At 66.3% G+C, this 57,333-nt stretch carries 50 protein-coding genes (1 of these 50 running past the window's edge); 29 read left to right on the top strand and 21 right to left on the bottom strand.

The window, feature by feature from the left end:
• Both DFR52_RS24675 and DFR52_RS06510 read left to right on the top strand, forming a co-directional pair.
• Positions 1-221: hypothetical protein (locus DFR52_RS24675; RefSeq protein ID WP_210205772.1), on the top strand; the 221-nt coding region annotated here is incomplete at its 5' end.
• Positions 222-855: 634 nt separating this feature from the next.
• The gene (locus DFR52_RS06510; RefSeq protein ID WP_110031029.1) at positions 856-2,139 is read left to right on the top strand and encodes a DUF3422 family protein; all 1,284 of its coding nucleotides are present in this window, start codon (positions 856-858) and stop codon (positions 2,137-2,139) included.
• Here the strand turns inward: DFR52_RS06510 and DFR52_RS06505 are convergent, their stop codons facing one another.
• Complete coding sequence (locus tag DFR52_RS06505) at positions 2,140-2,844, bottom strand: TetR/AcrR family transcriptional regulator (protein WP_110031028.1); 705 nt, start codon at positions 2,842-2,844, stop codon at positions 2,140-2,142.
• Between the two features lie 83 nt (positions 2,845-2,927).
• Here DFR52_RS06505 and DFR52_RS06500 point away from each other — a divergent pair, with 83 nt between their 5' ends.
• Genes DFR52_RS06500 through DFR52_RS06485 form a run of 4 tightly spaced genes read left to right on the top strand, consistent with a single transcriptional unit; the run spans position 2,928 to position 6,902 of the window.
• Entirely contained in the window at positions 2,928-4,268 is a 1,341-nt protein-coding gene (locus DFR52_RS06500; RefSeq protein ID WP_110031027.1) for a flavin-containing monooxygenase, read from the top strand.
• Entirely contained in the window at positions 4,265-5,167 is a 903-nt protein-coding gene (locus DFR52_RS06495) for a bile acid:sodium symporter family protein (protein ID WP_110031026.1), read from the top strand. Before DFR52_RS06500 ends, DFR52_RS06495 begins: the two co-directional genes overlap by 4 nt.
• The gene (locus DFR52_RS06490) at positions 5,164-6,102 is read left to right on the top strand and encodes an SDR family oxidoreductase (RefSeq protein ID WP_110031025.1); all 939 of its coding nucleotides are present in this window, start codon (positions 5,164-5,166) and stop codon (positions 6,100-6,102) included. Before DFR52_RS06495 ends, DFR52_RS06490 begins: the two co-directional genes overlap by 4 nt.
• Positions 6,103-6,140: 38 nt before the next feature.
• Complete coding sequence (locus DFR52_RS06485) at positions 6,141-6,902, top strand: SDR family NAD(P)-dependent oxidoreductase (protein ID WP_210205770.1); 762 nt, start codon at positions 6,141-6,143, stop codon at positions 6,900-6,902.
• A 40-nt stretch (positions 6,903-6,942) separates the two neighbouring features.
• Here DFR52_RS06485 and DFR52_RS06480 read toward each other — a convergent pair whose 3' ends face one another.
• Positions 6,943-8,460: a globin-coupled sensor protein gene (locus DFR52_RS06480; protein ID WP_110031024.1), complete on the bottom strand. Its 1,518-nt coding sequence runs from the start codon at positions 8,458-8,460 to the stop codon at positions 6,943-6,945.
• Between the two features lie 462 nt (positions 8,461-8,922).
• On the opposite strand from DFR52_RS06480, the gene DFR52_RS06475 reads away from it, so the two are divergent.
• Both DFR52_RS06475 and DFR52_RS06470 read left to right on the top strand, forming a co-directional pair.
• Positions 8,923-9,381 (top strand): PIN domain-containing protein, encoded by a 459-nt coding sequence (locus DFR52_RS06475; RefSeq protein ID WP_342587889.1) that lies wholly within the window; start codon positions 8,923-8,925, stop codon positions 9,379-9,381.
• A complete protein-coding gene (locus DFR52_RS06470; RefSeq protein WP_110031022.1) occupies positions 9,378-9,647 on the top strand; it encodes a hypothetical protein in 270 nt (89 codons plus the stop codon). Before DFR52_RS06475 ends, DFR52_RS06470 begins: the two co-directional genes overlap by 4 nt.
• Positions 9,648-9,716: 69 nt before the next feature.
• Here DFR52_RS06470 and lpdA read toward each other — a convergent pair whose 3' ends face one another.
• Genes lpdA through DFR52_RS06450 form a run of 4 tightly spaced genes read right to left on the bottom strand, consistent with a single transcriptional unit; the run spans position 9,717 to position 14,726 of the window.
• On the bottom strand, positions 9,717-11,102 hold the full coding sequence (gene lpdA / locus DFR52_RS06465; RefSeq protein WP_110031021.1) for a dihydrolipoyl dehydrogenase: 1,386 nt from the start codon (positions 11,100-11,102) through the stop codon (positions 9,717-9,719).
• 3 nt (positions 11,103-11,105) lie between these two features.
• On the bottom strand, positions 11,106-12,476 hold the full coding sequence (locus DFR52_RS06460; RefSeq protein WP_110031020.1) for a dihydrolipoamide acetyltransferase family protein: 1,371 nt from the start codon (positions 12,474-12,476) through the stop codon (positions 11,106-11,108).
• Positions 12,477-12,478: 2 nt separating this feature from the next.
• On the bottom strand, positions 12,479-13,492 hold the full coding sequence (locus DFR52_RS06455) for an alpha-ketoacid dehydrogenase subunit beta (RefSeq protein ID WP_110031019.1): 1,014 nt from the start codon (positions 13,490-13,492) through the stop codon (positions 12,479-12,481).
• A gap of 1 nt (position 13,493) precedes the next feature.
• Positions 13,494-14,726 (bottom strand): 3-methyl-2-oxobutanoate dehydrogenase (2-methylpropanoyl-transferring) subunit alpha, encoded by a 1,233-nt coding sequence (locus DFR52_RS06450; protein WP_110031018.1) that lies wholly within the window; start codon positions 14,724-14,726, stop codon positions 13,494-13,496.
• A gap of 357 nt (positions 14,727-15,083) precedes the next feature.
• Between DFR52_RS06450 and DFR52_RS06445 the strand changes: the two genes are divergently transcribed.
• Together DFR52_RS06445 and DFR52_RS24165 are read left to right on the top strand one after the other, a co-directional pair.
• Entirely contained in the window at positions 15,084-15,551 is a 468-nt protein-coding gene (locus DFR52_RS06445; protein WP_110031017.1) for an Lrp/AsnC family transcriptional regulator, read from the top strand.
• 216 nt (positions 15,552-15,767) lie between these two features.
• Positions 15,768-16,163 (top strand): putative immunity protein, encoded by a 396-nt coding sequence (locus DFR52_RS24165; protein ID WP_146215544.1) that lies wholly within the window; start codon positions 15,768-15,770, stop codon positions 16,161-16,163.
• 156 nt (positions 16,164-16,319) lie between these two features.
• Here DFR52_RS24165 and kdgD read toward each other — a convergent pair whose 3' ends face one another.
• The 4 genes from kdgD to DFR52_RS06425 all read right to left on the bottom strand — a co-directional run bounded on the left by kdgD (position 16,320) and on the right by DFR52_RS06425 (position 20,089).
• Complete coding sequence (gene kdgD / locus DFR52_RS06440; protein WP_110031016.1) at positions 16,320-17,222, bottom strand: 5-dehydro-4-deoxyglucarate dehydratase; 903 nt, start codon at positions 17,220-17,222, stop codon at positions 16,320-16,322.
• Between the two features lie 26 nt (positions 17,223-17,248).
• On the bottom strand, positions 17,249-18,520 hold the full coding sequence (locus DFR52_RS06435) for a TRAP transporter large permease (protein WP_110031015.1): 1,272 nt from the start codon (positions 18,518-18,520) through the stop codon (positions 17,249-17,251).
• Between the two features lies 1 nt (position 18,521).
• Positions 18,522-19,004: a TRAP transporter small permease gene (locus DFR52_RS06430; RefSeq protein WP_158284875.1), complete on the bottom strand. Its 483-nt coding sequence runs from the start codon at positions 19,002-19,004 to the stop codon at positions 18,522-18,524.
• 71 nt (positions 19,005-19,075) lie between these two features.
• A complete protein-coding gene (locus DFR52_RS06425) occupies positions 19,076-20,089 on the bottom strand; it encodes a TRAP transporter substrate-binding protein (RefSeq protein ID WP_110031013.1) in 1,014 nt (337 codons plus the stop codon).
• A 128-nt stretch (positions 20,090-20,217) separates the two neighbouring features.
• Between DFR52_RS06425 and DFR52_RS06420 the strand changes: the two genes are divergently transcribed.
• The 4 genes from DFR52_RS06420 (at position 20,218) to DFR52_RS06405 (ending at position 24,656) form a co-directional block, all read left to right on the top strand.
• Positions 20,218-21,384 carry a mandelate racemase/muconate lactonizing enzyme family protein gene (locus DFR52_RS06420; protein WP_110031012.1) on the top strand — a complete coding sequence of 389 codons (1,167 nt, stop codon included), beginning with the start codon at positions 20,218-20,220 and terminating at the stop codon, positions 21,382-21,384.
• Positions 21,371-22,105: a FadR/GntR family transcriptional regulator gene (locus tag DFR52_RS06415; protein WP_158284874.1), complete on the top strand. Its 735-nt coding sequence runs from the start codon at positions 21,371-21,373 to the stop codon at positions 22,103-22,105. Before DFR52_RS06420 ends, DFR52_RS06415 begins: the two co-directional genes overlap by 14 nt.
• A 747-nt stretch (positions 22,106-22,852) precedes the next feature.
• Positions 22,853-23,368 carry a phosphatidylglycerophosphatase A family protein gene (locus tag DFR52_RS06410; RefSeq protein ID WP_110031010.1) on the top strand — a complete coding sequence of 172 codons (516 nt, stop codon included), beginning with the start codon at positions 22,853-22,855 and terminating at the stop codon, positions 23,366-23,368.
• A gap of 193 nt (positions 23,369-23,561) precedes the next feature.
• Positions 23,562-24,656, top strand: coding sequence for a TRAP transporter substrate-binding protein (locus tag DFR52_RS06405; protein ID WP_110031009.1), 1,095 nt, complete (start codon positions 23,562-23,564; stop codon positions 24,654-24,656).
• A gap of 52 nt (positions 24,657-24,708) precedes the next feature.
• On the opposite strand, the gene DFR52_RS06400 is transcribed toward DFR52_RS06405, so the two are convergent.
• The gene (locus tag DFR52_RS06400; protein ID WP_110031008.1) at positions 24,709-26,100 is read right to left on the bottom strand and encodes a TRAP transporter large permease; all 1,392 of its coding nucleotides are present in this window, start codon (positions 26,098-26,100) and stop codon (positions 24,709-24,711) included.
• The gene (locus tag DFR52_RS06395; RefSeq protein WP_110031007.1) at positions 26,100-26,678 is read right to left on the bottom strand and encodes a TRAP transporter small permease subunit; all 579 of its coding nucleotides are present in this window, start codon (positions 26,676-26,678) and stop codon (positions 26,100-26,102) included. The genes DFR52_RS06400 and DFR52_RS06395 overlap by 1 nt, the downstream gene beginning before the upstream one ends.
• Positions 26,679-27,011: 333 nt before the next feature.
• Here DFR52_RS06395 and DFR52_RS25140 point away from each other — a divergent pair, with 333 nt between their 5' ends.
• Positions 27,012-27,194, top strand: coding sequence for a small membrane protein YohP (locus tag DFR52_RS25140; protein ID WP_483423387.1), 183 nt, complete (start codon positions 27,012-27,014; stop codon positions 27,192-27,194).
• A gap of 248 nt (positions 27,195-27,442) precedes the next feature.
• On the opposite strand, the gene DFR52_RS06385 is transcribed toward DFR52_RS25140, so the two are convergent.
• Both DFR52_RS06385 and DFR52_RS06380 read right to left on the bottom strand, forming a co-directional pair.
• Positions 27,443-27,913: an SRPBCC family protein gene (locus DFR52_RS06385; RefSeq protein ID WP_110031005.1), complete on the bottom strand. Its 471-nt coding sequence runs from the start codon at positions 27,911-27,913 to the stop codon at positions 27,443-27,445.
• Positions 27,903-28,253 carry an ArsR/SmtB family transcription factor gene (locus tag DFR52_RS06380; RefSeq protein ID WP_110031004.1) on the bottom strand — a complete coding sequence of 117 codons (351 nt, stop codon included), beginning with the start codon at positions 28,251-28,253 and terminating at the stop codon, positions 27,903-27,905. Before DFR52_RS06380 ends, DFR52_RS06385 begins: the two co-directional genes overlap by 11 nt.
• A gap of 414 nt (positions 28,254-28,667) precedes the next feature.
• Here DFR52_RS06380 and DFR52_RS06375 point away from each other — a divergent pair, with 414 nt between their 5' ends.
• Positions 28,668-36,917, top strand: a complete 8,250-nt coding sequence (locus tag DFR52_RS06375) for a G8 domain-containing protein (protein WP_110031003.1) — start codon at positions 28,668-28,670, stop codon at positions 36,915-36,917.
• Between the two features lie 319 nt (positions 36,918-37,236).
• Here the strand turns inward: DFR52_RS06375 and DFR52_RS06370 are convergent, their stop codons facing one another.
• Entirely contained in the window at positions 37,237-37,722 is a 486-nt protein-coding gene (locus DFR52_RS06370; RefSeq protein WP_110031002.1) for a MarR family winged helix-turn-helix transcriptional regulator, read from the bottom strand.
• A 104-nt stretch (positions 37,723-37,826) separates the two neighbouring features.
• On the opposite strand from DFR52_RS06370, the gene DFR52_RS06365 reads away from it, so the two are divergent.
• Entirely contained in the window at positions 37,827-38,273 is a 447-nt protein-coding gene (locus tag DFR52_RS06365) for a VOC family protein (RefSeq protein WP_110031001.1), read from the top strand.
• A gap of 90 nt (positions 38,274-38,363) precedes the next feature.
• Here the strand turns inward: DFR52_RS06365 and DFR52_RS06360 are convergent, their stop codons facing one another.
• Genes DFR52_RS06360 through DFR52_RS06350 form a run of 3 tightly spaced genes read right to left on the bottom strand, consistent with a single transcriptional unit; the run spans position 38,364 to position 41,434 of the window.
• Positions 38,364-39,056, bottom strand: coding sequence for a GntR family transcriptional regulator (locus tag DFR52_RS06360; protein ID WP_110031000.1), 693 nt, complete (start codon positions 39,054-39,056; stop codon positions 38,364-38,366).
• Positions 39,043-40,218, bottom strand: a complete 1,176-nt coding sequence (gene argE, locus DFR52_RS06355) for an acetylornithine deacetylase (protein WP_110031166.1) — start codon at positions 40,216-40,218, stop codon at positions 39,043-39,045. Before argE ends, DFR52_RS06360 begins: the two co-directional genes overlap by 14 nt.
• Before the next feature lie 31 nt (positions 40,219-40,249).
• Positions 40,250-41,434, bottom strand: coding sequence for a M24 family metallopeptidase (locus DFR52_RS06350; protein ID WP_110030999.1), 1,185 nt, complete (start codon positions 41,432-41,434; stop codon positions 40,250-40,252).
• Positions 41,435-41,631: 197 nt separating this feature from the next.
• Here DFR52_RS06350 and ehuB point away from each other — a divergent pair, with 197 nt between their 5' ends.
• The 10 genes from ehuB (at position 41,632) to DFR52_RS06300 (ending at position 52,204) form a co-directional block, all read left to right on the top strand.
• Entirely contained in the window at positions 41,632-42,480 is an 849-nt protein-coding gene (gene ehuB / locus DFR52_RS06345) for an ectoine/hydroxyectoine ABC transporter substrate-binding protein EhuB (protein WP_110030998.1), read from the top strand.
• Between the two features lie 147 nt (positions 42,481-42,627).
• Positions 42,628-43,293 (top strand): ectoine/hydroxyectoine ABC transporter permease subunit EhuC, encoded by a 666-nt coding sequence (ehuC, locus tag DFR52_RS06340; RefSeq protein WP_110030997.1) that lies wholly within the window; start codon positions 42,628-42,630, stop codon positions 43,291-43,293.
• Between the two features lies 1 nt (position 43,294).
• The gene (gene ehuD, locus DFR52_RS06335) at positions 43,295-43,963 is read left to right on the top strand and encodes an ectoine/hydroxyectoine ABC transporter permease subunit EhuD (protein WP_110030996.1); all 669 of its coding nucleotides are present in this window, start codon (positions 43,295-43,297) and stop codon (positions 43,961-43,963) included.
• The gene (gene ehuA / locus DFR52_RS06330) at positions 43,963-44,781 is read left to right on the top strand and encodes an ectoine/hydroxyectoine ABC transporter ATP-binding protein EhuA (RefSeq protein WP_110030995.1); all 819 of its coding nucleotides are present in this window, start codon (positions 43,963-43,965) and stop codon (positions 44,779-44,781) included. The genes ehuD and ehuA overlap by 1 nt, the downstream gene beginning before the upstream one ends.
• The gene (gene eutB, locus DFR52_RS06325; RefSeq protein ID WP_110030994.1) at positions 44,778-45,785 is read left to right on the top strand and encodes a hydroxyectoine utilization dehydratase EutB; all 1,008 of its coding nucleotides are present in this window, start codon (positions 44,778-44,780) and stop codon (positions 45,783-45,785) included. The genes ehuA and eutB overlap by 4 nt, the downstream gene beginning before the upstream one ends.
• Positions 45,775-46,767, top strand: a complete 993-nt coding sequence (locus tag DFR52_RS06320; protein WP_110030993.1) for a cyclodeaminase — start codon at positions 45,775-45,777, stop codon at positions 46,765-46,767. Before eutB ends, DFR52_RS06320 begins: the two co-directional genes overlap by 11 nt.
• A 46-nt stretch (positions 46,768-46,813) precedes the next feature.
• Positions 46,814-47,305 carry an Lrp/AsnC family transcriptional regulator gene (locus tag DFR52_RS06315; RefSeq protein ID WP_245415199.1) on the top strand — a complete coding sequence of 164 codons (492 nt, stop codon included), beginning with the start codon at positions 46,814-46,816 and terminating at the stop codon, positions 47,303-47,305.
• Positions 47,306-47,417: 112 nt separating this feature from the next.
• On the top strand, positions 47,418-48,902 hold the full coding sequence (locus tag DFR52_RS06310; protein WP_110030992.1) for an NAD-dependent succinate-semialdehyde dehydrogenase: 1,485 nt from the start codon (positions 47,418-47,420) through the stop codon (positions 48,900-48,902).
• 20 nt (positions 48,903-48,922) lie between these two features.
• A complete protein-coding gene (locus DFR52_RS06305; protein ID WP_110030991.1) occupies positions 48,923-50,293 on the top strand; it encodes an aspartate aminotransferase family protein in 1,371 nt (456 codons plus the stop codon).
• A 537-nt stretch (positions 50,294-50,830) separates the two neighbouring features.
• Positions 50,831-52,204, top strand: coding sequence for a YncE family protein (locus DFR52_RS06300; RefSeq protein WP_110030990.1), 1,374 nt, complete (start codon positions 50,831-50,833; stop codon positions 52,202-52,204).
• 308 nt (positions 52,205-52,512) lie between these two features.
• On the opposite strand, the gene DFR52_RS06295 is transcribed toward DFR52_RS06300, so the two are convergent.
• The 3 genes from DFR52_RS06295 to DFR52_RS06285 all read right to left on the bottom strand — a co-directional run bounded on the left by DFR52_RS06295 (position 52,513) and on the right by DFR52_RS06285 (position 55,509).
• Positions 52,513-52,974, bottom strand: coding sequence for a heme-degrading domain-containing protein (locus DFR52_RS06295; RefSeq protein WP_110030989.1), 462 nt, complete (start codon positions 52,972-52,974; stop codon positions 52,513-52,515).
• A 160-nt stretch (positions 52,975-53,134) separates the two neighbouring features.
• On the bottom strand, positions 53,135-54,175 hold the full coding sequence (locus DFR52_RS06290) for a GGDEF domain-containing protein (RefSeq protein ID WP_158284873.1): 1,041 nt from the start codon (positions 54,173-54,175) through the stop codon (positions 53,135-53,137).
• Between the two features lie 167 nt (positions 54,176-54,342).
• Complete coding sequence (locus DFR52_RS06285; RefSeq protein ID WP_110031164.1) at positions 54,343-55,509, bottom strand: dihydrodipicolinate synthase family protein; 1,167 nt, start codon at positions 55,507-55,509, stop codon at positions 54,343-54,345.
• A gap of 289 nt (positions 55,510-55,798) precedes the next feature.
• Here DFR52_RS06285 and DFR52_RS06280 point away from each other — a divergent pair, with 289 nt between their 5' ends.
• Both DFR52_RS06280 and DFR52_RS06275 read left to right on the top strand, forming a co-directional pair.
• The gene (locus DFR52_RS06280; RefSeq protein ID WP_110030987.1) at positions 55,799-56,842 is read left to right on the top strand and encodes a LacI family DNA-binding transcriptional regulator; all 1,044 of its coding nucleotides are present in this window, start codon (positions 55,799-55,801) and stop codon (positions 56,840-56,842) included.
• Positions 56,842-57,333, top strand: partial view of a Gfo/Idh/MocA family protein gene (locus DFR52_RS06275; RefSeq protein WP_110031163.1) — the 5' portion only. Its footprint extends 510 nt past the window's final position; 492 of the gene's 1,002 nt are visible here — the first part of the coding sequence; it begins with the start codon at positions 56,842-56,844; its stop codon lies beyond the right edge, outside the window. The genes DFR52_RS06280 and DFR52_RS06275 overlap by 1 nt, the downstream gene beginning before the upstream one ends.

Here is a 57,333-nt window from a genome sequence, read left to right as displayed (position 1 = left end):
TCCTCTGGTCGGAAGCACGCGAAATGCCCCAGGCCGTCGGTGACGAAAGTCACGCGCGGATTTTCGGCGTGGGTGGGGCCGCGCGCACGATGCCATTCTCCCCCCTTGTGGCGGGGTGCGCAGGACGGGTGATCCGCTTCGATTGCCTCGTCGTGGCCGCCTCGGGCCAGGAGATCCCGATCGAGGACTGGCGCGTTGCGGCACGGCTGCGGCTCGGATAGGGGGCTACGGCATTCACACATCGGTGTGGTGGCACATGGCGGCGCCGGGGAAACGCTTCCGCGGCTTCGGCATTTCTGTTTCCTTTTAACTGAAGATACCTCTCCGGTTTTTTGATGCAGTCCAAGGCCAGTTCCTGCTTGTGCAACCAGTGATACCCCCACCCCTAACCCCTCCCCTCAAGGGGGAGGGCGACAAGGCTACGTTGCCGCCAATTGACCGTCGATCCGCCTTGTCCAAGCTGGACCGCATGCTGCCACGCACGCGGAGCAGAGCCTCCCTCCCCCTTGAGGGGAGGGATTGAGGGTGGGGGTACTTTGGCGGTCGCAATGGCGCCAGCCATCGAGTGCGGGGGAGGAAAACCATCGCGCCCGACCGTCTCCCATCCTCCAGTCCTGGGGCATTTGTACACAGGATGTTGCCGCCCGCCGACCGGACCTGTTGCCGTGCTCAGCACAACCAGTACAGCACGGGTGGCCCTCCGAATGTGTGAATCTCGTACCCCTGAGGGTAGGGGCAGGGGGTGCCGGCGCCCGGCCATCGCCGAAAATCCAGATCGCGACCTGCCGCGACGTTTTGGCCTTTGCGCCGGCCCCACTTGCTTCGTACTAATAGCGCGGGCATGGGGGACAAGGCTTGGCCAAGGGCAGGTTTTCATTTCCGCAGGCGGCGGGGCGCGCCGAGGCGCTGGGCGAGATCCATTCGCGGCCCTATGCGCTGGTCGGCAAGTCGCGGGTGATCTTCCAGCTCGCCTTCCTCACCGAGGGCGGATCGGTGGTGGACACGGCGGTGATGGCGGAACTGGCGCGCTCGCGCGGGGTGGCGCCGCCCGGCCGCGAGGCCAACCATTTCTCCATGGCCTGGGGGCAGGGGACGCTGCGCTGGGAGCGGCACACGGAATTCTCCACCTATTTCTGGGACTGCCCGGCACCGGCGCATTTCGGCGACGCGGTGGACATGCACCCCTTCGGCGACCAGTTCTCCCCGCCCGGAAGCCTGATTTCCGGGGTGCGGCTCGAGATCCGCGAGGACTCCGAGGAGACGCGCGCGGCCATCGGCCAGTTCGACGCGACCAGCCTGTGCTACTCCGAGATCAAGACCGGCCAGGCGGTGATCGTCAGCGACCTGCGCCAGGACGGCGATGGGTTGACCAGGATCCTCGTCATCGACAAGGGCATGACCGAGGCCGGGCGCGGCGCGGTGGTGCAGCGGCTGCTCGACATCGAGACCTACCGGACGCTCGCCACTCTCGGCCTGTCGCTGGCGCGCACGCTGTCGCCGGAGATCCGGCGCATCGAGGACGGGCTGACCTCGATCACCCAGAAGATGAAGACAGGCGCGCGCGAGACCGCCGACGAACTGCTCTCCGAGATCACCCGGCTGGCGGCCGAACTCGAGGCCAATGCGGCGCTCAGCCTCTACCGCTTCGGCGCCAGCCGCGCCTATTACGACATCGTGCGCGAGCGCATCCAGACGCTGACCGAGGTGAGCGTGCCGGGGCGCGAGACGCTGGGCTCGTTCCTGGAGCGGCGGCTGGCGCCGGCGATGCGCACCTGCCAGTCGATCGAGGAGCGGCAGGCCAACCTGTCGCGCAAGATGGCGCGCGCCACCGGCCTCTTGCGCAGCTGGATCGATGTCGAGCTGGAGCGGCAGAACTCTGCGCTCCTGGGTTCGATGAACCGGCGGGTGAAGCTGCAATTGAGGATGCAGCAGACGGTCGAGGGCCTGTCGGTGGCGGCGATCTCCTACTACATCGTCGGCCTGTTCGGCTATCTCGCCAAGGCGCTCGAAGGCCACGGCCTGCCGGTCAAGGCCGGCACGCTGACCGGACTGTTCGTGCCGGTGGCGATCATCTTCACCTTCCTGACGGTGCGCTCGGTCAGGCGCAGGCACGATCTCGAGGACCAGACCGGGGACTGATCAGCCTTCCAATGCCGCGCGCATTCCGGCCTCGCAGAAGCGGACGAGGTCGTCGGCAAGGATCTCCATCGAGGCACCTTGCGCCGCGCCCGCGCCACTGCCTGTGCGGGGGGCAAGCGCCTCGATGCGCCATTGCGAGGTCGACAGCGACAGCATGGCGGCGACGGAGAAGACGAAGGCGGTGGAGATCGCGCGCGGCTCGGCCTTCGGAAAGAGGGCTGCGACCTCGGCCAGGAATTCCGCCACCGTCGGGTCGAAACAGCGCTCGGAAATCGCGTGCCAGCGCTGATCCGCCGAGACCATCGCCACCAGCCTGGCATAGGCCAGCCACTGCGGATCGCCTCCGCCGGCGAGACCGAGATAGGGGCGCAGGAAGGCCGAGAGCAGGGCGCCCAGCGTCGGCGGGGCGGGCGCGGCCCTGAGATCGGTCAACGCCTTGAGACGCAGATCCGACAGATGCGCCGCGCGGCGTTCGACGACGCGGCTGAACAGCTCCGCCTTGCTGCCGTGATGGAAGCCGACAGAGGCGATCTGCGCGCCGGCTGCCGACGCGATGTCGCGCACCGAAGCGCCTTCATAACCGCGTTCGGCGAACAGCCGTTCGGCGGCGTCGAGGATGGCGGCATTCGTGGCGAGCGCGCGCCTCGAGGGGGCGCGGCGGCGGGGCCGCTCGCGGGTCGGGGCGGGGGAGGACAAATCGGTCATGACTCACCTTGCCTTATTTTGTACGATCGTACAATATTAAGCCGAGGTGGAACCGGCCGGTGCCTGGGAGGGGACAAGTGGACATGCAGACCTATCCGGCGGAAGGACCCGGCGACCGTGGCCGCTATGCCCTGATCGGCGCGGGGCCGATGGGCCTGGCGATGGCCAAGCTGCTCATCGAGCAGGGCATCCCGTTCCGGGGCTTCGAGCTGCATTCCGACGTCGGCGGGCTGTGGGACATCGACGGCCCGAAATCGACCATGTACGAGACGGCGCATCTGATCTCGTCGAAGACGATGACCGAGTTCACCGATTTTCCGATGGATGCGGCAGTCGCCGAATATCCGTCGCACCGGGAGCTCAAGCGCTATTTCCAGTCCTTCGATGAGCGTTTCGGCATCAGCGACCATTTCGAGTTCGGCGTTGAGGTGCTGAGCTGCGTGCCGCTCGGCGGCGACGGCGAGGGCTGGCGTGTCAGCTGGCGGCAGGCCGACGGCAGGGAGAAGGCATCGGTGTTCGCCGGCGTGCTGATTGCCAACGGCACGCTGTCGGAGCCCAACATTCCTGCCTTCAAGGGCGAGTTCAGCGGCGAGATGCTGCATTCGAGCCGCTACCGCGAGCCGGCGCAGTTTTCCGGCAAGCGGGTGCTGGTGGTGGGCGCCGGCAATTCCGGCTGCGACATTGCCGTCGACGCCATCCATCACGGCGCGAGCTGCGACATCTCGATGCGCCGCGGCTACCATTTCGTGCCGAAATACATCTTCGGCAAGCCTGCCGATACGCTGGGCGGGATGATCCGGCTGCCGATGTGGCTCAAGCGCCGCATCGACGGCATGATCCTCAAATGGTTTGTCGGCGATCCGCAGAAATACGGGTTTCCGAAGCCCGATTACCAGCTCTACGAATCCCATCCGGTGGTCAATTCGCTGATCCTGTTCCATGCCGGTCATGGCGACATCCGGGTGCGTCCCGACATCGAGCGCTTCGACGGCACTAGGGTGCATTTCAGGGACGGCTCGCAGGCCGACTACGACCTGGTGCTGCTCGCCACCGGCTACCGGCTGCACTATCCGTTCATCGACAGGGCGCTGATCAACTGGAAAGGCGACGCGCCAGAGCTATATCTCAACTGCATGCATCCCGACCGTGACGATGTTTTCGTGCTCGGCATGGTCGAGGCCTCGGGTCTCGGCTGGCAGGGTCGGCACGAGCAGGCGGAGATGGTGGCGCGCTACATCAAGGGACTGGCGCAGCACACGGCGGCCGCCCGGGCGTTGAAGGCAGAGAAGGCCGGGGGCTTCGAGCGGGCGACCGGCGGCGTCAACTATCTCAAGCTGCCGCGCATGGCCTATTATGTCGACAAGGCCAGCTATCGCGCCGCAGTGGGCAAATGGATCAAACGACTGGGCGGGGCGATCAAATGACCGATATCGACGCCATCAGGCTCAACTTCTCGCCGTCGAGCCTGATGCTGCTCAACGGAATTCTCGCGGTGGTGATGTTCGCCATCGCGCTCGACCTCAAGCTCTCCGATTTCCGGATGCTGCTGCGGGCGCCGAAGCCGCTCGTGACCGGGCTGGTCTCGCAGTTCATCGTGCTGCCGGTGCTCACCTATCTGATGCTGCTGGTGCTGGCGCCGCGGCCGTCGATCGCGCTGGGGCTGATCCTGGTGGCCGCCTGTCCGGGCGGCAACATCTCCAATTTCATCACTCACCGGGCCGGCGGCAATTCGGCGCTGTCGGTGTCGATGACCGGGGTGGCGACGCTGGCGGCGGTGCTGATCACGCCGCTCAACATCGCCTTCTGGGGCAATCTCTACGGACCCACGCGCGAGATCCTGCGCTCGACCACGCTCGACCCGGTGTCGATCGCCGTCACCGTGTTCTTCATGCTGATCCTGCCGCTGGCGCTCGGCATTCTCCTCAATGCCCGCCGGCCTGAGCTGGCGGCGAAGCTGCGCAGGCCGCTGCAATGGCTGTCGATGGCGATCTTCGTCGCCTTCATCGTGCTGGCGCTCATGGCGAACTGGGGCTTCTTTCTGCAGTATGCGGGCGCGGTGGCGCTGCTGGTGTTTGTCCACAACGGGCTGGCGCTGGGCGGCGGCTACCTGACGGCGCGGCTTGCGGGCTTGAGCGAATACGACCGGCGGGCGGTCACCATCGAGACCGGCATCCAGAATTCCGGCCTCGGCCTGGTGCTGATCTTCGGCTTCTTCGGCGGGCTCGGCGGCATGGCGGTGGTGGCTGCCTTCTGGGGCATCTGGCACGCCGTCTCCGGCATCGCGCTGGCGGCGCTGATGGCGCGGACGGAGGCTGCGCGATGACGAGGATCCTGATCACCGGCGCCGCCGGGGCGGTGGGGCAATCGCTGCTGCACGAACTCGAGGGCGCGGGCCACGAGATCGTTGTGAGCGACATCCGCATGCCGGCCTTCCTGCCCGAGGGCGCGCAGTATCGGAAGCTCGATGTCCGCTTCGGCGATGCGGCCGAGGTGATCGGCACCGAACGGCCCGAGGTGATCGTGCATCTGGCCTCCATCGTCACGCCGCCCAGGAACTCGACCCGCGAGTTCGAATATGCGGTCGACGTCACCGGCACCCGCAACGTGCTGGACGCCGCAATCGCCGCGAAGGTGCGCCGCATCGTCGTCACCTCCTCGGGTGCCGCCTACGGCTACCATGCCGACCAGCCGGTGCCGCTGCGCGAAACAGACGCGATCCGCGGCAACGCGGAATTCGCCTATGCGCATCACAAGCGGCTGGTCGAGGAGATGCTGGCGCAGGCGCGGGCCGAGCATCCGGCACTGGAGCAGGTGGTGCTGCGCGTCGGCACGGTGCTGGGCGCCGGGCTCGAAAACCAGATCACGCAGCTCTTCCACCGGCCGCGCATTCTCGCCGTGCGCGGCTCGGAAAGTCCCTTCGTCTTCATCTGGACCCGGGATCTGGCGCGGATCCTCCGGCGTGCGGCCACCGACGGACCGCCGGGAATCTTCAATGTCGCCGGCGACGGCGCGCTCGGCGTCACCGTGATCGCCCGGGCGCTCGGCAAGCCGGTGCTCAGGCTGCCGGCCTCTGCGCTGAAGGCAGCGCTGGCGGTCGCAAAACCCTTGGGCCTGACCCGCTACGGACCCGAGCAGGTGCGCTTCCTGCAGTACCGGCCGGTGCTGGACAATTCGGCGCTGAAGACCGGGTTCGGCTACACGCCCGAGCTCTCCAGCGCCGAGGTGTTCGAGCTGTGGCGCAAGGCGGCCGGGCTGTGACGGGGACGGCCGGAAACGACGGGCACAGGAAAACGGCGGTGATCACCGGCGGCGCCGGCGGGCTCGGCCGGGCGATGGCCGATCACCTGCAGGGCGAGGGTTGGCTGACCATCCTCATCGACCGGCCGGGACCGGGACTGGACGGGCTGGAGCAGCGCCCGGGCCGGCAGCGGCCGATCGCCTGCGACCTGACGATTGCCGAGGAAGTGGCGCGCGTCGGCGCGGCCATCCGCGCCGACCACCCGGCGATCGATCTCGCCATCTACAATGCAGGCATCACCCAGATCGGCGGATTTGCCGACACGCCGATGGCCGCCCATCGCGCCGTCTTCGACGTCAACTATTTCGGCGCGGTGCTGATGGCCGCAGAGCTCATCGACCCGGTCAGGCGGGCGCGCGGCACGCATCTGGCGATCTCGTCGGTGGCGGGCTTCGCGCCGCTGCATCACCGCACCGCCTATGCGGCGAGCAAGCACGCGTTGCAGGGCTTCTTCACGTCGCTGAGGTCGGAGGAAAGTCCGTTCGGCGTGGCGGTGTCGATCGCGGCACCCTCCTTCATCGCCACCAATCCCGGCAGGCCGGAGGCGCGCGAGGGCGGCATCGCGCGGCCGGGCTCGGCGCCGGACGGCATCGACCACATGGGCGCGGCCGACGCGGCGCGGATCATCCTCAGCGGGGCAAGGCGCCGGCGGCAGATGATCCCGGTGGGCCGCGTGGCGCGGCTGTCCTGGCTCATCAGCCGGCTGTCGCCGCGGCTGTTTCAGGCGCTGATGGAACGGCAGATGCGCAAAGGCCGGTGAGGGAGCCCACCGGCCCTTGATGCGTGCCCGGTCCGACCGGTCAGCCGTAACGACGCTGCTGCGACTGGGCCTGGCCGGAATGGCCGGCGGCGCCAGAGACCCGGAAGCGCGAGACCAGTTCGGCGAGATTGCCGTTGATCACCATCAGGTTCTGCGTCGAGGCATTGGTCTCCTCGACCATGGCCGCGTTCTGCTGGGTCATCTGGTCCATCGAGTTGACGGCGGAGTTGATCTCGGCGATGGCCGAGGACTGTTCCTGCGCCGACTGGGCGATCGAGCCGATGTGCTCGTTGATCGACCTGACCTGGGTGCCGATCCGGCTCAGCGCCTCGCCGGTGCGGTTGACCAGCGATACGCCGGTGACCACGTCGTGGGTCGAGACCTCGATCAGCGTCTTGATCTCCTTGGCGGCGTTGGCCGAGCGCTGGGCCAGCTCGCGCACTTCCTGGGCGACGACGGCAAAGCCGCGGCCGGCCTCGCCCGCGCGCGCCGCCTCTACCCCGGCATTGAGCGCCAGAAGGTTGGTCTGGAAGGAGATCTCGTCGATCACCGAGATGATCTGGGTGATCTTCTTGGACGAATCCTCGATCTTGCTCATGGCGGCGATGGCCTCGCCGACGGTCTCGCCGGACTTGACGGCCTCGTCGGCGGAACTGCGCGCCACTTCCTGGGCGTCGCGGGTGCGGCTCGCCGACTGCTTGGCAATCACGGTGATCTGGTCGATCGCCGCCGCGGTCTCTTCAAGGGCGGCGGCCTGCTGCTCGATGCGCTTGGCCATCTCGTCGGTGGCCTGGGAGAGCTCGCGGGTGTCGGCGGAGGACTGCTGCGTGCCGGCGATGACGTCGGCGAGGGTCCCGTTGAGGGCCGAAACGGAGGTGTTGAAATTGCTCTTCAGCTTTTCGAATTCGGCCGTCAGCGGCTTGCTGATGCTGGCCGTCAGGTCGCCGCCCGACAGCAGCGTGAGGGCCTGGTCAAGCGCGGCGAGCGCCTCGTCCTGGCCGGCCTGCAGGCGGGCGCGTTCGGCTTCCGCAGTGGCGCGTTCGGCGGCGAGCACGTCGAGATACACGGTGATGGCATAGTCCATGTCGATGAGCGCGGCCTTGACCACGGCCGCCAGGCCGTCGGCCACTTTGGTGGATTTCTTGCGGAAGGAGAACCCGCCGGACTTCTCTTCCGAAGCGACCACATCGCGGATGATGGCTTCGAGGATCAGCGCATAGCCGCCGATGTACCAGCGCGGCTCAAGTCCGAGCCGGGCATGGACCTGGCCGATCTTCGACACCGCGTCGACATAGCTGTCGTCGTACTGGGCCGAGGCAATCAGCTCCCAGTGCTTGACCTGGCGCTCCTTGGCATGGGCGATATGGGCGTCGTCGTTGAAGAATTTCTTCGTCAGCGGATGGCTCTTCGCCTTGGCGTAGAACTTGTTCAGGGCGCCGTCGAGCGACTTGACCACAGATGGGCGGACCGCCAGCAAGGCGGCCTTCTGCTCGCTGTTGAAATTGATGAAGTCCAGACGCTCTTTCAGTTCTTCGGATTTGCTTGATGCCGAGCCCATAGACCCACCGTTCTGCTTGGGCGTGTATCAACTCTGTCATCGAGTCAAATATCATGCTGAATTGAGCGTCATCATGACGTTGTTAACCAAGAGGTAGATCAGGCGGACTTAAAATGAATGAAACATTGAATTAGTAGAAATAGCCGCTCCAGCAGAAATTACTGAGTATCTTGCGCCAGCATTCGGCGACCGGTGAAAATCCTCGGCACCCCGAAATCCCAAGGAATTCAATCTCTAGCGCCGCTGTTGCGTTGCCCGCATGCGACCTGCGGCCAGGATATGATGCGGGAGCGCGCGCAGGCCGATCCGAGGCCGCGTTAGCGCTCGGATATAAGCGGCGTTGCCGCTCAGATGTGCAGCGAGTGGCCGAGCGCCTTGAGGCAGGCCTCGTGCAATGCCTCGCCGAGTCTCGGATGGGAGGGCGAAACTTCCCACAGCGCCTTCCGCTTGACTTGACATCACATGCGATATCACATTGGAGCCATGATTGTCGTCGATGCCAATGTGCTGCTTTCGGCCCTGCGGTCGTCGCGCGGCGCATCCCACCAGGTCCTGCGACGCATGCTGGGCGGCGATGTGGCGTTCGCGGTGTCGCCGGCGGTGGCCCTCGAATATGAAGACGTACTCAAGCGACCAGGCATTTTCGGCGCCCAGCCATGGCTCAGCGAAACGGAGATCGACACGGTGATTGATGCGGTGCTTGGCCGGGCCGCGTTGGTCTCTCCGTGGTTCCGGTTCAGGCCCTTTCTGTCCGACCCGAAGGACGACATCTATATCGAATGCGCCCTGGCGGCAGGTGCTACGGTCATCGTCAGCCGCGACAGGCACTTCCAGCATCCGGATATAGGCGCATTCGGCATTTCGGTCCTGCGGGCCGGGGACTTTCTTGCGGATCTGACACGAAGGAGACAGCGATCATGAGTACCTATCCGCTCAGAATAGCCGACCACGTGATGGAAGAGGCCAGGCGCGCGGCGGCCGAGGACAATGTGTCGCTCAATCAACTGCTGTCGGCCTTCATCGCAGACGGTATCGGTCATCGGCGGGCCATCATGGATTTGAAAAAGCGCGCAAGCCAGGGAAATGTCGAAGCGGCGCTGGCCATCGTGGATCGGGCACCGGATGTCGCGCCTGATGCCGGCGATGAAACGGTCGGTCCGGGAGAAGCAGCGGGATCGCCGCGCTGATCGATTGAGGGCGGACGAGCGTGCCGTGTTCTGGCGGAAGCGGTCCCTGCCGGCCGGCCGCGTTGCCGTTCAGATGTGCAGCGAGTGGCCGAGCGCCTTGAGGCAGGCCTCGTGCAATGCCTCGCCGAGTGTCGGATGGGCGTGGACGATGGCGGCGATGTCGTCGAGCCGGGCGCCCATCTCGATGGCGATGCCGAAGGCGGCCGCCAGTTCCGAAATGCCGACGCCGACGCCCTGCAGGCCGAGGATCAGGCCGTTGTCCTTGCGGGCCGTGACGCGGACGAAGCCGCTGTCGGCCTCCATGCTCATGGCGCGGCCGTTGGCGGTGAAGGGGAACTGGCCGGTGACGGTCTCGATGCCGGTGGCCTTCGCCTCGTCGGGCGACAGGCCGCAGCTGACGATCTCCGGATCGGTGAAGCAGACGGCGGGGATGCAGGCCTTGTCCCAGATCCGCTTCCGGCCCGCGACGATCTCGGCCACCATCTCGCCCTGGGCCATGGCGCGGTGGGCAAGCATCGGTTCGCCGGTGACGTCGCCGATGGCAAAGACGCCGCGCATCGAGGTGCGGCAGGTCTCGTCGATGGAGATGAAGGGGCCGTTCCTGTCGAGGTCGAGGCCGGGAATGCCGGCGCCGCCGCTGCGCGGACGGCGCCCGACGGTGACGAGGATCCGGTCGGCGGGCAGGTCGATCGCTTCGCCGTCGGTCTCGGCCGAAAGCCCGGTGTCGGACAGGCCCCTGGCCCTGGTGTCGAGCAGGACCTTGATGCCGAGCGTCTCGAGCGATGTCATAACCGGTTTCGTCAGGGCGGAATCGTATTGCGGCAGGATCCTGGCCATGGCCTCGACGACGGTGACACGGGCGCCGAGCTTGGCGTAGGCGGTGCCGATCTCGAGCCCGATATAGCCGCCGCCGACCACCACCAGCCGCTCCGGCACGGAATCGAGCGCCAGCGCCTCGGTCGACGAGATCACCTTGCCGCCGAAGGGCAGGAAGGGCAGCTCGACCGGCTCCGAGCCTGTGGCAATGACGATCGTCTCGGCGGTGATGCGGATCGGCTCGCCGTCGCGGCTGACCTCCACCGTCTTGCCGTCGAGGAACTCGGCCGAGCCGTGGATGAGCCGCGCGCCGGCCTTTTTCAACAGGCCCTCGACGCCGCCGGTGAGGCGCTCGACGATGCCGTCCTTCCAGGCGACGGTGCGGGCAAGGTCGATGGCGGGGCTTGCTGCGGTGATGCCGAGCGCCGAGCGACCGTCATACTGGGCGAGCTTGTGGAACTCGTCGGCCGCGTGGATGAGCGCCTTGGACGGAATGCAGCCGACAGTGAGGCAGGTGCCGCCGGCCCTGGCTTCCTCCACCACGATGGTCTCGATGCCGAGCTGGCCGGCGCGGATGCCGCAGACATAGCCGCCGGGGCCGCCGCCGATGACGAGCAGTTTGCAGGAAAGGTCGATCATGGCTCAGTCCTCGATGAACAGCAGGGCAGGGGTCTCGATGAGGTGCTTGAGCTTCTGCACAAACACCGCCGCATCCCAGCCGTCGATGACCCGGTGGTCGAACGACGAGGAGATGTTCATCATCTTCCTGGGCTGGAACTGCTGGCCGTCCCACATCGGCCTGACCGCCATCCTGTTGATGCCGACGATGGCCACTTCCGGATGGTTGATGATCGGCGTGGTGGCGATGGCGCCAAGCGGCCCGAGCGAGGTGATCGAGATGGTGGAGCCGGAGAGCTCGTCGCGGCCGACCTTGCCGTCGCGGGCGGCCTCGGCGAGGCGGGCCACCTCGGCGGCGCAGTCCCACAGCGAGCGGATCTCGGCGTGGCGGACCACCGGGACGGTGAGACCCGCCGGCGTCTGGGTGGCGATGCCGATATGGACGCCGTCGAACTCTTCGACCATGCCCGCCTCGTCGTCATAGCGGGCGTTGAGCGCCGGCTGCTGGCTGACGGCGGCGACGATGGCGCGCATGACGAAGGGCAGCACGGTGAGCTTGCCGCGCCTCGAGGCATGCTGCGCGTTCAGCGCCGCGCGCAGCTCCTCGAGCGCGGTGACGTCGATCTCCTCGACGATGGTGATGTGCGGAATCCGCGACCAGGACTGCGTCATCTTCTCGGCGATCCGGCGGCGCATGCCGATCACCTTGATGTCGCGGCTGCCGGTCCTGGGCGTCTTCGGGCGGGCGGCGCCGGTGCCGTCGTCGGCAAAGGCCTCGATGTCCTCGTGCAGCACCCGGCCGCCCGGACCGGAGCCCGCCACCCGGCGCAGGTCGATGCCGGCATCGCGGGCATGCTGGCGCACCGAGGGGGCGGCGAGCGGCCTGGCGCCCGGGGCGAGCGGCGAGGAGCGTTCCGCGCCGCCGGAGCGTGCGGCGGGCGGCGAGGCGGGTTTCGCCGGGGTTGGGGCCGGCTTCGCGGTCTCTGACTTCGTCGATGTCTCCGATGGCGCCGATGCAGTTTTGGGCTTTGCAGCCGCCCCGGTCGCGGACGGACCCGGCTCAGCGTTGGCAGCCGGCTCCGAAGCGGGCGTTGAAGACTCTGCGGCATCTTCCGTTTCGGCAGGCTTGCCGCCGGCCCTGGCATTGCCTGCGCCCTCGACTTCGAGCTCGACGAATCGGGCGCCGATGGCAATCGTGTCGCCCGGCTCGCCGCAGAGCCAGGTGACCTTTCCCGACACCGAGGACGGAACCTCGACGGCGGCCTTGTCGGTCATCACCGTGCCGAGCACGTCGTCCTCATTGACCTCGTCGCCGACCTTGACGTTCCATTCGGTGAGCTCGGCCTCGGCGATGCCCTCGCCGACATCCGGCAGGTGGATGGTGTGGGTGCCCATGTTCAGCCCTCCATGACCGCTAGCAGTGCCCGCTTCAGCCGTTCGGGACCGGGGAAATAGGCCCATTCCTGGGCGTGCGGATAGGGCGTGTCCCAGCCGGCGACGCGGGTGACGGGCGCCTCGAGATGGTAGAAGCAGGCTTCCTGCACCTGGGCGCTCAATTCCGCGCCGAAGCCCGAGGTCTTGGTCGCCTCGTGGACGATGACGCAGCGGCCGGTCTTTTTTACGGAGGCGGCGATGGTGTCGATGTCGAGCGGCAGCAGGGTCCTCAGATCGATGATCTCGGCGTCGATGCCGGCCTCCTCGGCGGCGGCCTCGGCGACATAGACCATGGTGCCGTAGGCAAGCACGGTGACGGCGGAGCCTTCGCGGCGGATCTCGGCCTTGCCGAGCGGCACGGTGAAATAGCCCTCGTCGACTTCGCCCAGCGGATGGCTCTTCCACGGCGCCACCGGCTGGTCGTGGTGGCCGTTGAAGGGGCCGTTGTAGAGCCGCTTCGGCTCGAGGAAGATCACCGGGTCCGGATCCTCGATGGCGGCCAGCAGCAGGCCCTTGGCGTCGCGCGGATTGGACGGCACCACCACCTTGAGCCCGGCGACATGGGTGAACAGCGCCTCCGGGCTCTGGCTGTGGGTCTGGCCGCCGAAGATGCCGCCGCCCGTCGGCATGCGGATGACCATCGGGCAGGTGAACTGGCCGGCGGAGCGGTGGCGCATGCGCGCCGCCTCCGAGACGATCTGGTCGTAAGCGGGATAGACGTAGTCGGCGAACTGGATCTCGACCACTGGCTTGAGCCCATAGGCGGTCATGCCGATGGCAGCACCGACGATGCCGCTCTCGTTGATCGGCGCGTCGAAGCAGCGGCTCGGCCCGTATTTCTTCTGCAGCCCCGCCGTGCAGCGGAAGACGCCGCCGAAATAGCCGACATCCTCGCCGAAGACGACGACGGTGTCGTCCGCCCCCATGGCGAGATCATGGGCGTTGCGGATCGCCTCGATCATGGTCATGCGCGCCATCTCAGTAGCCCCCTTCCTGGCGTTGCCGGACCAGATGCTGCGGCATGGTCTCGTAGACGTCGTCGAACATCGAGCGCGGCGAGGGGTGCTGGCCGGTGATCAGCGTGCCGTTTGCTTCCGCCTCGCGCTGGGCCGAGCGGATGCGGTCGGAGACTTCCGCCGTGGCCTGGGTGTGGCGCTCGTCCGACCATTCGCCGAGCGCGATCAGATGCGTCTTCAGCCGCTCGATCGGGTCGCCCAGCGGCCAGGCGGCGGATTCGTTCTTCGAGCGGTAGGCGGCGGGATCGTCGGAGGTGGAGTGGCCGCCGGCGCGGTAGGTGACGTGTTCGATCAGCGTCGGGCCGTGGCCGGAGCGGGCCCGCTCGGCGGCCCAGCGGGCGACCGCGTGGACGGCGAGATAGTCGTTGCCGTCGACGCGGATGGCCGGAATGCCAAAACCGTGGCCGCGCTCGGCGAAGGTGACCGCGGCGCCGCGGGCCATGCCCTGGAAGGTGGAGATGGCCCACTGGTTGTTGACGATGTTGAGGATCACTGGCGCGTTATAGGTGGAGGCAAACACCATGGCCGAGTGAAAATCGCCCTCGGCCGTGGCGCCGTCGCCGATCCAGCCGGCGGCGATGCGGGTGTCGCCGGCGATCGCCGAGGCCATGGCCCAGCCGACCGCCTGGATGTATTGCGTGCCGAGATTGCCGGAAATGGTGAAGAAGCCATGGTCCCGGGCCGAATACATGATCGGCAGCTGCCGGCCCTTGAGCGGGTCGGCGGAGTTGGAATAGATCTGGTTCATCATGTCGACGAGCGGATAGCCGCCGGCGATCAGCAGGCCCGCCTGGCGGTAGGTGGGGAAGTTCATGTCGCCCTGCTCAAGCGCCATGCGGAAGGCGCAGGAGACCGCCTCCTCGCCCAGATGCTGCATGTAGAAGCTGGTCTTGCCCTGGCGCTGGGCATTGGTCATGCGCTCGTCGAAGACGCGCAGCGTCATCATGTGCTTGAGACCCTCGCGCAGCTCGTCGGGCGTGAGACTCCCCGCCCAGGGGCCGACGGCCTCGCCCTTGCGGTTGAGCACCCGGACGATGGAGAAGGCCATGTCGCGCATCTCGCCGGGTGCCGCGTCGACCTCGGGTCGGCGGGTCTCGCCGGCCTTCGGCACGACGAAATCGGAAAAGTCCGGCACGTCGCCGGGGCGGCAGCCGGGTTCGGGGACGCGAAGGCGCAAGGGTTTCGGATCGGTCATGGCTGCTCCCGGTGAGACGAGGGACGCGCCGGGGCGGGCCGGCGGCAGGCGAGGGCGGCGGTCGATTGGAGCGGGATTTTCACGCGGTCGCGGCCGGCCGGGCCGGGGGCGGCGGCATCGGGCGTGGCCCGGCTTCGGGCAGGCCCGCGGGCCGACCGCAGCATCCCTGTAAACAGACTGAAATCCACCGGCGCCTCCCCGCAAATCGAATTCAGGCGGCGGGCGCTCGGCCCGGACATCCGCAAGTCTCGATCCTAGCGGCAAACGGCGCGAAATGTCCTGCTGATTTTGTTTCCAGATCGGCGATTTGCAGATAGAACCATTGCAGACACACGATTTTGCAGAAGGATCATCCAGATGGGCAAGGGCCTCGACGCCATCGACCGGCGCATTCTCCGGGCGCTGGTCGCCAACGGACGGCTGTCGAACGCGGAACTGGCCAAGGAGGCGGGGCTGTCGGCCAGCCCCTGCTGGCAGCGGGTCAGGCGCATGGAGGAGGAGGGCATCATCTCCGGCTACACGGCGCTGATCAACCACGAGGCGCTCGGCGTCGGCGAGACGGTGATGGTGGAGGTGCAGCTCGAGCACCACGACGCCGCGTCGCTGGAGGCCTTCACCGAGGCGATGGCGAAGATCCCGGAGGTGCTGGAGATCTACCTGATGGCCGGCGACTTCGACTACTTCGTCAAGATCGCCGTCAGCGGCACGCGGGGCGTGGAGGAATTCCTGCGCGAGAAGCTGTTCCGGGTGCCGGGGCTCAGGCACTCGAAATCGAACTTTTCACTGAGGTGCGTGAAGAAGGTGGCGGCGTATGTGCCGGAGTAGGGGGGGCTTTATAATTGCCGCTTTTGGGATTTGCTGCGGTCGGAGTGTTTCTATAGGAACGCCGCAATAAGGAAGGTTTTCGGAACGGATTTTCGTGTCCCGTCATGTGAATGGGCTAGCGGTCGCAAAACCTTGTCTCGAAATGATCGGCGATACTCCACTTTGAACCCAAGGTGGCTTCAGCTCATGGGCCATCGCTGATAAAGTGAAACGAGAATGACAAGCACTCAACATATCAAAACTGCACATTGGGCTTGTGACGTTGCCCAGCGTGTGCTGGCAAATTTTGAGGATGCATTTCCTAACGATGAACGACCCCGTAAAGCGATTGAGGCTGGACGAATGTGGGCGCGCGGTGAACTGAAAATGTCCGAAGTTCGTCAAGCCGCGTTTGCCGCGCATGACGCCGCTCGATGCGCAAGAGATGCGTCTCAGCCGAAAGCTGAAGCTGCAGCAAGGTCAGCTGGCCACGCGGCGGCAACGGCGCATGTGATTACACACGCCCCTCACGCCTGCAAATACGCCCTGAAAGCATGTGATGATCCCATATCGGAAGGTATTTGGCAGAAATCGGGGGCTCCATACGCCAATGCAAACCGCTGCGTGACCTGAACCATCCAATCGCAGCAAAGTCCGCGGCTCTTCTACTTTTCAGGCGACGCCGGGCCTGCCCAAACGCCGCGGGAACGTGGCATTCGGGCAGACCTAAGGGCAGAAGCGGTCGAAACGGCGGGAGCCGCCGCACGATGAGGACGCGAGTACGTGGGTTTACCGATGGGCGTCGATGATGCCTTGCAGGATTTCCAGTTCCTCAGGCGTCAGGTCGACGAGTGGCGCTCGCACCGGGCCGGCGTCGAAACCCACGAGACGGACACCGGCCTTGATCGCCGAGACGGCGTAGCCCTTCTGACGCGATCGAAGCGCCATGAAGGGATAGAAGAAAGAGTTCAGCAACTCTGTGCAGGTGTGGTTTTCACCGGCGCGCAGCGCGGCATAGAACCGGTTGGCGAGGGCGGGCACGAAATTGAAGACGGCCGAGGAGTAGGTGGTGAACCCGGCGCCCAGATAGGCCTCGGCAAAGAGTTCGGCGGTGGGCATTCCCCCCAGATAGGTCAGCCTGTCCCCCATCTTTGCGGTGATCTGTCGCACCAGTCCGATATCGCCGGTGCCGTCCTTGAAGCCTATAAGGTTGGGACAGTCGTCGCACAGGCGCGCCAGGGTGTCGGGCTGCAGCACCGCGTTGTCGCGGTTGTAGACCATCACGCCGAAGTCCACCGAATGGCAGATCGCGGCAATATGGGTGTAGAGCCCTTCCTGAGGGGCGTCGATGAGGTAGTGCGGCAGCAGCAGGATGCCGTCGGCGCCGGCGTCCTGGGCCGATCTGGCGATCCCGACGGCGGTTGTGGTCCCGTACCCGCATCCTGAGACGATGGCTGTGCGGCCGGCGGCCTCCTTGGCTGCGCGGAGGATCGTGGGGACCTCGCCGGGTGCAAGCGAGAAGAATTCGCCGGTGCCGCCGGCTGCGAATAGCACCGGTGCGTCGTAACCGGCCAGCCAGTTGACATGGCGCTGGTAGCTTTCCGCGGCGAAGTGTCCCTCGGCATCGAAATGGGTGACGGGAAATGAAAGCAGACCGGAGCCGAGGGTGATCTTGAGCTCGTCGGGGGTCATTGGATACTCCGTTTGTTGTCGGGATGTCAGAGGCGGGAAAGGCTGAGGACCAGGTCGGGAAAGGCCACGGTGGCGACCAGTGCCAGCGTCAGCACGAGGTAGAATGGCAGCTGGTAGCGCATCACTTCGCTGACCGAGCATTTGGCGATGGCGGCGGTCAGGAACAGCAGCAGCCCGACAGGCGGCGTGACGTTGCCATAGACCAGCGCGATGCACAGAATGACGCCGAAATGCACCGGGTCGAAGCCATAGCTGGCTCCCAGCGGAGCGAAGACCGGCACCAGGATGATCACCGCTGCCGTCACGTCGACCACGCAGCCGATGACCAGGACGAAGGCCACGATCAGCATCACGGCCAGTGTCGGGCTCTCTGTGACGCCCTGGACCCAATCGACGACAGTCTGCGGCACCTGCTCCAGCGCCAGCACCCAGCCGAAGATGCCGGCCGAGGCAATGATCAGTCCGATGATTCCCGTGGTCATCGCGGCGCTGCGCATCGCGCTGAACAGCTCGGCGATGCCGATCTCGCGGTAGATGACGACGCTGACCAGCGCGGCATAGACCACGGCGACGGCCCCGGCCTCGGTCGGTGTGAAGACGCCGCCGAGGATGCCCCCGATGATGATGATCGGCGCCAGCAGTGCGGCACCCGCCTCGCGCCCCGCTGCCAGCCGCGCCCGGAACGGGATGCGCTCGCCGCCGCCCCAGCCGTGGCGACGGGCCATGACCGCGTTCACCGCGAAAAGCCCGAGCGTGATCAGCAGGCCCGGCACGACGCCCGACAGGAACAGCGCACCGACCGAGACGCCGGCGAGCGAACCGTAGATCACCATGATGATCGACGGCGGTATGATGGGCCCGATCGCGGCGCTCGAGGCTTCCAGCGCGGCCGCGTAGCCGGCCGGATACCCCGCGCGCTTCATCGCCGGGATCAGGATGGAGCCGGTGGCGGAGGCGCTGGCGGCGCTCGACCCGGTCAGCGAGGAAAAGATGGTGCTGGCCAGCACGTCGACCTGCGCCAGCCCGCCGCGCCAATGGCCCACCAGGGTCTCGGCGAAATGGATCATCCGGCGCGCCATGCCGCCCTTTTCCATGATCGCGCCGGCCAGGATGAAGAACGGGATCGCCAGCAGCGAGGTGCTGTCGAGCATGACGAAGATCCGCTGCGGCACCACCGCCAGCGGCAGGTTCATGTCGGAGCTGAGCAGGGCGATCGCGCCCGACAGACCCATGGCCGCGGCAACCGGCACGCGCAGGATCAGGAGGATGGCGAAAGACGACAGGAGTGCGGGCAGCATGTCAGAATCCCTCTTCCGGAGTGTCGTCGTCCGAACCGTCGCGGATCAGCCGGACAAAGTGGTCCGCGGCAAACAGCGCGGTCAGGATTCCGAACACCGGCAGCGCGACCTGCACATAGGCGATGGGTATCTGCAGCGCGGGCGAGAGCGACGTCCAGTTGAGCTGCATCAATTGCCACCCGCCGATGCCCAGCAGGACGGCGAAGACGAAAAGGCCGGCATCGCCCACAAGCTGGAGCGGCCGGCGCCATTGCCTGCCGGCGATCTCTTCCAGCAGGGTGATGGTCATGTGGCTCCCCCGGCGCGCGGCGATCGCGCCGGCGATGGCCACCATCCAGATGAAGCCATAGCGCGATGCCTCGTCGATCCAGCCCAGCGAATTGGCAAAGCCGTAGCGCAGCACCACCTGCAGAAAGGTCAGCAGCACGAAGCCGCCAAAGATGGCCGTGACGATCACCCCGGCCAGTCGTTCCAGAAATTGCATGCCATCCTCCGTCCGATCCGGACGGCGGGGGTGCGCCCCGCCGACCGGATTCTTGTCACATGTTGCCGGTGTCATGCCAGCAGCATGTCGACCAGTGCTTGCCCCTCGGCACCGAGCGGTTTGATGAGCGGCTCCCAGGTCGGAATGACGATCTGGCGAATTTCGGTGACGTCAACCGCATTGACCTCCAGGCCGCCCTCGCGCATGGCAGTCAGGGCCGCGGCGTTGTCGGAGCGTGCGCGGGTGCGTTGCGCCTGGAAGGCGGCCACGGCGGCGGCCTGAACCGCTGCCTGTTCTTCGGCCGACAGGCCGCCGAAGACGCGGTCACCGATCACGAGATGCAGCGGGTTGTAGAGATGTTGCGTCAGCGAATAGTACTTCGACACCTCGTTGAACTTCTGCTGCGTCACGGCGGACGGCGTGCCCTCTGCGCCATCGACCACACCGGTCTGCATCGACGTATAGACGTCGGAATAGGGAATCGGCGTTGGCGCCGCGCCCAGCGCCGTCATCGGCAGGATGTGAAGCTGTGCCTCGGGTACGCGAAGCTTCAGCCCGGCGAAATCTCCGGCCGACTGGATTGGCCGAACGGTGTTGAAGACCGACCTCCAGCCCAGTTCGCCCCACGCCAGAATGCGCATGCCGGCCTGTTTGGCCAGGGCTTCCGACAAGGCCGCCGAGAAGGCGCCGTCCAGCAATTTGTCGGCATGGGCGTCGTCGCGGTACGAGAAATACAGCGCCGCCGCCACCATGATCGGCGCGATGTTGGCGGAGTAGTCGGGTCCCGACGAGGTCATGTCGACCGAGCCCAGCTTGATCCCCTCGTAGAGGTCGCGTAGGTTGCCGAGCTGGCCGGCCGGAAAGACCTTGACCTCGACCGCGCCGCCCGTCGTCTCGGCCACGCGTTCGGCGAAGTCGATATAGCCCTTGTGGGTGGCGCTTTCGGTCGATTCGATGTGTGCCGCGCGCAGCGTCTTGCTCGCTTGGGCGCGGGCGATCATCGGAGCGCCCAGCAGTGCCGCACCGGCCAGCCCGGACTTCAGGATCATGCGACGCGTCGGCGTCAGCGCAGGATTGTATTTCATGTCGGTTCCTCCCTTTCAGCTCTCGCCCCCTCTGGGACGACCGGTTTAGACTTGACGTCCAAAATTGTTCCTGTCAAGAGATTGGTTGGACCACTGGACCAATATCATTTCGGAAAGGACAGCCACGCATGCGAGGACAGCACCCGGCCAACACCCGCGTCGCGGCTTTCGACGTATCTGTGTTTCGCGTGCCGCTGGCCAAGCCCTGGGTTTCTGCTGCCCACGCGATCACCCATCACGAGCACATCTTGGTGGACATATCGCTGGAAGACGGGACCACCGGCACCGGCTGGAGCTCCACGATGGGCAATGGCGGCATCGCGGTCGCCGCGCTGGCGCGGAGCTATCTCGGGCCAATGCTCATTGGCCGCGACATCCACGACCACGAGGCTCTGTGGAACGAGTTGTGGCGCCGCAGCCATCAGCCCGGACCGGGAGGGATCGCGGCGCTGGCGGTGGCGGGTTTCGACCTGGCGCTGTGGGACCTGCGCGGAAAGCTGGCCGGCCTGCCGGTGCGCAAGCTCATTGGCGGCGCCGCCGACAGCCTCGAGGTCTATGCCAGCGCGGTCAACCTGCACTTGAGCGATGCCGCGCTCGTCGAACAGACCCGCGGGTTTCTCGACGCCGGCAATCGCCTTTTCAAGATCAAGGTCGGACGTCCCGAAATCGAGGATGACATGGCGCGGATCGCCGCGGTGCGCGAGGTGATCGGAAGCCGGCCGTTGATGCTGGATGCCAACCAGCGGTTCAAGCCGGGGGAGGCCCTGCGCCGCATACAGGCCTATGCCCGCTTCGATCCGGTCTGGATGGAAGAACCCATGGCCTCCGACGACATCGACAGCCATGCCCGTCTGGCGGCAGTCTCGCCGGTGCCGATCGCCCTGGGTGAGGAGGTGTCGACGCGCTACGAGTTCTGGCGCTATGTCGCCTCGGGCGGCGTGCATTTCCTGCAGCCCAACGTCCTCAAGGTGGGCGGCATCACGGAATGGCTGAAGATCGCGCATCTGGGCAATTGCGCCAACCTGACCATCGCGCCGCACGGGACACTGGAATCCTCGATCATTGTTGCCGCTGCCATACCGGGGTGTTATCCAGTCGAGAACATTGACGGAGGCAGTTTCATGGATCAGGGCATCGCCGAGTTTTCCGCCGTGCCGAAGGATGGCCGTGTTGCGCTGTCGGACATGGCGGGTCTCGGCGTCGTCTTCGACCGGGCCGCCCTGGAGCCGTTCCGTGCCGGCTCCGACACGACGGTCCTCCTGGCGGATCCGGCGGCATTCTATGGACAGGATTAAGCCGCTTCAGCCGCCGGGGAGTCGCCTCGTCCGCCAGGTCCGTGTCTATCGGCAGATCGCCGACAACCTGGAATCCCGAATCGCGCTGGCCGAGTTTGAACCCGGCCAGCGGCTGCCGACCGAACGCGATCTGGCGCGCGATTATCGCGTGTCCCGCACCTGCGTGCGAGAAGCCCTGCTGGCGCTGGAGATCTCGGGCCTGGTCACCATCCGGGTCGGCGCCGGTGTCTTCGTCAATGCGCCGCCGTCACCGGACGCGACGCCGACACGGCCGCATGCCGGGATGGACCAGCACAGTCCCAGCGACCTCATGCAAGCGCGATTGGCCCTGGAGCCCGAAGTCTGCGGCCTGGCCGCGGTCAACGCGACGCCCGAGGACATCGAGACGATCGAGAGCTTCCTGCAGAAGATGCGCGAAGAGCATCGCATGGCCACCGAGACCGAACAGGGCGACAGGGAATTCCACTTCGCCATCGCCCGCGCCACCCAGAATCCGGTGCTGGTTCAGTTGATTCACCGCTTGTGGGACGAGATGACGGGCCCGATGTGGCAGGGTCTTCAGAAGCACGTCCGCAGCCCGATCCTGCGGCTGCGCTGGATCGAGGATCATGAGGCTATCGTCAATGCCCTGCGCAGCGGCGAGCGCCGCCGCGCCCATACAGCGATGCGCGCCCATATCAGGAACGTGGTCAGTGCGTTCGACAAGGCACGCTTCCCCTGATCCTGCCGCGCACCAGTTCCAGCTTTGCGTGGTCAAGATCCGTATCCGCTTGCAGATGAAGCTCAAATTCAGCTCGCGCTGGCCTGAAGTGGCCCCAGTCTGCTGACATGCAGCCGTCGCGGCCCTGCACGTCGCCTCCGCACGCGGAGGAAAAGCCGACGTCCGCTCAACACCGACCTCTGCGCGGCGGTGCCTCCTGGCGGGGGAGCGAGAGCGGGCCGCTGCCCCACCTCACGTCTTTGGCTGAGGACATGAGCGGCACGGCAATGGGCGCGCCAACGCCGGCCGTGGCGACCGGCCCGGGCCCGGCAGATCCGGTGCCGCGAATTGCCGGGCCGGACATCGGTTAGACATAATTCGCACATCAGACGAGCACCACGATCGTGAGCCACAGCGTCGCCATCGATCTGAAGAGCAGCCTCGGCAGGACGCCGAGCCTCTGAGCCGCCTGCCAGACGCAGCGCCAGATAGAGACGTTGTAGGGCAGCGGCAGCACCGGGACGAGCACTATCAGGCAGACCGAATTTTGCCGCAGCCGGCAGCAGCGACAGCGCCAGACAGCCGAGGTGGATGGCCGCGCCCGTTACGATCATGTCGCGCCAGACCAGGGTCCGGGGCGGGATCAGGCCTCCAGCCGAGCGGAGAGAAATGTCACGCCACTTGCCCCGACCATCCCGGTGCGCCATCATGCACCGCCGGGTACAGCAATGCGCCCCGAAGCAGACCGGAAATGCGGAAGTCTGACCAGTGGAGCATGTTTCCGGCTTTTACGTCCTGAGCCCGCCCGGTGACGGCCTGGCTCCGCCGTGGCAGTGGCTGCCCGCAACCTGGTTCGGCGCCGGCCTCGTTGTTCCGCTGCGCGCCGGGCTTGCGGTCTTCGCGCTGGTGCCGCTTCTGCTGGCGACGATCAGGTTGCGCCGGTATCTGCAGCCGCTGCTGGCGCTGGACATCTTCATCCTGGGTGTCCACGTCTCGTCCGCAATCGAGCTCGCCACCGGCGTGAAGGACGACCGCAGCATCGTCGTCGATGAAGTGGCAGCCTTCCTGATCGGCGCCTCGCTCATCCGCCAGCCGTGCTGGACGATGCTGGTCCCGTTCGCGGGCCTCTTTCTGTTTTTCGACCGCCTCAAGCCATGGCCGATGGCTCATGTCGAGCGACTGCCATCGGGCTGGGGCGTGATGCTCGATGATCTTTTCCCAGCCCTGCTGATCGGCGTCGCCCATGCCCTGGTCAAGCATGTCCGCAACCGCCGCTCCGGCTGAACGGGCCCGGTGGCTGCGGCCGGGCCAGCCCGCGCGGCGGATGTATATCTGAAATCAATCAGATACAACCTTGGCCGGATGGCGTTTCCGGCATGGACACGACACCGGACCGCGGAGTATGTGTCGGTCGCAAGCGCGTCTGTGAGGTTTCAGTCACGCTTTTTTCGAGCCTATTCTATCCGGAGGAAACATCATGGATCGTCGTTCATTCATCCGCGGCGCCGGCATTGTCGGCGCGGGCGCCGTTGCCACGGGCCTTGCCGCCCCGGCAATCGCACAAGGCAACATCACCTGGCGCATGGTCACCACCTGGCCGAAGAATTTTCCCGGCCTCGGCGTCGGCGCGCAGCGGCTGGCCGATCGCATCACCACCGCATCGGGCGGCCGGCTGACGATTCAGGTCTATTCGGCAGGCGAGCTGGTTCCGCCGCTGCAGTCGCTCGACGCGGTCATCGACGGCACCGCCGAAATGAGCCATGGCGCAGCCTATTACTGGCAGAACAAGTCGCCGGCGCTGTCCTTCTTCACCGGCGTCCCCTACGGCATGACCACGCCGGAGCTCACCGCCTGGGTCCGCTTCATGGGCGGCCAGGAGCTTTGGGACGAGATCTACGACCAGTTCGGCGTCCAGGGCTTCCTGTCGGGCAACACCGGCACGCAGACCGGCGGATGGTTCCGCAACGAGCTCAAGAGCCTCGCAGACGTCAAGGGCATCCGGTTCCGCACGCCGGGCCTCGGCGGCCAGGTCTGGGAGAAGCTCGGCGCAACGGTGACCAACATGGCGGCCGGAGAGATCTTCCAGGCGCTGCAGTCGGGCACGCTCGACGCCGCCGAATTCGTCGGTCCCTATAACGACCTGGCGCTCGGCTTCTACCAGGTCGCCAAGAACTACTACATGCCGTCCTTCGTCGAATCGGGCCTGGCGACCGAACTTGTCGTCGACAAGAAGAAGTACCAGGAGCTGCCCGCCGACCTGCAGGCGATCATCCGCGACGTCAGCCAGGCCGAATATGACCAGGTCTCTGCCGACTTCATCGCCAACGATCCGCGCGCGCTCAAGACGCTGGTCGAGGATCACGGCGTGATCGTGCGCAACTTCCCCGACGACATCATGGAAGCCGGCGCCAGGGCCTCGGTCGAAGTGGTGGAGGAACTGCGCAACAGTTCCGACCCGCTGGTCAAGAAGACCACCGAGAGCTTCCTCGAGGCATTGGCGCTGGTGCGCACACGCACCGAAAAGATCGATTCGCCCTATGTGATGGCGCGCGAGAAGTACCTCAAGTACTGAAGCCGCGTTCAACGCGAAGGAGAGGGGCCCGGTGGAAACACCGGGCCCTTTTTCATCCCGCCACCAGGCGCGGCAGCCAGGTGACGATTTCGGGGAACATGAACAGGATGGCGATCGCCACGATCTGCAGCATCACGAAGGGCACGATGCCCTTGTAGATGGCGCTGGTGGGCAGGCCGGGGGGCGCCACGCCGCGGAGATAGAACAGCGCGAAGCCGAAGGGAGGCGTGAGGAACGATGTCTGCAGGTTGACGCCGACCAGCACGCCCAGCCAGATCGGATCGACATCGAGGGCCAGCAGCACCGGGGCGGTGATCGGGATGACGATGAAGATGATCTCGAAGGTGTCGAGGATGAAGCCCAGGAAGAACATGATCAGCATCACCACGGCGACCGCCGCCATGGGACCGCCGGGCAGATTGCTCAGGAACTCGTGCACCAGGTTGTCGCCGCCCATCATCCGGAACACCACCGAGAAGACCGAGGCGCCAAGCAGGATGACGAAGACCATGCTGGTGATGGTCGCGGTGGCGATGACGGTTTCCTTGAGGATGGTCAGCGACAGGCGCCAGCGCAGCGCCGCCAGCACCATCGCGCCCACCGCGCCGACGGAGGCCGCCTCGGTGGGGGTGGCTATGCCGCCGAGAATCGAGCCCAGCACCGCAAGGATGAGCATAAGCGGCGGAACCAGGGCCACGAGAACCTCCCGGAAGAGGTCGCCCTTTTCCTCGGGCGGCACCGGCGTGGCAGGGCAGGAGGCAGGGTCTGTGACCGCCTTGAACAGGACCCAGATGAGGTAGAGCGAAACCAGCAGCAAGCCGGGGAGCAGCGCGCCGGCGAACAGGTCGCCGACCGAAACCGGTACCGGGGCGAAATTGCCCTTGGACATCTGCACCTGGCTGTTGATGCCCGAGAGCATGTCGCCCATGAAGATCAGCACGGTCGACGGCGGGATGATCTGGCCCAGCGTGCCGCTGGCGCAGATCACGCCGGTGGCGAGCTTCGGGTCGTAGCCGGCGCGCAGCATGGCCGGCAGCGAGATCAGCCCCATCGTCACGACCGTCGCGCCGACCACGCCGGTGGAGGCTGCGAGCATCGCGCCGACGATGATCACCGAGAAGCCAAGCCCGCCGCGAAGATTGCCGAAAAGCTTGCCCATGGTCATCAGCAGCTGCTCGGCGATCTGGCTTCGCTCCAGCATCACCCCCATGAAGATGAACAGCGGCACGGCGACGAGCACCTCGTTGGTCATGAAGCCGATGTAGCGGTTGGGGAGCGAGCCGAAATTGGAGGGATCGAAGACGCCCAGCGCCATGCCGACGCCGCCGAACAGCAGCGAGACGCCGGCCAGCGTGAAGGCGACCGGAAAGCCGATCAGCAGGAAGCCGATCACGCCGAAGAACATGAGTGCTGCGAGGATTTCGCCCATCAATACCGGATCCATCAGGCGTCTCCCTTGGCAGGATTGGTCAGGCCCTGGTCGGTCCGGTAGCGGATCGACTCCGGAACCAGTCGGTCATGGCCCGACAGCACGAGGATCGACCGGATCGCCATGGCCAGGCCCTGCAGCGCGATGAGCGCCGCAAAGGCGATGATGAAGCTCTTGAGAATGAAGAGCCCGGGCATGCCGCCGACATTCGCAGACGCCTCATGATAGCTCCAGGCGCGAAGCACGAACGGCATCGAATACTGGTAGACCACCCAGGTAAACGGCAGCAGAAACAGAAACACGCCGACCAGGTCTGCCAGCGCGCGCGTCCGCATGCGCGCGGGGCGGTAGAAGATATCCACCCGGACATGATCGTCGCGAAGCAGCGCGAAGCCCGCCACCGCCGTGAACATCGCGCCGTTGAGCCAGACATAGAGATCCTGCATCCAGAGATAGCTGGCCGAGAAAAGGTAGCGCTGGACGACGACCGTGAAGCAGACGACGACGATGGCCAGCGACAGCCATGCGAATGTGCGGCCGATGACCAGGTTGACCGCGCATATCGCTGTGGCAATTCCTGCAAGGAAACGCATTTCTCCCACCCAATCCATCGATCCGTTTTGACCGGCCCTCAATCGAAGCGCGGGGCGCAAAAGTCAAGGACCGATGCCCCAGACGGGCCGGACACGGTCCGCTTTTGCCGCACTGTGGCGGCGGGCGCACAAAACCGACCTGGCGCCCCGGCCCCGAGCCGGTGTCCGGCAGCGCCGCGGAGGCGGCGCGGCGATGTCGGGGACAGTCTACGTCCGGCAGCGGATCACGCCTGTGGCATCGTGCCGAAAGTCAACTGTCCCCACCTCCGCAATTGGCCTCCCGGCTCGCAGACGCTCGCCACTGGATGCCGGCTCGGGGGCCGGCATGACGGGATGAGGGTCGCCCGGAGGACCAAGCCGTGTGAGCCGGATCGGAACAATGTTGGCGCCCGCGCGTTCGTCGATCATCTGCACACAGGAGATTTTGGAATGCTCAAGTTCATTGGCGGCACGGTCGGATTCATCTTTCTCGTCGGACTTCTCGTCATCGTCGGCATCCTGATGCTGATTTTCTGACGGGGTCGCGGCGCCGGCCTGACTCCGAGGCCCGGCTTGCCGGTATCCTGCGACCCCGGCCCGTTGCGGCTCCAGCCCGCTGCGGCAATGTTTGGGTGGGCCGGACGATATCTGCGCACCGCTGCTTGATCACGGCGATGCGCCCGAGAAGGGTCAAGGTGACAATCGGTCGTCAACAAACAGAGCTCAGGGCGGAAGCGAAGCGGGCGGGCGAGATGATCGCCGCCGGCGGTCACGATCAGCCCCGGTCACGCGGAGCGCCCGACGAAGGCTGCGAGCTGGTCGGCCACGGTGCCCCAACCCTCGTGGAATCCCATCTCCGCATGCTTTCGCGAATCCGCGGCCGTCCGGTGCAGGACGCGGGCGGCGTAGCGGGTGCCCCGGCCTTCGGGGGTGAAGGTGATGATCGCGGTCAGCGCCAGCCAGGGCTCGACCGGGCGCCAGCCTTCGGCGAGCGCCGTGGTCCAGACCAGGCGGGCGTCGGCAACGACGTCGAGAAAACAACCCTCCACATGGGGCTGGAACTCGCCGCCGCCCTCGCGCATGCGGGTCTCGAAGCCGCCGCCGGGCCTCAGATCGAGCTTGACCACCCGGCATTCGAGCGGCGCAGGGATCCACCACTGCGCCAGGTGCTCGGGCCTGCTCCAGGCAGCAAACACCCGGGAGGGCGGGGCATCGATGAAGCGGTCGATCGTCAGTTCGGATGTCTCAGTCGTCATGGTCCTCACTCCTCGGCATGCGGGTTTCGACATAATCGGCGAGGCGGTCGGCCGCGGCCTGCCACTCGACCCGCTGCTGCGCGAGCCAGGATTCGGCGGCCGCGAGCCTGCCGGCATCGATGCGGCAGGTGCGCACGCGGCCCCGCTTCTCGGTCCGGATCAGGCCGTCCGCCTCGAGCACGCGCAGATGCTTCATGAAGGAGGGCAGCCCCATGGCAAACGGCCTGGCCAGTTCGCTGACCGGTGCCGGGCCACGGGTGAGCCGGCTCACCACGGCGCGCCGCGTCGGGTCGGCCAGCGCGTGGAAGGCGGAATCGAGATCGGATGAATGGTTTTCCATATGGAGAACCATAGCAAAAGTTTTCCATATGGCAAAGTGATTTTGCCGAGGGCGAGGTGGGGTGCCGAGTTGGTGGGGCGGCGCAGCCAATCGAGGCGTGAGAGAAGATCAGCTGTGGATGAAGCGGATTTCCGGCGGCCGCGGCGAGCGACCCGGTTCTCTCGCCGGCTCATCCTCTCATTGGACGCGCGGCCCATCCTCTCCCGGGAAGTCCAATGCAGGCTGCTCCGCGCGATCCGGCCAGAGCGCGATGGCTGCCCTCCGCAAACGGGGTGCTCACAGTCCGATGAAAATTACGCTGAAAAAACACAGGATTGGCGGCCGAGAGGGCGCGTGTTAACGCTTGGTTGACGTTGCCTGATTCCCCGCCCTCACTGAAACCTTCCGTGGCTTCCGGGAGGGGAGACTGTCTGCATGGCCCCCACCTTGTCCGTACGCGTGGCGCTTCTTCGCCACGGCGCGACTTCCTCCTGCCGGAATGCCGGGGTGGAGCGGCACCGCTCGCTGATGCGGCTCGGCGTCGCCGGCGCGGCGCTGCTTGCCGGAGCGGGCGCGGCGGCGGCGGATGACGTGAGCTGGATCAACTCCAGCACGGTCGAGATGCGCTGGGAAGACGGGGGTAACTGGAGCGGGGGCACCGTGCCTGCGCAAGGTGACACCGTCACCATCGCAACCGGCAATTCCGGTCTCTACACCGATGTCACAGTCGAAACGGTCAATATCGAGAGCGGCACTCTGTGGATCAACCGGAACGCCGAGCTCAACGCCGACACCGTCGAGGTGACTGGCGGCCGGCTGGCGCTCAGCCAGGGCAATCCGGCGGCCCCGAACAATTCCGGCCCGCAGGGCATCGCCAACATTTCGACGCTGCTCACCATCAGCGGCGGCACGGTCGAGCGATTCGGGCTGATCGAGCTGGGCGATGCCGGCACGGTCATCCAGTCGGGGGGAGAAGTGCTCAATCCGGTGCAGATCCATACGCCGTCCTACGTGCAGACCGGTGGCGCGATGGTGGGTCTGGTCACGGCCTCGACCTACGCCATTTCCGGGGCAGAAGGCGTGGCGGCGACCCATATGGCGGGCACCGTCACGCTCGGCACCGAGTTCACCATGGCCGACGGAGCGCTGGTGAGCGGCACGGTGGCCGGCGACGGCAACGCCACCATGCTGCAGACCGGCGGTACAATGGACGGAAGTGCCAGTGGCCTCACCAGCTACGCGCAGACCGGCGGCACCATCCAGGGCCAGATCGGATACACGGAGACTTTTGACCTGTCGGGCGACGGCACCGTCGTCTGGGGAGCGCAGCTGGTCGGGGACAGCGGGGCAGTCTTCGAGCAGAGCGGCGGCACCATGGGTGGCACCGTGCAGTTCGAAGACGGCGCCGGCATTTCGAAATATGTCCAGACTGGCGGCGAGATGACCGGCACGGTCACCACGGGGACCTACGAGGCCTCGGGTGGCACCATCGTGGTCCACAGCAATGTCGGTTTTTCCGAGCTGTTCGCGCTGTCCGGTGACGCCAGTCTCGGCGACATCTATCTCATTGGCGATGGCGACGCGGCCATGACGCAGTCGGGCGGGACCATGGGCGCCTGGGTCAGCGGCATCGAGACCTACACCATGACCGGGGGCACCATTCTCCAGGCGACCGAAGTCGTCACAGACGCCTTTGTGCAATCGGGAGGCACCATCAACGACATCACCGAGGAAAACGACTGGAGGGCGACTGTCAGATTTGCCACGGAGTACGAATTGTCGGGCGACGCGACGATAGGCCTGGCGAATCTGATCGGCGGTGCCGATGCAACCATGACGCAGTCGGGCGGCACCATGGGCGGCCATGTCTATTCGGAGACCGAATCCGAGACCATCGCCAAATATACCCAGACCGGCGGCGACATGACCGGCCAGGTCACCACCGAGACCTACGAGGCCTCGGGCGGTACCGTCAGCGGCAGCGTCGTTTTTTCGGACCTGTTCGCGATGTCCGGCGATGCCGTGGTCGGTGAAGGCTACTCCCTCATCGGCGATGGCGACGCCCTCATGACGCAGTCGGGCGGGACGATGGCGGGCGGCGTGAGCGGCATCGCGACCTATACGATGTCCGGCGGGACCATCACGGGCACTGTCGATTTCACCGATCATTTCGAGCTGTCGGACGGGCGGATTGAATATGTCGACATCGTCGGTGACATCGATGCGACCATGACGCAGTCCGGCGGCAGCATGGGTGGTGCCGTCTGGTCCCTCGATACCGATGACTACACGATTGCAAAATACACCCAGACCGGCGGGACCATGAACGCCGAGGTCTATGCGCGCACCTACGACGTGTCGGGTGGCAGCGTGGACGGAATGGTGAGGTTCTCGGAGCTGTTCGCTTTGTCGGGCGATGCCACTGTCGGCGATCACTACATCTGGGGCTATGGCGCTGCGGTCGCGACGCAGTCCGGCGGAACCATGGGCGGCGTGGTCTCCGACATCACCGGTTATACCCAGTCCGGTGGGGCGATGACCAACTACGTCGCGACCGAGGACTATGCGCTGTCGGGCGGCAGCATTTCCGGCACCGGCCACGTGGATTTCACGGACCTGTTTACGCTCTCGGGAAGTGGTGAGGTTCTGGCCGAAGGGACTCTGTCGGGCGACACCACTGCGCAGATGGCGCAGTCGGGCGGCACGATGAGCGGGCATGTCAACGGCATCACCGGCTACACCCAGTCGGACGGTACGATGGACGGCAAGGTCGATGCCGCTGACTACACCCAGTCGGGCGGCACCATGGGCGGCGAAGCCACTGCGCAGACCTATGCGCTCGCGGGCGGCACGCTGTCGGGAACGGCCAATTTCGGGACCAGCGCCACGCTGTCGGGGACCGGCAGCGTCACCTCGACCGGCAAGCTCATCGGCGATGGCAGCGCCACCGTGGCGCAGACCGGCGGCGCGATGGACGGCACCGTGACCGGCGTCACCGGCTATACCCAGTCGGGCGGCACCATGGGCGGCGAAACCACTGCGCAGACCTATGCGCTCTCGGGCGGCACGCTGTCGGGCACGGCCAATTTCGGGACCAGCGCCGCGCTGTCGGGAACCGGCAGCGTCACCTCGACCGGCCAGCTCATCGGTGATGGCAGCGCCACCGTGGCGCAGAGCGGCGGCGCGATGGACGGCACCGTCAGCGGCGTCACCGGCTACACCCAGTCGGGCGGAACCATGGGCGGCAAGGTCACGACCGGCAGCTATGAACTCCTGGGCGGCGTGCTGTCCGGCGACGTCACCTTCTCGACCCTCTTTGCCCTGTCCGGCGATAGCGTGGTGACATCAAGCACCCAGCTGACCCAGACCGGCGGCAGCATGGACAGCACGCTATCGGGCATCGCCAGCTATACGCAGTCGGGCGGCGCCATGGGCGGTGATGTCACGGCCACGACCTACACCCTGTCCGGCGGAACGCTGACCGGCAAGGTCGCGGGATTCTCAAGCTTCGAGCTTTCCGGAGACCCGTCAGATGTGATCGTGACGGGCACATTGATCGGGGCCAGCGGCTCGACGGTGACGCAGACCGGCGGGAAGATGAACGGCAATGTCAGCGGCATCGCCACCTATGTTCAGCAGGAACGGGTCGGTTCCGCGGCCGTCATCAGCTTCTCGGAGCTCTATGACATGGTCGACGGCCAGGTCGATACGGGCGCGAAGATCATCGGCGGCGCGGGCTCGGTGATGACGCAGAGCGGTCCTGGCAAAATGGGGGGCTCCGTCACCGGCGTTGCCAGCTATACCCAGACAGCAGGGACGATGAACGGCTCGGTTTCGACCGGCGACTATACGCTGTCGGCCGGAACGGTGTCGAAGACGGTCAACTTCTCCGGCGCGTTCACGCTGGGGTCGATCGACGCCAACAGCGCAGGGCAGGTCAATGGCTCGGCCGTGCTGACCGGCGGAGCGGGTTCGACCATGACGCAATCGGCCGGCAGCATGAAGGGCACCGTCAGCGGTGTCAGCAGCTACACCCAGACCGATGGAACGATGGGCGGGGCGCAGGATGGCAAGCCCAACGTCATCGTCGGCAAGGTCGGCACCGGCACCTACGATCTCTCCGGAGGCACGGTCGGCGGCCAGGTGAATTTCTCGACGCTGTTTGCGCTCAGCGGCACGGGCGATGTCGCCTCCACGGCGACGCTGACCGGCGGCAGCGGCTCGACGATGACACAGTCCGCAGGCACCATGGGAGGCACCGTCACCGGGGCAGCGACCTATGCGCAGTCGGGCGGGACGATGAGCGGCACGGTTTCGACCGGCAGCTACGAACTCCTGGGCGGCGTGCTGTCCGGCGACGTCACCTTCTCGACCCTCTTTGCCCTGTCCGGCGATGGCGTCATGACATCAAGCACCCGGCTGACTCAGACCGGCGGCAGCATGGACAGCACGCTATCGGGCATCGCCAGCTACACGCAGACCGGCGGGACGATGAGTGGCGCCACCACTGCCGCCAGCTACACGCTCTCGGCCGGAACCCTTTCGGGTGACGCGAACTTCTCGACCCTGTTTGCCTTGTCCGGCAGCGGCGATGTCACGGCGGCGGCGGAGCTCACCGGCAACGGCGAGGCAGTCATGACGCAGAGCGGCGGCACGATGGCGGGAACCGTCACCGGCGTCACCAGCTACACGCAGTCGGGCGGGACGATGAGTGGCGCCACCACCGCCGCCAGCTACACGCTTTCGGCCGGAACCCTTTCGGGTGACGCGAACTTCTCGACCCTGTTTGCCTTGTCCGGCAGCGCCGACGTCACGGCGGCGGCGGAGCTCACCGGCAACGGCGAGGCAGTCATGACGCAGAGCGGCGGCACGATGGCGGGCACCGTCACCGGCATCGCCAGCTACGCCCAGTCGGGCGGGACGATGAGTGGCGCCACCACCGCCGCCAGCTACACGCTTTCGGCCGGAATCCTTTCGGGTGACGCGACTTTCTCGACCTTGCTCGCGCTCTCCGGCACCGGCGGCGTCACCTCGACGTCGCAGCTGACCGGTGGCAGCGGTTCAACCATGACTCAGAGCGGCGGCACGATGGCGGGCACCGTCACCGGCATCGCCAGCTACGCCCAGTCGGGCGGGACGATGAGTGGCGCCACCACCGCCGCCAGCTACACGCTTTCGGCCGGAACCCTTTCGGGTGACGCGAATTTCTCGACCCTGCTCGCGCTCTCCGGCACCGGCGGCGTCACCTCGACGGCGCAATTGACCGGCGGCAGCGGTTCGACCATCACGCAGAGCGCCGGTACGATGGCGGGCACCGTCACCGGCATCGCCAGCTACACGCAGTCGGGCGGGACGATGACTGGTGCCACCACCGCCGCCAGCTACACGCTTTCGGCCGGAACCCTTTCGGGCGACGCGGATTTCTCCACCCTGTTTTCGCTGTCGGGCACCGGCGAGATAAGTTCGGCGGCCGAACTCACCGGCAGCGGTGATGCGGCCATGACGCAGAGCGCCGGCACCATGAACGGCAGCGTTGCGGGCGCGAAGACCTACACTCAATCGGGCGGCACGATGAGCGGCGACGTCGCCGCGGCGAGTTTTGCGCTGTCCGGCGGTACGCTCTCGGGCGACGTGGATTTCTCCACCCTGTTTTCCCTGTCCGACACCGGCAGCATCGCCTCGACAGCGCTGCTCGCCGGCGGCGCGGGCGCCACGATGACGCAGAGCGGCGGCACGATGGACGGGACGATCACCGGGATCGACAGCTACACGCAATCGGGCGGGACGATGACCGGCGACGTGACGACGCTCGCCTACAACCACGTCGGCGGCAGCGCCAGCGGGACGATCGACGTGGCGACCTACAGCCTCAGCGGCGCCTCGGCCAGCTGGAGCGGGACGATCACGGCGTCGAGCGCGTTCAATCTCGGCTTCGACGGCGGCACGGCGACGATCGGGGCAAAGCTCTCGGGCGCCGGAGACCTGGTGAAGAGTGGCACGTCGACGGTGGTTCTCGCCAACTCCGCCAATGATTTCAGCGGCAGCGTGGCCATCAATGGCGGCGTGCTGGAAGTGCGCGATGCGGCGCTGCCGGGCGAGGCCACAGTTACCGTCGCCGACAGCGCGACGCTGCGGTTCAATACGGCGGCGGGCGTCAGTGTCGTGTTCGACGGCATCATGACCGGCGACGGCGGGATTCTGGACAAGACCGGTCTCGGCACTCTGACGCTGGGCGGCGACATCGAGCTCGGGGCGCTGCTGGTCAATGGCGGCGTGCTCAACATCGGCAATGGCGAGCCGGAAGAGGCGTCGTTCCAGTCGGCCTATATCGGGGTTGGCGCGACGGTCTATGTGGCGAGCGGCGCCACACTGCGCATCCGCATTCCGCAGAACATCGCCAACTTCGGCACCCTGGTCAACGACGGCACGGTGTATGACGACCTCGACAATGCCGGCTGGTTCGAGAACAACGCGCTCTATGTGGCCAACCTCGCCAGCAATACCCACGACATCCACAACAACCTGCGCTGGGAGGGCGATGTGCTCACCAACAATGGCTGGATCTTCAACAACGATGACGCGACCTGGGTCGGCGATATCGTCAGCAATGGCCCGCTTGACCCCAATGGCAGGCCCGGCCGCATCGCCAATGCCGGCGGCACCTGGCAGGGCGATATCCTCAGCAATGCCGGTCACATCATCAACGACAACATCGCCGACGAAAGCGACTTCGGCTACTGGTTTGGCGACATCTACAGCAACACCAACTGGATCTTCAATGGCGGCGGCGGCATCTGGGAAGGCGACGTCATCACCAATGCTGGCCGCATAGACAACGGCAAGTCGGCGGTCTGGACCGGCGACGTGCAAAGCAACGCCAGCACGGTCTGGAATGGCGGCATCTGGACCGGCGGGGTGCTGGGCAATGCCGGCACCCTGCACAATGCGGGCGGCACCTGGAACGGCGCTGTGGAGGCCAATACCGGCCTGATCATCAACATCGCCGGCAGCGACGCCAACGGCCCGACCGGCGGGTCGACCTGGATCGGCGACGTGACGACCAATGCCGGCAGCATACTCAACGCCGCCGACAGCAGCTGGAGCGGCAATGTGCTCGCCAACAGCGGCACCATCGCCACGCTCGGCCTGTGGACCGGCGATTTCAGCAATGCGGGCCGGGTGGTGGCCGAGAACGAGATCATCGGCGCGTTCTCCAACAGCGGGACGCTGAGATTGTCGGGCGATCTCTCCGGCATCACCGCGCTGTCCAACAGCAGCACCATCGACATGAAGGGCCGCGGCGTGCAGGTGCTCAGCGTCGCCAGCGCCAGCTTCGAAAGCGGCTCCTTTCTTGATGTCGGGCTTGATTCCGACGGCAATTCCGACCAGGTCGCGGTCGCGGGCCTGGCGACGCTCGGGGGCACGGTGCGGATCTCCAACAGCGGCGCGGCGCACGGCAGCGGCCCGTTCACCTTCATCACCGCCGGCAGCTTCAGCGGCAGCTTCGACGCCGTGACCACGGACCTGGCGTTCCTGGCGCCGCAGCTGTCCTACGGGTCCGGCTCCGTCTCCGTCGCCGTCCAGCGCAACGATATCGGCTTCTCCACCACCGGGGTGACCGGCAACCAGATTTCGACCGGCACCGCCGTCGAGGCGCTCGCCGCCGGCGATGCGGTCTATGACGCCGTGCTGTGGCTGACCGAGGCGGAGGCGCAGTCCGCCTTCGACCAGCTTTCGGGCGAAGTGCATGCCTCGCATGCAAGCGCCGCGGTGGAGAGCGCCGCGATGATCGGCCGGATGGCCTCCAACCGGATCGACAAGGCCTTTGCGGCCTTCGGCGAAACCGAGGCGGATGCGCAGCCCGGCAGCAACGCCGTGTGGGGCCGGATCTACGGCGCCCGCAGCCTCGTCGAGGCGGGCAGCCAGACTGCCGGCGCCGAGACGCTCAACGGCGGCATGGTGATCGGCCTCGACGGCATGGCCGGGGTCTGGCGGCTGGGGCTGCTGCTGCAGGGCGGCACCTCGGAGATGGAGATCGGCGCGCTCGATTCCTCGGCCAGCAGCGACGACTATGGCTTCGGCGCCTATGGCGGCCGCCAGTTCGGCGACACGCTTGTGTCCTTCGGCGCCGGCTACACGCGGCATGACACTTCGACGACCCGTCAGGTCGATTTCACGGGCTTCTCCGACACGCTCAGCGCCGATTACGCGTCGGGCACGGCACAGGCCTTCGCCGAAGTCGCGCACCGGTTCGATCTCGGCGCCGTCTCGCTGACACCCTTCGCCGGGCTCGCCTATGTCCGCCACGCCACCGACGCCTTCACCGAAACCGGCGGCGCGGCGGCGCTGAGCAGTGCGGCCAATGTCAGCGAGGCGACCTTCGCATCGCTCGGGCTCGGGGTGGAGCGGCAGGTCACGGTCGCCGACGGAATGCTGCTGACCGCCAGCGGCTCGCTCGGCTGGCGGCATGCCTTCGCCGAAACGCCGATCTCGGTGCAGCGGTTCGGCAGCGGACTGGCGTTCGAGATCTCGGGCGAGCCGGTGGCAAGCGACATGCTGACGCTGGGCGGCGGACTCGCGCTCGACATCGGCGGCGGCACCAGCCTCGACCTCACCTATGCGGGCCAGATCGGCAGCGGTGCCCAGACCCATGCCCTGCAGGGCACCTGGTCGAAGCGGTTCTAGAGCATCCCGCGATCAGGCGGAATCGCCTGATCGGAGATAAGATGACCTGGATTCAAAGAGACAGAGGGTTCTTTGTGCGCCCTGGCTGTTCGCAATTCTGCATGTCGTGACCCCGAAACCGCCGCGCGGTTTCGGGCAACATAAATCAGGGAGCAGGCCCTGGCGACGCACACAGGCGTTCCAGCGTGGTGCGTTCCGCGGTCGCTCGGGATGCGCATCCCGACAGGGCCGGACGGATCGTTCGGCGACGGGCGCAAACGGCTTTCGATGCCTTGTCGACAGTCGCGGCCAGCACGGCCGGCCCGGTCCGTGAAGAGCGTCAGCCGCCGCCGCCGCCCTGGCCGCCGGCCTCCGAGAGTCCGTTCAGATCCGATCGCAGGCGCTCGGGATCGGATAGTGTCGTCTCGATCTCCGCGTGCAATTTCCGCCAGATCGGCACCGCCGCCGCCAGGACCGACCGGCCGGCCGGCGTCAACCGCATGAGCCGGACGCGACGGTCGCCCGGATCGGCCAGGGTGTCGACGAGGCCAAGTCGATGCAGGGGCTTGAGATTGGCGGTGAGCGTTGTGCGGTCCATCGCCAGCAGCGCCGCGACGCTGCCGAGGGTCGGCGGTTCGGGCCGGTTGAGCGCATTGAGCAGCGAGAACTGGCCACTGGTGATGCCGGCCGGCCTGAGTGCCACGTCGAAGCGACGGGCAAGCGCCCGCGCCGCCCGCTGCGCATGCAGGCACAGGCAGGTGTCGCGCACCAGAAGCGTGGTCGCGTAGTCATGGTTGGCGGGGGCCGGGGCGGCGGGCAGGGTCATCTCGGGCTTGACATCCGTGGCATCTTTACGTTGATATCAACGTAAATCCGGACAAGTCAACCGGCGCGACATGCAAGACAGGCGCCCATCGAGAGGAGACGACCATGAAGATCGTGACCAGCCTGAGCTTCCAGGGCCAGTGCCGCGAGGCATTCGAGTTCTACGCCAGGGTGCTGGGCGGGAAGATCACCGCCGCCATGGCCTATGGCGATGCGCCCCCCGACATGCCGATCAGCGACGAGAAGTACAAGTCATGGCTGATGCACTGCTGGCTCGAGGTCGGCGACCAGGCGCTGATGGGCGCCGACATGGACGCAGGATGGGCGCCCAACATCGGCAGGCCCAAGAACGGCTTCGACGTCACCCTGCACACCGGTGACAGCGCCGAGGCAAAACGCTGGTTCGATGAGCTCGCCGAAGGCGGCACCGCCGTCATGCCGTTCGGCGAGACGTTCTGGTCGCCCGGCTTCGGCTCGCTGATCGACCGCTTCGGCATCCCCTGGATGGTCAATGTCATCCCGCCCGCCGACTGGAAGCCCGCTCAGGGCTGAGCCTGTGCGGATGCCAGGAGAGCTGCCGCCAGAGGCCGGCGCCGGCGCCGGGTTGACCCGCGTCTGTGCAATCCGCCGCACCGACTCAGGTCAACCGGTCGCCCGGCGCAGCCTCAGGAAGCTCATCGAAATGTGGGCGCGGCGGATGAGGCCCACCGAGCGGATGTCGCCAAGGGCGACGGCGGCCTGGATGTCGGCGGTCTCGCGGGCGAAGATGGCCACTTCGTCGGCGAGGTCCATGTGCGGGATCGACTTGAGCCAGATGCGGGTGGTCTGGTAATAGAGCCGTTCCGAGATCTCCCTGAGCGGCTCGTTGTCGGTCAGGAGCAGCAACGCGTCCCAGAACTCGCCGTTGATGCGGGTGAATGCACGCGGGTCGGGCGCCTTGATCAGTTCGTGCGCCTGGTCGCGCAGATGGCGGAAGAGGGCGAGGGTGGCGGGCGAGGGCGGCACCGGCGAGAGCTTGCCGATGAGTTCGGCCAGTTCCATGCGCAGATGATAGACCTGGGCCATCTCCTCGATGTCGACATCGGTGACGATGGTGCCGACGCCATGTTCGGAGCGCAGCAGGCCTTCCGCCTCGAGCCGGCCCAGCACGCGCCGAAGCGGCGTGCGGCTGACGCCGAACTCGGCCGCCAGCACTTCCTCGCTCAGCCGCGAACCCGGCGGGTAGTCGAGCAGGCAGATCCGCGACCTCAGCTTCCCGTAGAGCGCGTCGAAGCGCTTGCGCGCGGCGCTCTCGGGCGGGGAGGTCTTGCTGCGGGCGGGTTTACGGGGAGCCATTGTCTCGCGGTGTCTCGAGTTTCTCTGCCAATCCGGTTAGCATGTTGAGGCAGCGTTGCAACTGCTCGATGGCGACATATTCGTTCTGCTTGTGGGCCTGGTCGATCGAGCCCGGGCCGCAGACGACAACGGTCATGCCGAATTCCTGGAAGATGCCGGCCTCGGTGCCGAACGGCACCACGTCGGCTTCGGTCTCGCCGGTGAGTTCGAAGACGATGCGCCGGGCTTCGTTGTCGGACACCGGCTCGAGCCCGGCGATCTCGCCGATGGTGGTGGTGACGATGTCGGCTTCGGGGGCGATGGCGTGCATGGCCGGCAGCAGCACGTCGCTGCAGTAGCTGGCAAGCTCCGCCTTGACCATGCGCGCGTCGGCATTGGCGACCGGACGCATCTCCCATTCGACATGGCAGTGGCCCGGGATGACGTTGCGGGCGACGCCGCCATGGATGTGGCCGGCCTGCAGGGTGGTCCAGGGCGGGTCGTAACGGCTGCCGGCCGGCGCGCGCGCCTTCATCGCCTCGCCGAGTTCCATCATCCTGGTGATGTAGCGCACGGCGTATTCCACCGCGTTGACGCCGCGGTCGGGCGCCGAGCCGTGGCCGGGCCGGCCGGTGAAGCTGGTGGTGTATTCGAAGCAGCCCTTGTGGCCCTCGATCACCTTCATCATCGTCGGCTCGCCGATGATCGCCACCGAGGGACGGAAGCCGCTGGTCTCGAGCTCGCGCACCAGGTGGCGGGCGCCGAAGCAGGCGGTCTCCTCGTCGTAGGTGAAGGCGAAATGCACCGGACGGCGGAGGTCGCGGCGGGCGAATTCCGGCGCCATGGCCAGCGCCGCGGCAATGAAGCCCTTCATGTCGCAGGTGCCGCGGCCGTAGAGCCGGCCGTCCTCCTCGCGCATCTCGAAGGGGTCGCCGATCCAGTCCTGGTCAAGCACCGGCACCACGTCGGTGTGGCCGGAAAGCACGATGCCGCCGTCCTCCTCGGGGCCGAGACTGCCGAACAGATTGGCCTTCTGCCCGGTCTCGTCGCGCATGATCATGATGCGCGCACCGCATTCGGTCAGCCGTTCGGCGGCATAGGTGATCAGCTCCAGATTGCTGTCGATGGAGACGGTGGGGATGGCCACCAGATCGCGCAGGATCGCGACGGTCCGGTCTGTCATGCTCATGGCTGCTGGGTCGGTCACTGGTTGGTCAATCCTTGACAAACATCTTGCGCGGGCGGTCGCAGAGGCATTCGGCGGCGCCGTCCTCGCGGATGAGGATGCTCTCGGTGATCTCCATGCCCCAGGTGTCCATCCAGAGGCCGGGCATGAAGTGGAAGGTCATGCCGGGCTCAAGCACGGTTTCGTCCTCGCTGCGGAGCGAAATTGTTCGCTCGCCCCAGTCCGGCGGATAGGAAATGCCGATCGGGTAGCCGCAGCGGGCGCCGCGCTCGATGCCGGCGCGCTCCAGGGGGGCTGCCAGCGCATTGGCGATGTCGCAGGCGCGGTTGCCCGGGCGCGCCGCCTCAAGGCCGGCTTCGAGCCCTTCGACCAGGGCCGCCTCGGCGCGCAGGATCTCGTCGCCGGGCTTGCCCAGGAACACGGTGCGGCAGAAGGGGACATGGTAGCGGCGGTAGCAGCCGGCGATCTCGAAGAAGGTGCCCTCGCCCTTGACGAAAGGGCGGCCGTCCCAGGTCAGGTGCGGTGCGGCGGCGTCCGAGCCGCTCGGCAACAGCGGCACGATGGCCGCATAGTCGCCCCAGTGGCCGTCGGCACCGCGGACCGCGTCGCCGAGTATGCTGGCGACCAGCTCGTTCTTGGCCATGCCGGGCTCGATGCGCTCGACGATGCCGTCGACGATCTTCTCCGAAATCCGTGCCGCCCGGCGCATGAAGGCGATCTCCTCGGCGGACTTGACGCCGCGCTGCCAGTTGACCAGCGCCGTGGCGTCGATCAGTTCCGCGTGCGGCAGCGCCTCGCGCAGGGTCAGATAGGCCTTGGCGGAGAAATAGTAGTTCTCGAGCTCCAGGCCGATGCGGCGGGCGCCGCCGCCGGATTCCTTGATGATGTCGGCCAGGTGCTGCATCGGATGGCGGGTCGCCGACTGCACGTAGTTGTCGGCATAGGGCCGGATGCGCTCGCCATCCATCCAGACGGTGCGGACGGCGCCGTTGCCGTCCTGGCGGCGGCCCCACCAGACCGGATCCTGGTCGGGAAACACCAGCACGCCCTGGTGGACGTAGAAGGACCAGCCGTCATAGCCGGTGAGCCAGGCCATGTTGGAGGGGTCCTCGACAAACAGAACGTCGATGCCGCGCTCGCTCATGGCGGCGCGGACCTTGGCCAGCCGTCGGTCATATTCGGCGCGTGAGAACGGCAAATCCAGTGCGGCCATAGGGCTCTCCATGAGGGGCGGTTTCTGCGTGATTTTTAGGCGTTGTGCACAACGAGCATTCCACGTTGTGCACAACATGCACGAAAAAACCGGAAATGAAACGAGAAAATCCATTTAAGGATTGACTTTTTTTGACGTTCGGCAAGAGTTGTATATAACGTGACCAAAAAAGGCACGCAACCAGCCAGGAGGGCACAATGAAAAGCCGATTTCTAACCGGACTATTCGCCACCGCGGTGATGACTTTCATCGTCGCAGCGACGGCCTCGCAGGCCGGGGAACTGAGTGACCGGATTGCCAGCGGCGAACCGGTCCGCCTTGGTTTCGCAAACGAAATTCCATTCGCCTATCCGGGCGAATCCGGCGAGCCAAAGGGCTTCGTCAACGCGTATGTGCTGGGCGTGCTCGGCACGATGGGGATCGACAAGGTCGAGCCGGTCGTCACCGAATGGGGCGGCCTGATCCCGGGTCTCAACGCCAACCGCTTCGACATCATCACCGGCGGCATGAACATTCTCAAGAGCCGCTGCGAGAACATGGCCTTCTCCGAGCCGATGGGCACAATGGGCGACGCCTTCATCGTTCCCAAGGGCAATCCGAAGGGGATTTCCAATTACCAGGACATCAAGGACAAGGACGGCATTCTTGTTACCGGCGCCGGCTACAACTCGGTCGAGGCGGCCAAGAAGGAAGGTGTGCCGGACGACAAGGTGATGCAGGTTCCCGGACCGACGGAAATTCTCGCCGCGGTCAAGGCCGGTCGCGCCGACGCCGGCGCCGTGACGTTCTTCACCGCGCAGAACCTGGCCAAGGAATCCGATGGTGCGCTCGAAGTCACCGATCCGAACGCACTGCCGGAATGGACCAAGAACTGGGTCGGCATCGGCTTCCGCGAGGCAGACCGGGATTTCCTGGCCAAGTTCAACGAGGCTCAGGCCAAGTATCTGGGCTCACCCGAGATGATGAAGGCGGTCGAGGAATACGGCTACAGCGAGGCGCAGCTGCCGGGCGACGTCAAGCTCGAGTGGGTCTGCGCCAACCGCTAGGGCGCCCTGCGGGTGCCGGACGCCCGCACATTCGGGGCGGGCCTTGCCCGCCGGCCGAGGCGGAGAGACTGAGTTGCGGCCCGCCCTGCGGGCCGCGACCGACATGCCGGTCACGGCGGCCATATCTTTTCGGATGCGGAGGCTCGCATGAGCTATATCGAGTTCCTGACGACCTATGGTCCGAGGCTGATGACCGGCACGCTCATCACAATCGCGCTGACGGTGCTGGCCGGCCTGCTTGCGGTCGCCATCGCCTTTGCCGCGGCGCTGATGAAGCTGTCGCCGAGCATGGTCGTGCGCGGCATTGCCACCACCTATATCGAGATCTTCCGCGGCACATCGCTGCTGGTGCAGCTCTACTGGATCTTCTTCGTGCTGCCGCTGTTCGGCATCACGCTGGAAAAATTCACCGCCGGCTATATCACCGTGGGCATGAATCTGGGCGCCTATGGCGCCGAACTGGTTCGCGGCGCCATCAAGTCGGTGCCGCGCGGCCAGTGGGAGGCGGCCCTGGCGCTCAACATGTCGCCCGCCAAGCGGATGATCCGCATCATCCTGCCGCAGGCGATCGTGGTCATGCTGCCGCCATGGGGAAACCTGTTCATCGAACTGCTCAAGGGCACGGCGCTGGTCTCGCTGATCGCGGTGGCGGACCTGATGTTCCAGGCCAAGCAGATCAACGGCTCCACCTTCCTGTCGGCGCAGTCCTTCGGCACGGCGCTGATCATCTACTACATCGTCGCCCGCTTCGGCATCACGCCGTCGATGCGCTGGCTCGAGCGCCGCTCGCTGCGCATGCTGGGGAGGGGCTGAGATGTTTGACTGGCGCTGGGACTTCGTCTGGGAGATCCTGCCGCGGCTGATCTGGGCCACCGGCAACACGCTGATCGCCGCACTTCTGGGCTACGGCATTGCCATGGTGCTGGGGCTGGTCTTCGCTCTGGCGCAACGCACGCCGTCGCGGATCCTGACCATGGTGGTACGCGAACTGGTCGAGTTCATCCGCTCGACGCCGCTGGTGCTGCAGATCTTCTTCATCTTCTATGTCGGGCCGCAATTCGGCATCCGGCTGTCGCCCTGGGTGTCCGGCATGGCCGCGATCGGCCTGCATTACGCCGCCTATCTCTCCGAGGTCTACCGCGGCGGCATCGAGGCGGTGCCGCGCGGCCAGTGGGAGGCGGCCACCGCCCTCAACCTGTCCACCGCGCGGACCTATTTCCGGGTGATCATCCCGCAGGCGCTGCCCACCGCGCTCGCCGGCATGGGGAACTATCTGGTCGGCATCTTCAAGGACACGCCGATGCTCAGCGTCATCGGGGTGGCCGAACTGATGCACACGGCCAATGCCATCGGCTCGGAGAGCTACCGCTTCCTCGAGCCCTTCACACTGGTCGGGGTCATCTTCCTTGCCATTTCACTGCCGACCGCCTGGCTGATCCGCGTCTTCGAACGCCGGGTGCGCCGGTCACTGGGGATGAACTGATGAACGAAGACATGTCGAAATATCCGCTGCGGCTCGAAGGCTCCGACAAGCCGATGGTCCGCTTCATGAATGTCACCAAGAGCTACGGCGACCTCGTCGTGCTCGATTCCCTCGACCTCGACGTGGCCGAGGGCGAGATGGTCACCGTCATCGGGCCCTCGGGCTCGGGCAAGACCACCGTGCTCAGGATGCTGATGACGCTCGAGACGATCAATGGCGGCGTCATCTATGTCGACGGCGAGCCGCTCACGCACATGGAGAAGAACGGCGTGCTGGTGCCGGCCGATGCCAAACACATGCGGCGCATGCGCGCCAATATCGGCATGTGCTTCCAGCACTTCAACCTGTTCCCGCACATGACGGCGATCGAGAACTGCATGGAGGCGCCCGTGCATGTGCTGGGTCTCACCAGGAAGGAAGCGCGCGAGCGCGGGCTGGAGCTGCTGGCGCTGGTGGGTCTGGAAGAGAAGGTCGACGAGCATCCGGCGCGGCTGTCGGGCGGCCAGCAGCAGCGGGTGGCGATCGCCCGGGCGCTGGCGATGCGGCCGAAGGTGCTGCTGTTCGACGAGGTGACCTCGGCGCTCGACCCGGAGGTAATCGGCGAGGTGACCAATGTGATCCGCAAACTGGTCTCCGAGCACAATCTGACCATGCTGATGGTCACCCACCAGATGGGCTTCGCGCGCGAGATCTCCGACCGGATCTGCCTGTTCTACCGCGGCCAGATCGAGGAACAGGGGACCCCGGACGAGCTGTTCGGCAATCCGCAGCGCGAGCGAACGCAGCAGTTCCTGCGTGCGGTCACGGAGGCCATGTGAGCCTGTCGCTGTCGGACGTGCTGGCCGCGCGAAACGCCATCGCCGGCATCGCCACGCGCACGCCGCTGGTGCCGTCGCCGTTCATGTCGAAGCTGTGCGGCGATGATTTCCTGCTGAAGCTCGAGACCACCCAGGCCGTGGGCGCCTTCAAGCTGCGCGGCGCGGTCAACGCGCTTGCCAATCTTCCGCCCGACGCCACCGGCGTGACCTGCTGCTCGACCGGCAATCACGGGCGCGGCGTGGCCTTTGCGGCGCAGGCGAAGGGCCTTCGCGCGGTCGTGTGCATGTCGGAACTGGTGCCGAAGGCCAAAGTGGATGGCATCCGGGCGCTTGGCGCCGAAGTCCGCATCATCGGCCGCAGCCAGGACGAGGCGCTGGCGGAGAGCCAGAGGCTTTGCCGCGAGGAGGGGCTGACCGAGATCTCGCCGTTCGACGATCCCTACGTGATCGCCGGGCAGGGGACCATCGGGCTGGAACTGCTGGAGGACAGGCCGGATCTCGGCACCATCCTGGTGCCGCTGTCGGGCGGCGGTCTGGCGGCCGGCGTGGCGCTGGCGGCCAAGGCGATCAAGCCCGAGGTGCGGGTGATCGGCATCACCATGGAGAACGGGGCCGCCATGCATCAGTCGATCCTTGCCGGTCACCCGGTGATGGTCGAGGAAATGCCGAGTCTGGCGGATTCGCTCGGCGGCGGCATCGGCATGGAAAACCGGCTGTCGTTCCCGATCTGCCAGGCGCTGCTCGACGATGTGGTGCTGGTCAGCGAGGAGGACATCTACCGCGCCATGCAGACGCTCTATTACGAGGACCGGATGGTGGCCGAGGGCGCCAGCGTCGTCGGGCTTGCCGCCGTGCAGTCGGGCAAGCTCGGTAGGCCGCCGGGACCGATCGCCACCATCCTCACCGGCCGCAATGTCGACATGGCGGTGTTCACCGACATCATTTCCGGCCGTGACGTGATGCTGGGCGAGCGGCTGGTGAAGGGGTCGACCTATGGCGCGTGACATCACCATCCTGACCGAGGCGGACCTGCGCGCGGTGGTGAAACTCGACCTCGCCACCATCGACACGGTCGAGCGCGCCTTTGCGGCGCTGGCCGGGGGCCAGGTGATCATGCCGCCGATCCTGTCGATGGCGATCCCTGAGGCCCACGGCGAGGTCGATGTGAAGACCGCCTACATTCCGGGCTTCGACGGCTTTGCCATCAAGGTCAGCCCCGGCTTCTTCGACAATCCGAAGCTCGGCATCCCCAGTCTCAACGGGCTGATGATCCTGTTCTCGGCGACCACCGGGCTGGTCGACGCCGTCTGCCTCGACAATGGCTATCTCACCGACATCCGCACGGCGGCTGCCGGCGCGGTTGCCGCCCGGCACATGGCGCCGTCGGTTGTACACACCGCGGGGGTGATGGGCACCGGCGTGCAGGCACGGCTGCAGATCGAGGCGGCGCATCTGGTGCGGCCGTTCGAGCGCGTGCTGGTCTGGGGCCGCAACAGCGAAGCGGCGGAGCAGGCGGCTTCCGACATCTCCGCCACACTCGGCATCGAGGCGCGGGCCGAGAGCGATCCGGCGCGGTTGGTGGCTCAGAGCCAGCTGGTGATCACCACGACGCCGTCGAAGACGCCGATCCTGATGGGCGACTGGCTGCATCCGGGCCTGCACATCACCGCCATGGGTTCCGACCAGTCGGGGAAGAACGAGATCGATCCGCATGTGCTGGCGGCGGTCGACGCCTATGTCTGCGACCGGGTGAGCCAGTGCGAGACGCTGGGCGAGCTGCGCAGCGCCATCGCCGCGGGCACCTGGACGCGCGGCGCGCCGCCGGAACTGGGTGCGGTGGTCGATGGCTCGGTCGTCGCGCGCAAGACCGACGGCGACATCACGCTTTGCGACCTCACCGGCACCGGGGCGCAGGACACGGCGATCGCCACGGTCGCCTATGCGCAGTGCAGGGCCGCCGGCATGGGCACCGCGGTGCGGACATGACGCCCCGGTCGGCCGACGCAGCCTGGTGCGCCAGCAGATGCCGGCCATGCTGAAGCTCGATCCCCGCGACATCGCCATCCTGAAGATCCTCTCGGAGGACGGCCGCATCTCCAAGGCGGCGCTGGCCGAGAAGATCAATCTCAGCCCGACCCCGTGCTGGGAGCGGCTGAAGCGGCTGGAAAAGGCGGGTGTCATTTCCGGCTACCACGCCGATGTCGAGCTCAAGCTGGTGGCGACGCATGTCTCGCTGTTCGTCACGGTCGAGCTCGAACGGCACCGCGCCGAGGATTTCCAGATCTTCGAACGCATGATCGGGGACTGCGCGGAGATCACCGGCTGCTGGGCGCTGGGCGGCGGCTTCGACTATCTGCTCCAGGTGACCACGCGCGACATCGACAGCTACCAACGGCTGATCGACGGGCTGCTCGAGGGGGGGCTCGCGATGGCGCGCTACTTCACCTATGTGGTGACCAAGACGGTGAAATCAGGCGGCATGCCGCCGTTCGACGCACTGCTGGTTCCCGGCGAAGACGAATGACCTGCCTGCCGTGGCGAGGAAAGAGGATTCCTCTGCAACGCGGGGCCGGTTCAGTCGATGCATCTGCCAGGGTCGCGCTAGTCTCAGGGCATTCCCGGATTGGAGGCAAGACATGTCCGCAGCCCCGAAACTCAGAGACGATTCCCCGTTCGCGCTCAGCGATCTCAGGCTGTTCCGCGAGTTCGCCTATGTCGGCGGCCGCTGGACGGGGGCCGCGAGCGGCGAGCGCTTCGCCGTGACCAACCCCGCCGATGCCGGCCTCGTCGGCCATGTTGCCTCGCTGTCCGCCGAGGAAGCCCGGCAGGCGGTGGACGCCGCCGATGCCGCCTTTCCGGCCTGGGCCGGGCTCCTGCCGCAGGAGCGCGCCGCGGTGCTCCGCCGCTGGTTCGAGCTGATCGTCGCCCACGCCGAGGACCTGGCGCGCATCATGACGCTGGAGCAGGGCAAGCCGATTTCGGAATCGCGCGGCGAGATCGGTTACGCCGCCTCCTTCGTCGAGTTCTACTCCGAGGAGGCCAAGCGACCCAATATCGAGAGCGTCACCTCGCACCTGCCCGACGCCGAAGTCGAGGTCTGGATGGAGCCGGTGGGCGTGGCGGCGCTGGTCACGCCGTGGAACTTCCCCTGCGCGATGATCACCCGCAAGGCCGCCGCGGCGCTGGCCGCCGGCTGCACGGTGGTGATCCACCCCTCGCACGAGACGCCGTTCTCGGCGCTGGCGCTGGCCGAGCTGGCCGACCGCGCCGGCTTTCCCGCCGGCGTGTTCAACGTCGTCACCGGCATGGCGCCGAAGCTCGTCGGAGCCTGGATGGACGATGTCCGCGTCCGCGCGGTGTCGTTCACCGGTTCGACCGAGATCGGCCGCATGCTCGGCGCGCAGGCGGCGAAAACCGTCAAGCGGGTGGTGATGGAACTGGGCGGCCACGCGCCGTTCATGCTGTTTGCCGACGCCGACATGGAGCTTGCGATCGCCGAGGGAATGAAGGCGAAATTCGCCACCTCCGGCCAGGATTGCCTCGGCGCCAACCGGTTCCTGGTCGAGCGTCCGGTCTACGACGAATTCTGCCGCCGCTTTGCCGAGCGGGCCGCCGCACTCAGCGTCGGCGAGGGCATGACCGATCCGGACATCGGCCCGCTGATGAACGAGAAGGCGGTGGCCAAGCAGGAGGAGCATGTCGCCGACGCGATGGCGAAGGGCGCGAAACTCCTCTGCGGCGGCAAGCGGCACAAGGCCGGCAAGCTGTTCTTCGAGCCGACCGTGCTGATGGATGTGCCCGCGGATGCCCTGATCATGCACGAGGAGACCTTCGGCCCGGTGGCGGCGATCGCAGCCTTCGACAGCGAGGACGAGGCGCTTGCCCGCGCCAATGCCAGCGAGTACGGGCTGATCGCCTATCTGCACACGCAGGACCCGAGGCGGATCTATCGCGCCAGCCGGGCGCTGCAATATGGTATGGTGGCCGTCAACCGCACCAAGATCACCGGCGCGCCGATCCCCTTCGGCGGCATGAAACAATCCGGTCTCGGCCGCGAGGGCGCCCGTCTCGGGATGGCCGCCTTCATGGACGTCAAATATGTCTGCCGCGACTGGGCCTGACATTTCAGAAAGGAAACACGATGCTGACCAATGACCAACTGTCCCAGTGGGACCGGGAGAATTTCTTCCACCCGTCGACCCATCTCGCCCAGCACGCCCGCGGCGAAACGCCGACGCGGGTGATCACCGGCGGCGAGGGCGTGTTCATCGAGGACCGCGACGGCAACAGGCTGCTCGACGCCTTCGCCGGGCTATACTGCGTCAATGTCGGCTACGGCCGCACCGAGATCCAGGAGGCGATCGCCGCCCAGGCCAAGGAGCTGGCCTATTACCACGCCTATGTCGGCCACGGCACCGAGGCCTCGATCACGCTGTCGAAGATGGTCCTCGACCGGGCGCCGAAGAACATGTCGAAGGTCTATTTCGGCCTCGGCGGCTCGGACGCCAACGAGACCAACATCAAGCTCGTCTGGTACTACAACAACATCCTCGGCCGGCCGGAGAAGAAGAAGATCCTGTCGCGCTGGCGCGGCTATCACGGCTCCGGCCTGATGACCGGTTCGCTCACCGGTCTCGAGGTCTTCCACAAGAAGTTCGACCTGCCGCTGCCGATGGTCAAGCACACGATCGCGCCGGACTATTTCCGCCGCGAGGACCGCAGCCAGTCCGAGGCACAGTTCGTCGCCCATTGCGTGAGCGAACTCGAGGCTCTGATCGAGCGCGAAGGCCCAGACACCATCGCCGCCTTCATCGGCGAGCCGGTGCTCGGCACCGGCGGCCTGGTGCCGCCGCCGGCGGGCTACTGGGAAGCCATCCAGACCGTGCTGAAAAAGCACGACATCCTGATGATCGCCGATGAAGTCGTCACCGGCTTCGGCCGCCTCGGCACGATGTTCGGCTCCGACCACTACGGCATCGAATCCGACATCATCACCATCGCCAAGGGCCTGACCTCGGCCTATGCGCCGCTGTCGGGATCGATCATCTCCGACAAGGTGTGGAAGGTGCTGGAGCAGGGCACGGACGAGAACGGCGCCATCGGCCATGGCTGGACCTATTCGGCGCACCCGATCGGGGCTGCCGCGGGCGTCGCCAATCTCAAGCTCATCGATTCGATGGGCCTGGTGGAGAATGCCGGAACCATGGGCAGCTATTTCCGCGAGGCAATGCGCGACGCCGTCGGCGACCATGCCCATGTCGGCGATGTGCGCGGCGAGGGCATGCTCTGCGCCGTCGAGCTGGTCGAGGACAAGACCGACCGGGCGTTCTATGATCCGAGCAAGAAGATCGGGCCGCAGCTGGCCGCGGCCCTGCTCAAGCGCAAGGTGATCGGCCGCGCCATGCCGCAGGCCGACATCATCGGCTTCGCGCCGCCGCTGTGTCTCTCGAAGTCCGAGGCGGATACGGTGGTTGCCGCGATGGCGGAAGCGGTCAGGGAAGTGCTCGGCTGAAAGCCGGCGGTGCTTGCGGCATCCTGGAATGCCCCACCCCACCCGACCCTTCGGGCCACCCTCCCCTGAAAGGGGAGGGAAAACCCGGCGGCGGGCGCGATGGTTTTCCTCCCCCAATTCGGGGGAGGTGTCGGCGGAGCCGACGGAGGGGGCGCGGCCTCGCCTGTTTCGACCATTGCATACCCCCACCCCTAACCCCTCCCCTCAAGGGGGAGGGGGACGGATCGCGTCCGGCCCGGCTCGGTACCCTCAGTGAAGAGAAGGGAAAACCCGACGGCATGGCCGGTGCCGGAAAAACCGGCGGCGAGGCCGGTGAGGCAGTGGTAATAAATCAGCTTCGGGCGCGATGGTTTTCCTCCCCCGAACCGGGGGAGGTGTCGGCGCAGCCGACGGAGGGGGCGTGTGTGCTTACCATGACGGACCGGGATGGCGCTGCCGGCGAAAACCCTGCTAGAACCACGGCGTGGCGGATTTCCGACCGCTGCGATTCCGCCGTGCTTTTGCACGCAGCGCCAACCAGCAGCATGGGACATTCAAATGATTTCGAAAGCCGCAAATGACCTTCGGGCCCGGTCCCTTCGCCGCAGCGCGGTCCGCCGTCTCGCGCCGGTGCTCTGCGCGGCACTGCTTGCCGGAAGCATGCTGGGCGCGCCGGCCTCGGCGGACGAGATCACCCTCGAGCCGGGCGTCATCGATGTCGGCAAATGGGCCGAGGGCATCGCCTTTGACGGGCGGTTCTACTGGGTGGCGGAGAGCGGTCAGCGGAGCGTCGCCAAGATCGAGTACGGCAGCGGTGACCTGATCAAGCACGTCAAGATCGGGCGGCTGCCCACCAGCATGGTGGCGCCGCGCGAGGGCGGCGTCTTTGCGCTGGTGGCGACCGACAAGCTCGTGAGTTCCATTGGCGCGAATGACAAGGTCACCACGCTTGCCAAGCTTGGCGAATGCCCGGACAGGATGATTGCCGGAGACGGCGGCCTGTGGGTTCTGACGCAGCCGGCCTGCAGCTCGGAGAGTTCGCGGGTCATCGGCATCGACGCCCGCACCGGCAAGCAGACGAAATCGAGCAATCTCGGCGAATGGGCGACCTCGCTCGCCGCGATGGGGCTGGAGATCTGGGTCGGTCACGCCCGCGGCGGGCTGGTCAATGTCTATGACAGCCGCACGGCGGAAGTGGGCGACATCACCGTGCCGGGGCTTTCCACCTGGGCCATGGCCTCGAATTCGGCGCATGTGTTTGCGGGAGGCCGGGTCGACGAGAACAACGACGACGGGCTCGTGGTGATGTTCGATCCCGACAGGATGGAGGAGGCGGCGCGCGCCTCGCTGCCGGAAATGGTGATGCAGATGCTTGCCGACGCGGACCATCTGGTGGCGATCGGCGAGAAGGGCACCATCTTCGTGCTGTCGGCACAGACGCTGGACCTGCTGCGGACCATCCGGCTCACGACCGGCGACTACACGGCGCGCGATGTCATCGCGCTCGAGGACAACCTGCTGATCACCTCGAGCATGGCGGCGGGCGAAAACGGCGCGGTGCTTGTCGTCAACGACTGGCGACCGGCCGAGGCGACCGACGCCGTCGATGCCGGATCCGCGTCCGCCACGGCCATCCGCTTCGAACCGGGCGCAAGCAGCGCCGTCGTCAATGGCGGCATCGCGCGCGGCGAGCAGGCCGTCTACACGATCGGCGCCAGCGCGGGCCAGACCATGAGCCTCGACATGCAGTCGATCGAGGACAATGCGGTGTTCCAGATCGAGGCGCCGGACGGAACGCAATTGCCGGGTGCGAGCGATGGCGACGACGCGCGGGTGTGGCGCGGCCCGCTGCCGCTCGACGGCGACTACCGGATCGTCGTCGGCTCCACCCGCGGCGGCGCGTCCTACGAGCTGACGGTGGGCATCCGCTAGCAGAGCGGAGGTCGGGGACGGTTTGCTCTGGTACGGCGCGCCCTCTCTACCGTCGTGCCGGCCCCCGAGCCGGCATCCAGCGGGCTCGCGTCCGCGAGCCGGGGGACTCCTGAGAGTGATCTCGGAAAAAGAAGTCTCTCAAAGCGCGGACGCGCGGGTCTCTGGACCCCGGCTCGGGGGCCGGGGTGACGGTGCCGTGCGAACCCCTGGCTCAGCTGCGTGGCCGGGGGTGGGGGACAGTTTATTTTTGGCATTGTGCCTCATGGCCTGGTGCGGCGGCAAAAGTAAACTGTCCCCGGCATCCGGCGTCAGTCGCCCGAAAGCACCTGCTCGAGCACGCTGACCACCAGCCGGTGGTCGTCGAGTTGCGGCAGGCCGGAGACCGTGACCGTGCCGACGAGACCCGAACCGCGCAGACGCACCGGGAATGAGCCGCCGTGGGGCGAGAACTCGCTGGGGTCCACCATGTATTTCTCTTCCAGCGTGGTGCCCCTGGAGCGGCACAGCTCACCCATATACATAGAACTGCGGCCGAAGCGGTGCACGACGTTGATCTTGCGCCTGATCCATGCCGCGTTGTCGGGCGAGGCGCCCGGCATGGCGGCGTGAAACAGGCATTGGCCGAAGGCGGAGACATCTATGGCGATTGCCAGGGCATCGGCGCGCGCGCGCGACACCAGTTCCAGGCCGATCTGCATGGCAAGGTCATGATCGAAGTGCGCGAACTGGATCCGCTCTTCCTCATCCAGAAGCGATTCAAGTGTCGTCATCTCTTTGCTCACGCCAGTCACTCCGGTCAGGTCACGCTGTGCGGCACCCTAGCGGCAAGCGCGCGGTCATATCAAGCGGCATGCGGGCGCCAATGGCGCCGCGCGGCGCGGCAGCGGCGCTGACCCCGACGCCGGGCCATGGTGAGATCGGCTGTGAGGTTCAGCCAGCGTAAAGCAGGCGGTTGGCGTCGAACTCGGCTTCGAGATTGGGGCGATACTGCACCATGCGATTGCGGCCGCCGGCTTTCGCGCCGTAGAGCGCGATGTCGGCCTTGCTGTAGAAATCGAAGGGATCGTCGGCCTGGTCGGACATGCACAGGCCGAGCGAGACCGTGATCCTGCCGAAGCTGGCGCCGGTCTTCGGGTTCTTCAACGGGGTCCTGGCGATCATCAGACGCAACGCGTCGGCCATGTCCTGGATCGCCTGCGGCTTGGCCGCCATCACCAGAATGGCGAATTCCTCGCCGCCGATGCGCGCGGCGAAGGCGTCCTTGCGCAGCGCGGCCTTGAGGATGGCGGCAACCAGTCCAAGGACCTGATCGCCGACGGCGTGGCCATAGGTGTCGTTGAAGCGCTTGAAATGGTCGATGTCCATGACGATCAGCGCGGTGGCGGCGAGCGGCCTGGCGTCGTTGTAGATCTCGGCCAGCTGTTCGTCGAAGGCGCGGCGATTGGGCAGCCTGGTCAGCGCGTCGGTGTTGGCGATGCGCTTGTATTCGTCGAGTTCCTGCCGGATCCGCCGCATCTCCAGGCTGCTCTCGCCGGCCTGGTCGATGGCGGTCCTGCCATGTTCGACCTTGTCGTCGGTGGAGGCCTGCAAGGCTCCGAGGATGTCGGCCAGGATCCGGGTGCTCGAGGTGCTCTTGGACAGGATGCGCTTGTTGCTCTCCGCCAGGAGCAGCGAATAGCGGCTGATCTCGGCCTGCTGCTCGTCGAGCACGGCCAGCATCGTCTTCGCCTCGGTCTTCAGGTGGTCGAGGGCTGCATCGCTGACTGTCGCCTGGTAGAGATGGGGCAGATGGGCGCGACACAGGGCATCCAGCGCAGCCTGGTCGGAGGGATCGGTCACGCCGTTGAGCGCCAGGGAGAGAGTCGGGTCGGAATTGAGGATCGATTCGTAAATCAATTCGTAGTTGCGCGGCAACGCCGAAATGCCGCGCTTGCGCATGGTGGCAAGAACGACAGTGGCAATGTCCCGCATGTCCGATTTCCTGGCCGTCGCCGCCGCCATCAACTGCCTGCCCCGCTCGTATAACCGTTTTCGCTCATACTCCTAGGGTGAAATGCTTTGCGGATGGTTAAGCTGTCGTTCAAGATCTGACCCTGAGGCCGGCAGCCGCGGAGGGCGCGGGCGGCGGCGCCGCCTGATCAGGCCACCCCGGCGGTTGCCAGCAACACCCGCATGCGCTCCACCGCCAGGTCGGGCCGGGCCAGCGCGCCGGCCCGATCGGCGAGCCGGAAGATCTCGGCATAGTGGACGATTCCGCGGGCCGACTGCATGCCGCCCGGCATGGTGAAATGATCCTGGTGGCCGTTGAGCCAGGCGAGAAAGACAATTCCAGCCTTGTAGTACTGCGTCGGCGCCTCGAAGATCTTTCGCGACAGCGGCACGGTGGGGGCGAGGATGGCGCGGAAGTCGTCCACGTCGCCGCGGGCCAGCGCCGCAAGCGCACTGGAAGCATTGGGCGCGATGGCGTCGAAGATGCCGAGCAGCGCGTGGCTGTGGCCTCGGACATCGCCCTCGATCATCTCGGCATAATTGAAATCGTCGCCGGTGAAGCAGACGACGCCTTCGGGCAGGCGGTCGCGCAGCGCGATCTCCTTGCCCGCCTCGAGCAGCGAGATCTTGATGCCGGCGACCTTGCCGGGATGGGCATTGATGATGGACAGCACCGTTTCCAGCGTGTCCTCGAAGCGGTCGGCGCCCCAGTAACCGGCCAGTTGCGGATCGAACATGTCGCCCAGCCAGTGCAGGATCACCGGCTCGCGTGCCTGGGAGAGAATGCGACCATAGACATGGCGGTAGTCGTCGGCGGAGCGGGCAAGCCGGGCGAGCGCGCGGCTTGCCATTACGATCGTGCGGCCGCCGCAGGATTCGATGACCTCGAACTGGGTTTCGTAGGCGGCGATGACATCGTCGAGCGACCGGGCCGAAACCGGGTCGAGATGATCGGTGCCGGCGCCGCAGGCGATGCCGGCGCCGGAGACGGACCGCGATTCGGCCACCGAGCGTCGGATCAGTTCGGCTGCCTGCTCCCAGTTCACGCCCATGCCGCGCTGGGCGGTGTCCATCGCCTCGGCGACAGAGAAGCCGAGGCTCCAGAGATGATGCCGGAAGGCAAGGGTGGCGTCCCAGTCGATGGCAGCATGGCCCCAGGGCGTGCGCTCGGCGAAGGGGTCGGAGACGACATGGGCGGCGGCATAGGCCTGGCGGTTGAAGCGGGGCGGGTTCGCGGGCAGCGTCGGTGGCGTACCAGTGAGCGCGTAGGGGCTCAGCGAACGGTCGTGGCCGGGCAGGGACAGGGTCTGGCGCATCGGAATCCTCCTCGGAATTTTCTCCAGATACATTGGAACGTTCCAATTATCAAGCCGGGCCGGGCCCCAAAATCCGTCCATGTTCCGGCGCATGGCGCCCACGGACAGGCTCGGATTTCGCAGAATGGCCAGTAAAACATATGTGAAACAGCATTCCTATCGAAGCTGAGTCCGGATGCGCGGCAATTTGCGTCCGTGTCACGCAAGGTCGAAATTTTGCCATCCCCCGTTGACAGTATTGGAACGTTCCAATTATGCTTGCCGGCAACAGGGAGGAGACATCCGGATCATGGCCGAAGGACGCGTTACCGTCATTGACATAGCCAGGGCCGCCGGCGTCTCCAAATCGACGGTGTCGCTGGTGCTGCAGGGCAGTTCCTCGGTCAAGGAGGAGACGCGCAACCGCATCAACGCGGCCATCCGAGACCTCGGTTATGTCTACAACCGCGGGGCGGCGACGCTGCGCCAGACCGGTTCGCGCTCCAAGATCATCGGTGTCATCGTCAATGATCTGACCAACAGCTTCTTTGCCGAACTCGCCGTCGGCATCGACATGGTGGTGCAGTCGGCGGGCTATGTGCAGTTCCTTTCCAGCTGCGCCGAGAACCCCGACCGGCAGCAGGAACTGATCGGGTCGATGCGCGAGCACGGCATCTCCGGTCTGATCATCTGCCCGGCGCGGGGCACCCAGGCGTCCGACTTCAAGGCACTGGAATCGAGCGGCATTCCGGTGGTGGTGGCGGTGCGCAACCTGCCCGGCACCAAGGCTTCGACGCTGATGTCGGCCAATGCGGTGGGCACGCGCGCCGCAACCCAGCACCTGCTGTCGCTCGGCCACCGCCGCATCGCCTTTCTCGGCGGATTCTCCGACATGGCGGTCTTCGACGAGCGCACCGGCGGCTATCGCGACGCCCTGCGGGAGGCCGGAATCCAGGTCGATGACGAGCTGGTCATCAACGCGCCGTCCTCGCGCGCCGGCGGGGTAGAGGCCATCGGCCGGGCGCTGGCGGTGGCGGAACGGCCGACGGCGGCGGTTTGTCTCAACGACGCGGTGGCCTTCGGGGTCTGCGACGGGCTCAGGGCGCGGCGGCTGGAGCCGGGCGCGGATTTCGCCGTTGTCGGCTTCGACGACGTGATCGAGGCCAAGACCGCGGTGCCGGCGCTGACCACGGTGTCGGTCGACCCGCAGGGCATGGGGCGCCGAGCAGCGACGCTGCTGCTCAAGCAGATCAATTCGAATTCCAGCGAGGGCGAGGCGGTGACAACGGCCGTTCGCCTGGTGGTGCGGGAGAGTTCGGGCAAGGCAATCAACGTGAGACAGGAAATGGCATGATGACGCGATGGGGACTGATCGGGGCGAGCACGATCGCCAGGGAATGGGTCATCGGTGCCATCCGCGCCACGGGCGGCGAGGTGGTGTCGGTGATGAGCTCGAATGCCGACCGCGCCAAGACCTATGCCGCGGAAAACGGCATTGCCAAGCCACTCACTTCGCTCGAGGACCTGGTGAACGATCCGGAGATCGACGCCGTCTACATCTCCACCACCAACGAGTTGCACCGAGACCAGGCGCTGGCGGCGATCGCCGCGGGCAAGCATGTCTATTGCGAGAAGCCGCTGGCGCTGTCGCTGTCAGACGCCCGCGCCATGGTCGAGGCGGCGCGCGACAAGGGGGTGCAGTTCGGCACCAACCATCATCTGCGCAATGCCGGCAGCCACGGCGCCATGCGCGACGCGATTGCCTCGGGCGCAATCGGCACGCCGCTGGCGGCGCGCGTGTTCCACGCCGTCTACCTGCCGCCGCATCTGCAGGGCTGGCGGCTC

The organism is Hoeflea marina (assembly GCF_003182275.1).
Classification (GTDB): Bacteria; Pseudomonadota; Alphaproteobacteria; order Rhizobiales; family Rhizobiaceae; genus Hoeflea; species Hoeflea marina.
Note: the sequence above shows the minus strand (reverse complement) of the source record. Positions and strands in the feature narration are given on the sequence as shown.

Coding starts and splice junctions, on each gene's coding strand:
- DFR52_RS06505 (WP_110031028.1), bottom strand. CDS start 2,844: ATGACCGATTTGTCCTCCCCCGCCCCGACCCGCGAGCGGCCCCGCCGC.
- DFR52_RS06500 (WP_110031027.1), top strand. CDS start 2,928: ATGCAGACCTATCCGGCGGAAGGACCCGGCGACCGTGGCCGCTATGCC.
- DFR52_RS06495 (WP_110031026.1), top strand. CDS start 4,265: ATGACCGATATCGACGCCATCAGGCTCAACTTCTCGCCGTCGAGCCTG.
- DFR52_RS06490 (WP_110031025.1), top strand. CDS start 5,164: ATGACGAGGATCCTGATCACCGGCGCCGCCGGGGCGGTGGGGCAATCG.
- DFR52_RS06480 (WP_110031024.1), bottom strand. CDS start 8,460: ATGGGCTCGGCATCAAGCAAATCCGAAGAACTGAAAGAGCGTCTGGAC.
- DFR52_RS06475 (WP_342587889.1), top strand. CDS start 8,923: ATGCGATATCACATTGGAGCCATGATTGTCGTCGATGCCAATGTGCTG.
- DFR52_RS06470 (WP_110031022.1), top strand. CDS start 9,378: ATGAGTACCTATCCGCTCAGAATAGCCGACCACGTGATGGAAGAGGCC.
- lpdA (WP_110031021.1), bottom strand. CDS start 11,102: ATGATCGACCTTTCCTGCAAACTGCTCGTCATCGGCGGCGGCCCCGGC.
- DFR52_RS06460 (WP_110031020.1), bottom strand. CDS start 12,476: ATGGGCACCCACACCATCCACCTGCCGGATGTCGGCGAGGGCATCGCC.
- DFR52_RS06455 (WP_110031019.1), bottom strand. CDS start 13,492: ATGGCGCGCATGACCATGATCGAGGCGATCCGCAACGCCCATGATCTC.
- DFR52_RS06450 (WP_110031018.1), bottom strand. CDS start 14,726: ATGACCGATCCGAAACCCTTGCGCCTTCGCGTCCCCGAACCCGGCTGC.
- DFR52_RS06445 (WP_110031017.1), top strand. CDS start 15,084: ATGGGCAAGGGCCTCGACGCCATCGACCGGCGCATTCTCCGGGCGCTG.
- DFR52_RS24165 (WP_146215544.1), top strand. CDS start 15,768: ATGACAAGCACTCAACATATCAAAACTGCACATTGGGCTTGTGACGTT.
- kdgD (WP_110031016.1), bottom strand. CDS start 17,222: ATGACCCCCGACGAGCTCAAGATCACCCTCGGCTCCGGTCTGCTTTCA.
- DFR52_RS06435 (WP_110031015.1), bottom strand. CDS start 18,520: ATGCTGCCCGCACTCCTGTCGTCTTTCGCCATCCTCCTGATCCTGCGC.
- DFR52_RS06430 (WP_158284875.1), bottom strand. CDS start 19,004: ATGCAATTTCTGGAACGACTGGCCGGGGTGATCGTCACGGCCATCTTT.
- DFR52_RS06425 (WP_110031013.1), bottom strand. CDS start 20,089: ATGAAATACAATCCTGCGCTGACGCCGACGCGTCGCATGATCCTGAAG.
- DFR52_RS06420 (WP_110031012.1), top strand. CDS start 20,218: ATGCGAGGACAGCACCCGGCCAACACCCGCGTCGCGGCTTTCGACGTA.
- DFR52_RS06415 (WP_158284874.1), top strand. CDS start 21,371: ATGGACAGGATTAAGCCGCTTCAGCCGCCGGGGAGTCGCCTCGTCCGC.
- DFR52_RS06405 (WP_110031009.1), top strand. CDS start 23,562: ATGGATCGTCGTTCATTCATCCGCGGCGCCGGCATTGTCGGCGCGGGC.
- DFR52_RS06400 (WP_110031008.1), bottom strand. CDS start 26,100: ATGGATCCGGTATTGATGGGCGAAATCCTCGCAGCACTCATGTTCTTC.
- DFR52_RS06395 (WP_110031007.1), bottom strand. CDS start 26,678: ATGCGTTTCCTTGCAGGAATTGCCACAGCGATATGCGCGGTCAACCTG.
- DFR52_RS25140 (WP_483423387.1), top strand. CDS start 27,012: ATGAGGGTCGCCCGGAGGACCAAGCCGTGTGAGCCGGATCGGAACAAT.
- DFR52_RS06385 (WP_110031005.1), bottom strand. CDS start 27,913: ATGACGACTGAGACATCCGAACTGACGATCGACCGCTTCATCGATGCC.
- DFR52_RS06380 (WP_110031004.1), bottom strand. CDS start 28,253: ATGGAAAACCATTCATCCGATCTCGATTCCGCCTTCCACGCGCTGGCC.
- DFR52_RS06375 (WP_110031003.1), top strand. CDS start 28,668: ATGGCCCCCACCTTGTCCGTACGCGTGGCGCTTCTTCGCCACGGCGCG.
- DFR52_RS06370 (WP_110031002.1), bottom strand. CDS start 37,722: ATGACCCTGCCCGCCGCCCCGGCCCCCGCCAACCATGACTACGCGACC.
- DFR52_RS06365 (WP_110031001.1), top strand. CDS start 37,827: ATGAAGATCGTGACCAGCCTGAGCTTCCAGGGCCAGTGCCGCGAGGCA.
- DFR52_RS06360 (WP_110031000.1), bottom strand. CDS start 39,056: ATGGCTCCCCGTAAACCCGCCCGCAGCAAGACCTCCCCGCCCGAGAGC.
- argE (WP_110031166.1), bottom strand. CDS start 40,218: ATGACAGACCGGACCGTCGCGATCCTGCGCGATCTGGTGGCCATCCCC.
- DFR52_RS06350 (WP_110030999.1), bottom strand. CDS start 41,434: ATGGCCGCACTGGATTTGCCGTTCTCACGCGCCGAATATGACCGACGG.
- ehuB (WP_110030998.1), top strand. CDS start 41,632: ATGAAAAGCCGATTTCTAACCGGACTATTCGCCACCGCGGTGATGACT.
- ehuC (WP_110030997.1), top strand. CDS start 42,628: ATGAGCTATATCGAGTTCCTGACGACCTATGGTCCGAGGCTGATGACC.
- ehuD (WP_110030996.1), top strand. CDS start 43,295: ATGTTTGACTGGCGCTGGGACTTCGTCTGGGAGATCCTGCCGCGGCTG.
- ehuA (WP_110030995.1), top strand. CDS start 43,963: ATGAACGAAGACATGTCGAAATATCCGCTGCGGCTCGAAGGCTCCGAC.
- DFR52_RS06320 (WP_110030993.1), top strand. CDS start 45,775: ATGGCGCGTGACATCACCATCCTGACCGAGGCGGACCTGCGCGCGGTG.
- DFR52_RS06315 (WP_245415199.1), top strand. CDS start 46,814: ATGCTGAAGCTCGATCCCCGCGACATCGCCATCCTGAAGATCCTCTCG.
- DFR52_RS06310 (WP_110030992.1), top strand. CDS start 47,418: ATGTCCGCAGCCCCGAAACTCAGAGACGATTCCCCGTTCGCGCTCAGC.
- DFR52_RS06305 (WP_110030991.1), top strand. CDS start 48,923: ATGCTGACCAATGACCAACTGTCCCAGTGGGACCGGGAGAATTTCTTC.
- DFR52_RS06300 (WP_110030990.1), top strand. CDS start 50,831: ATGATTTCGAAAGCCGCAAATGACCTTCGGGCCCGGTCCCTTCGCCGC.
- DFR52_RS06295 (WP_110030989.1), bottom strand. CDS start 52,974: ATGACGACACTTGAATCGCTTCTGGATGAGGAAGAGCGGATCCAGTTC.
- DFR52_RS06290 (WP_158284873.1), bottom strand. CDS start 54,175: ATGCGGGACATTGCCACTGTCGTTCTTGCCACCATGCGCAAGCGCGGC.
- DFR52_RS06285 (WP_110031164.1), bottom strand. CDS start 55,509: ATGCGCCAGACCCTGTCCCTGCCCGGCCACGACCGTTCGCTGAGCCCC.
- DFR52_RS06280 (WP_110030987.1), top strand. CDS start 55,799: ATGGCCGAAGGACGCGTTACCGTCATTGACATAGCCAGGGCCGCCGGC.